The sequence below is a fragment of the Streptomyces sp. NPDC014734 genome (genome assembly GCF_043083325.1).
GTDB lineage: Bacteria > Actinomycetota > Actinomycetes > Streptomycetales > Streptomycetaceae > Streptomyces.
Map to the genome: position 1 here is coordinate 13,622 of NZ_JBIBYN010000008.1, position 57,219 is coordinate 70,840.

The 57,219-nt window shown below is 71.4% G+C and carries 48 protein-coding genes and 1 pseudogene; 17 read left to right on the forward strand and 32 right to left on the reverse strand.

Going from position 1 to position 57,219, the window contains the following annotated elements; translation table 11 throughout:
• Positions 1-126: 126 nt before the first annotated feature.
• Both ACF1CT_RS14990 and ACF1CT_RS14995 read right to left on the reverse strand, forming a co-directional pair.
• Complete coding sequence (locus tag ACF1CT_RS14990; RefSeq protein WP_391784241.1) at positions 127-483, reverse strand: hypothetical protein; 357 nt, start codon at positions 481-483, stop codon at positions 127-129.
• Positions 484-582: 99 nt separating this feature from the next.
• A complete protein-coding gene (locus ACF1CT_RS14995; protein ID WP_391784242.1) occupies positions 583-1,536 on the reverse strand; it encodes a heme o synthase in 954 nt (317 codons plus the stop codon).
• 474 nt (positions 1,537-2,010) lie between these two features.
• On the opposite strand from ACF1CT_RS14995, the gene tkt reads away from it, so the two are divergent.
• The 5 genes from tkt to pgl are packed head-to-tail and all read left to right on the forward strand — an operon-like array spanning position 2,011 to position 8,596.
• Entirely contained in the window at positions 2,011-4,098 is a 2,088-nt protein-coding gene (gene tkt / locus ACF1CT_RS15000; protein ID WP_391784243.1) for a transketolase, read from the forward strand.
• A 34-nt stretch (positions 4,099-4,132) separates the two neighbouring features.
• The gene (gene tal, locus ACF1CT_RS15005) at positions 4,133-5,251 is read left to right on the forward strand and encodes a transaldolase (protein WP_391784244.1); all 1,119 of its coding nucleotides are present in this window, start codon (positions 4,133-4,135) and stop codon (positions 5,249-5,251) included.
• A gap of 5 nt (positions 5,252-5,256) precedes the next feature.
• Positions 5,257-6,789, forward strand: coding sequence for a glucose-6-phosphate dehydrogenase (gene zwf, locus ACF1CT_RS15010; protein ID WP_391784245.1), 1,533 nt, complete (start codon positions 5,257-5,259; stop codon positions 6,787-6,789).
• A complete protein-coding gene (gene opcA / locus ACF1CT_RS15015; RefSeq protein ID WP_391784246.1) occupies positions 6,786-7,817 on the forward strand; it encodes a glucose-6-phosphate dehydrogenase assembly protein OpcA in 1,032 nt (343 codons plus the stop codon). The genes zwf and opcA overlap by 4 nt, the downstream gene beginning before the upstream one ends.
• Complete coding sequence (gene pgl / locus ACF1CT_RS15020) at positions 7,814-8,596, forward strand: 6-phosphogluconolactonase (RefSeq protein ID WP_391784247.1); 783 nt, start codon at positions 7,814-7,816, stop codon at positions 8,594-8,596. Before opcA ends, pgl begins: the two co-directional genes overlap by 4 nt.
• A 90-nt stretch (positions 8,597-8,686) precedes the next feature.
• On the opposite strand, the gene ACF1CT_RS15025 is transcribed toward pgl, so the two are convergent.
• From ACF1CT_RS15025 to ACF1CT_RS15090, 14 genes are all read right to left on the reverse strand, one after another.
• Positions 8,687-10,285 (reverse strand): PH domain-containing protein, encoded by a 1,599-nt coding sequence (locus ACF1CT_RS15025; protein WP_391784248.1) that lies wholly within the window; start codon positions 10,283-10,285, stop codon positions 8,687-8,689.
• Complete coding sequence (locus ACF1CT_RS15030; RefSeq protein WP_391784249.1) at positions 10,282-10,788, reverse strand: PH domain-containing protein; 507 nt, start codon at positions 10,786-10,788, stop codon at positions 10,282-10,284. Before ACF1CT_RS15030 ends, ACF1CT_RS15025 begins: the two co-directional genes overlap by 4 nt.
• 4 nt (positions 10,789-10,792) lie before the next feature.
• The gene (pgi, locus tag ACF1CT_RS15035; protein ID WP_391784250.1) at positions 10,793-12,445 is read right to left on the reverse strand and encodes a glucose-6-phosphate isomerase; all 1,653 of its coding nucleotides are present in this window, start codon (positions 12,443-12,445) and stop codon (positions 10,793-10,795) included.
• Positions 12,446-12,634: 189 nt separating this feature from the next.
• Positions 12,635-12,970, reverse strand: a complete 336-nt coding sequence (locus ACF1CT_RS15040; RefSeq protein ID WP_072483070.1) for an RNA polymerase-binding protein RbpA — start codon at positions 12,968-12,970, stop codon at positions 12,635-12,637.
• Positions 12,971-13,079: 109 nt separating this feature from the next.
• A complete protein-coding gene (gene secG, locus ACF1CT_RS15045) occupies positions 13,080-13,313 on the reverse strand; it encodes a preprotein translocase subunit SecG (protein WP_335935959.1) in 234 nt (77 codons plus the stop codon).
• A gap of 112 nt (positions 13,314-13,425) precedes the next feature.
• Complete coding sequence (gene tpiA / locus ACF1CT_RS15050; RefSeq protein WP_391784486.1) at positions 13,426-14,181, reverse strand: triose-phosphate isomerase; 756 nt, start codon at positions 14,179-14,181, stop codon at positions 13,426-13,428.
• Positions 14,182-14,223: 42 nt separating this feature from the next.
• Complete coding sequence (locus tag ACF1CT_RS15055; RefSeq protein ID WP_391784251.1) at positions 14,224-15,435, reverse strand: phosphoglycerate kinase; 1,212 nt, start codon at positions 15,433-15,435, stop codon at positions 14,224-14,226.
• 112 nt (positions 15,436-15,547) lie between these two features.
• Positions 15,548-16,555, reverse strand: coding sequence for a type I glyceraldehyde-3-phosphate dehydrogenase (gene gap, locus ACF1CT_RS15060; RefSeq protein ID WP_391784252.1), 1,008 nt, complete (start codon positions 16,553-16,555; stop codon positions 15,548-15,550).
• Positions 16,556-16,859: 304 nt separating this feature from the next.
• A complete protein-coding gene (gene whiA, locus ACF1CT_RS15065; RefSeq protein ID WP_376239072.1) occupies positions 16,860-17,849 on the reverse strand; it encodes a DNA-binding protein WhiA in 990 nt (329 codons plus the stop codon).
• Positions 17,840-18,874 (reverse strand): uridine diphosphate-N-acetylglucosamine-binding protein YvcK, encoded by a 1,035-nt coding sequence (gene yvcK, locus ACF1CT_RS15070; RefSeq protein WP_391784253.1) that lies wholly within the window; start codon positions 18,872-18,874, stop codon positions 17,840-17,842. The genes whiA and yvcK overlap by 10 nt, the downstream gene beginning before the upstream one ends.
• On the reverse strand, positions 18,871-19,860 hold the full coding sequence (rapZ, locus tag ACF1CT_RS15075; RefSeq protein WP_391784254.1) for an RNase adapter RapZ: 990 nt from the start codon (positions 19,858-19,860) through the stop codon (positions 18,871-18,873). The genes yvcK and rapZ overlap by 4 nt, the downstream gene beginning before the upstream one ends.
• Complete coding sequence (uvrC, locus tag ACF1CT_RS15080; protein WP_391784255.1) at positions 19,857-21,983, reverse strand: excinuclease ABC subunit UvrC; 2,127 nt, start codon at positions 21,981-21,983, stop codon at positions 19,857-19,859. Before uvrC ends, rapZ begins: the two co-directional genes overlap by 4 nt.
• Positions 21,984-22,167: 184 nt before the next feature.
• Positions 22,168-23,100, reverse strand: coding sequence for a hypothetical protein (locus tag ACF1CT_RS15085; RefSeq protein ID WP_391784256.1), 933 nt, complete (start codon positions 23,098-23,100; stop codon positions 22,168-22,170).
• Positions 23,101-23,104: 4 nt separating this feature from the next.
• Positions 23,105-23,773: a papain-like cysteine protease family protein gene (locus ACF1CT_RS15090; RefSeq protein ID WP_391784257.1), complete on the reverse strand. Its 669-nt coding sequence runs from the start codon at positions 23,771-23,773 to the stop codon at positions 23,105-23,107.
• Between the two features lie 233 nt (positions 23,774-24,006).
• Between ACF1CT_RS15090 and ACF1CT_RS15095 the strand changes: the two genes are divergently transcribed.
• Positions 24,007-24,933: a hypothetical protein gene (locus ACF1CT_RS15095; protein WP_391784258.1), complete on the forward strand. Its 927-nt coding sequence runs from the start codon at positions 24,007-24,009 to the stop codon at positions 24,931-24,933.
• 161 nt (positions 24,934-25,094) lie between these two features.
• On the opposite strand, the gene ACF1CT_RS15100 is transcribed toward ACF1CT_RS15095, so the two are convergent.
• Together ACF1CT_RS15100 and uvrA are read right to left on the reverse strand one after the other, a co-directional pair.
• The gene (locus ACF1CT_RS15100; RefSeq protein WP_391784259.1) at positions 25,095-25,523 is read right to left on the reverse strand and encodes a Rieske (2Fe-2S) protein; all 429 of its coding nucleotides are present in this window, start codon (positions 25,521-25,523) and stop codon (positions 25,095-25,097) included.
• Positions 25,524-25,959: 436 nt separating this feature from the next.
• The gene (gene uvrA, locus ACF1CT_RS15105; protein ID WP_391784260.1) at positions 25,960-29,019 is read right to left on the reverse strand and encodes an excinuclease ABC subunit UvrA; all 3,060 of its coding nucleotides are present in this window, start codon (positions 29,017-29,019) and stop codon (positions 25,960-25,962) included.
• 174 nt (positions 29,020-29,193) lie between these two features.
• On the opposite strand from uvrA, the gene ACF1CT_RS15110 reads away from it, so the two are divergent.
• Together ACF1CT_RS15110 and ACF1CT_RS15115 are read left to right on the forward strand one after the other, a co-directional pair.
• A complete protein-coding gene (locus ACF1CT_RS15110; protein ID WP_391784261.1) occupies positions 29,194-29,883 on the forward strand; it encodes a maleylpyruvate isomerase family mycothiol-dependent enzyme in 690 nt (229 codons plus the stop codon).
• Positions 29,884-29,921: 38 nt separating this feature from the next.
• Complete coding sequence (locus ACF1CT_RS15115; protein WP_391784262.1) at positions 29,922-30,578, forward strand: MBL fold metallo-hydrolase; 657 nt, start codon at positions 29,922-29,924, stop codon at positions 30,576-30,578.
• A gap of 89 nt (positions 30,579-30,667) precedes the next feature.
• Here ACF1CT_RS15115 and ACF1CT_RS15120 read toward each other — a convergent pair whose 3' ends face one another.
• From ACF1CT_RS15120 to ACF1CT_RS15140, 5 genes are all read right to left on the reverse strand, one after another.
• Entirely contained in the window at positions 30,668-31,672 is a 1,005-nt protein-coding gene (locus tag ACF1CT_RS15120) for a TerC family protein (protein ID WP_391784263.1), read from the reverse strand.
• A 304-nt stretch (positions 31,673-31,976) separates the two neighbouring features.
• Positions 31,977-33,917, reverse strand: a complete 1,941-nt coding sequence (locus ACF1CT_RS15125) for a TerD family protein (RefSeq protein ID WP_391784264.1) — start codon at positions 33,915-33,917, stop codon at positions 31,977-31,979.
• A 174-nt stretch (positions 33,918-34,091) separates the two neighbouring features.
• A complete protein-coding gene (locus ACF1CT_RS15130) occupies positions 34,092-34,670 on the reverse strand; it encodes a TerD family protein (RefSeq protein WP_391784265.1) in 579 nt (192 codons plus the stop codon).
• A 132-nt stretch (positions 34,671-34,802) separates the two neighbouring features.
• Positions 34,803-36,917: an excinuclease ABC subunit UvrB gene (gene uvrB / locus ACF1CT_RS15135; protein ID WP_391784266.1), complete on the reverse strand. Its 2,115-nt coding sequence runs from the start codon at positions 36,915-36,917 to the stop codon at positions 34,803-34,805.
• 83 nt (positions 36,918-37,000) lie between these two features.
• Complete coding sequence (locus ACF1CT_RS15140) at positions 37,001-37,885, reverse strand: MHYT domain-containing protein (protein ID WP_391784267.1); 885 nt, start codon at positions 37,883-37,885, stop codon at positions 37,001-37,003.
• Between the two features lie 214 nt (positions 37,886-38,099).
• On the opposite strand from ACF1CT_RS15140, the gene ACF1CT_RS15145 reads away from it, so the two are divergent.
• The 3 genes from ACF1CT_RS15145 (at position 38,100) to ACF1CT_RS15155 (ending at position 41,214) form a co-directional block, all read left to right on the forward strand.
• Positions 38,100-39,068, forward strand: a complete 969-nt coding sequence (locus ACF1CT_RS15145; protein WP_391784268.1) for a glycerophosphodiester phosphodiesterase — start codon at positions 38,100-38,102, stop codon at positions 39,066-39,068.
• A gap of 58 nt (positions 39,069-39,126) precedes the next feature.
• Positions 39,127-39,669, forward strand: coding sequence for a methylated-DNA--[protein]-cysteine S-methyltransferase (locus ACF1CT_RS15150; RefSeq protein WP_391784269.1), 543 nt, complete (start codon positions 39,127-39,129; stop codon positions 39,667-39,669).
• Between the two features lie 189 nt (positions 39,670-39,858).
• Positions 39,859-41,214, forward strand: coding sequence for an MFS transporter (locus ACF1CT_RS15155; protein ID WP_391784270.1), 1,356 nt, complete (start codon positions 39,859-39,861; stop codon positions 41,212-41,214).
• Between the two features lie 31 nt (positions 41,215-41,245).
• Here ACF1CT_RS15155 and ACF1CT_RS15160 read toward each other — a convergent pair whose 3' ends face one another.
• The gene (locus tag ACF1CT_RS15160; protein ID WP_391784271.1) at positions 41,246-41,608 is read right to left on the reverse strand and encodes a cupin domain-containing protein; all 363 of its coding nucleotides are present in this window, start codon (positions 41,606-41,608) and stop codon (positions 41,246-41,248) included.
• Positions 41,609-41,727: 119 nt separating this feature from the next.
• On the opposite strand from ACF1CT_RS15160, the gene ACF1CT_RS15165 reads away from it, so the two are divergent.
• Both ACF1CT_RS15165 and ACF1CT_RS15170 read left to right on the forward strand, forming a co-directional pair.
• Entirely contained in the window at positions 41,728-42,729 is a 1,002-nt protein-coding gene (locus ACF1CT_RS15165) for a pseudouridine-5'-phosphate glycosidase (protein ID WP_391784272.1), read from the forward strand.
• 161 nt (positions 42,730-42,890) lie between these two features.
• Complete coding sequence (locus ACF1CT_RS15170) at positions 42,891-43,838, forward strand: carbohydrate kinase family protein (protein WP_391784487.1); 948 nt, start codon at positions 42,891-42,893, stop codon at positions 43,836-43,838.
• A gap of 346 nt (positions 43,839-44,184) precedes the next feature.
• Here ACF1CT_RS15170 and ACF1CT_RS15175 read toward each other — a convergent pair whose 3' ends face one another.
• Both ACF1CT_RS15175 and ACF1CT_RS15180 read right to left on the reverse strand, forming a co-directional pair.
• Positions 44,185-44,829 carry a uridine kinase gene (locus tag ACF1CT_RS15175; protein ID WP_391784273.1) on the reverse strand — a complete coding sequence of 215 codons (645 nt, stop codon included), beginning with the start codon at positions 44,827-44,829 and terminating at the stop codon, positions 44,185-44,187.
• 214 nt (positions 44,830-45,043) lie between these two features.
• Entirely contained in the window at positions 45,044-45,778 is a 735-nt protein-coding gene (locus ACF1CT_RS15180) for a winged helix-turn-helix transcriptional regulator (protein ID WP_391784274.1), read from the reverse strand.
• Between the two features lie 86 nt (positions 45,779-45,864).
• Here ACF1CT_RS15180 and ACF1CT_RS15185 point away from each other — a divergent pair, with 86 nt between their 5' ends.
• Positions 45,865-47,076, forward strand: coding sequence for a pyridoxal phosphate-dependent aminotransferase (locus ACF1CT_RS15185; RefSeq protein WP_391784275.1), 1,212 nt, complete (start codon positions 45,865-45,867; stop codon positions 47,074-47,076).
• Positions 47,077-47,113: 37 nt separating this feature from the next.
• A pseudogene (locus tag ACF1CT_RS15190) lies at positions 47,114-47,681 on the forward strand (peptidase).
• A 146-nt stretch (positions 47,682-47,827) separates the two neighbouring features.
• On the opposite strand, the gene ACF1CT_RS15195 reads toward ACF1CT_RS15190, so the two are convergent.
• The gene (locus ACF1CT_RS15195; RefSeq protein WP_391784276.1) at positions 47,828-48,376 is read right to left on the reverse strand and encodes an HXXEE domain-containing protein; all 549 of its coding nucleotides are present in this window, start codon (positions 48,374-48,376) and stop codon (positions 47,828-47,830) included.
• Between the two features lie 84 nt (positions 48,377-48,460).
• On the opposite strand from ACF1CT_RS15195, the gene ACF1CT_RS15200 reads away from it, so the two are divergent.
• On the forward strand, positions 48,461-49,036 hold the full coding sequence (locus ACF1CT_RS15200; RefSeq protein ID WP_391784277.1) for a TetR/AcrR family transcriptional regulator: 576 nt from the start codon (positions 48,461-48,463) through the stop codon (positions 49,034-49,036).
• A gap of 34 nt (positions 49,037-49,070) precedes the next feature.
• Here the strand turns inward: ACF1CT_RS15200 and ACF1CT_RS15205 are convergent, their stop codons facing one another.
• From ACF1CT_RS15205 to ACF1CT_RS15215, 3 genes are all read right to left on the reverse strand, one after another.
• The gene (locus ACF1CT_RS15205; RefSeq protein WP_391784278.1) at positions 49,071-50,423 is read right to left on the reverse strand and encodes an SWIM zinc finger family protein; all 1,353 of its coding nucleotides are present in this window, start codon (positions 50,421-50,423) and stop codon (positions 49,071-49,073) included.
• Positions 50,420-53,482 carry a DEAD/DEAH box helicase gene (locus tag ACF1CT_RS15210; protein WP_391784279.1) on the reverse strand — a complete coding sequence of 1,021 codons (3,063 nt, stop codon included), beginning with the start codon at positions 53,480-53,482 and terminating at the stop codon, positions 50,420-50,422. The genes ACF1CT_RS15205 and ACF1CT_RS15210 overlap by 4 nt, the downstream gene beginning before the upstream one ends.
• Positions 53,483-53,797: 315 nt before the next feature.
• Complete coding sequence (locus ACF1CT_RS15215) at positions 53,798-54,814, reverse strand: slipin family protein (RefSeq protein WP_391784280.1); 1,017 nt, start codon at positions 54,812-54,814, stop codon at positions 53,798-53,800.
• A gap of 487 nt (positions 54,815-55,301) precedes the next feature.
• Here ACF1CT_RS15215 and ACF1CT_RS15220 point away from each other — a divergent pair, with 487 nt between their 5' ends.
• Entirely contained in the window at positions 55,302-55,649 is a 348-nt protein-coding gene (locus tag ACF1CT_RS15220; protein WP_391784281.1) for a hypothetical protein, read from the forward strand.
• 145 nt (positions 55,650-55,794) lie between these two features.
• Here the strand turns inward: ACF1CT_RS15220 and ACF1CT_RS15225 are convergent, their stop codons facing one another.
• Together ACF1CT_RS15225 and ACF1CT_RS15230 are read right to left on the reverse strand one after the other, a co-directional pair.
• The gene (locus ACF1CT_RS15225) at positions 55,795-56,232 is read right to left on the reverse strand and encodes a hypothetical protein (protein ID WP_391784282.1); all 438 of its coding nucleotides are present in this window, start codon (positions 56,230-56,232) and stop codon (positions 55,795-55,797) included.
• 245 nt (positions 56,233-56,477) lie between these two features.
• Positions 56,478-57,218 carry a class I SAM-dependent methyltransferase gene (locus ACF1CT_RS15230; protein ID WP_391784283.1) on the reverse strand — a complete coding sequence of 247 codons (741 nt, stop codon included), beginning with the start codon at positions 57,216-57,218 and terminating at the stop codon, positions 56,478-56,480.
• Position 57,219: the final 1 nt, after the last annotated feature.

Below are 57,219 nucleotides of genomic sequence, written 5' to 3' on the forward strand. Positions count from 1 at the left end.
GGGCTCACCGGGCCGGGCCCCAACTGGTCGTCCCCCATTTGACCCGGGGCGCCCGGGGGGTCCTGGATCCAGGACCCGCCGGCGACCGGCGTACAAGGGGCCTTCTCGTTCCGGCCCCGTCGGCGTTCAGGGCTTGTTGGACGGGCCGCCCACCTGGATCCCGGCCATCCGCGCCCACTCGTACGGGCCGGTGCGGACCTTCGCCGCGAAGTCTCCGTCGAAGGACTCGTGCATCGTGATCCCGGCCTTCCGGGTGGCGTTCTCCGCGATCTCGTACGTGGGGGCGACCAGATCGCCCCAGTCGCCGTCCTCGCCCACGAGAACGATGCGGGCGCCCATCTGCCCGAGGTAGGCGAGCTGCCCCTCCGCACCGCCGTGCGCCTTGGAGAAGGCGCCGATCTCCTTGGCGAGCTTCGCCGCCCTGCGCTCCGCGCGGGCCGCCCGCTTGCCGCTCTCCACCTGGGTCCCAGCCGTCTCTGCCATGGCCAGGATGCTACCGACGGGTAGTACCAAGTGCGACGGGCGGGGTGCGTGGCGTGGGCCACGCACCCCGCCCGTCGGCAGGGATCGATGGAACGGGAACTACCTCAGGAAGGGGTCGATCGCCACGGCGACGAAGAGCAGCGAGACATAGGTGATCGACCAGTGGAACAGCCGCATCTCCTTGAGCTTTCCACCGATCGCCCCGGCCTTGGCCCGGTTGAGCAGGGCGTGCGCCTCCCAGAGCCAGAACCCGCCGGTCAGCAGCGCCACCACGGTGTAGAACCAGCCGGTGTAGCCGAGCGGGGTCAGCAGCAGCGAGACGGCGACCATCACCCAGCTGTAGATGACGATCTGGCGGGCCACCACCTTGTTGGAGGCGACGACCGGCAGCATCGGGACGCCGACGCGGGCGTAGTCCTCCTTGACCTTCATGGACAGCGGCCAGTAGTGCGGCGGCGTCCAGAAGAACATCACGGCGAAGAGGATGACCGCGGCCCATGACATCGAGTTGGTCACGGCGGACCAGCCGATGAGGACCGGCAGGCATCCCGCGATGCCGCCCCAGACGATGTTCTGCGAGGTGCGCCGCTTCAGCAGCATGGTGTAGCCCACGACGTAGAACAGCAGCGCGCCGAGCGCCAGCCAGGCCGACAGCCAGTTGACCAGCAGCCCGAACCAGACCGTGGAGATCACCGCGAGGGCGATGCCGAAGGCCAGGCACTCGCGCGGGCTCACCATGCCGGTGACCAGCGGGCGCTGCGAGGTGCGGTCCATCAGCGCGTCGATGTCGCGATCGATGTACATGTTCAGCGCGTTGGCACCGCCCGCGGAGAGATATCCGCCGATGGTGGTACTCAGTACGAGCCACAGATCGGGTACGCCCTGAGCGGCCAGGAACATCACCGGAACAGTGGTGATCAGCAGCAGCTCGATGATCCGGGGCTTGGTCAGCGCCACGAATGCCTTGACACGGGCCCCGAACGGGCGATGGCCCCCTGGGCTGGGAGTCAAGGCGACCCCTGCGGGTCGGGACTCGACGGCCGTCACGCACACCCCTGACAGAGAAATCCCAGCAAGCTCCGGGCGTGAGAGCCCGGTAAAGACTTGCGCGAACCAGACCACTGTAGACGTTGGGCACATGCCGCCCTTCGCGGGGGTGTGCTCGTGTTGGGGTGGCGCCCGGGCGCGGAGCACGGCTCGCCGGAACGGTGCGGCGGCGGGAAGATCACGTCCGCCCGGGTGAACCCGGGCGCGTGTGCGGGCGCCCGCGGGAACGGCACCCCCGGACCCGCCGGAGCCGCGCACAGGCGGGGAGAGGCACGCGCCGGGGGGCGCATGCGCACGGGGGCGCGCTCACCGGAGCGGCCCAGAAGTGAGCCGTCGCGCTCATACGGGAGGCGAACTCCCCGCACCGCCCGCACGCTGGAAAGCAGCGGAAATCGCACGTTCCGACGAGGGTAGGCTCGACAACGCCCGGTGCGGTCACAGTCACCGGTTTACGACAGTGGAGAGGAGCCCTGACTCAGGGTGAGCACCAAGCCGACCACCACAGATCTCCAGTGGACCGAAGTGGACCAGCGGGCCGTGGACACCGTTCGCGTCCTTGCCGCCGACGCCGTGCAGAAGGTCGGAAACGGCCACCCGGGCACGGCGATGAGCCTGGCTCCCGCCGCGTACACCCTCTTCCAGAAGGTGATGCGGCACGACCCCGCCGACCCGGAGTGGACGGGGCGCGACCGGTTCGTGCTCTCGGCCGGCCACAGCAGCCTGACCCTCTACATCCAGCTCTACCTGGCCGGGTACGGCCTGGAGCTCGACGACCTCAAGGCCTTCCGCACCTGGGGCTCCAAGACCCCCGGTCACCCGGAGTACGGCCACACCGCCGGCGTGGAGACGACCACGGGCCCGCTGGGCCAGGGGGTCGCCAACGCGGTGGGCATGGCGATGGCCGCCCGCTACGAGCGCGGACTGTTCGACCCGGAGGCGGCCCCCGGCACCTCCCCGTTCGACCACATGGTCTGGGTCGTCGCCGGTGACGGCTGCCTCCAGGAGGGCATCTCCGCCGAGGCGTCCTCGCTGGCCGGCCACCAGAAGCTCGGCAACCTGGTGCTGTTGTGGGACGACAACCACATCTCCATCGAGGGCGACACGGAGACCGCGGTCTCCGAGGACACCCTGAAGCGGTACGAGGCGTACGGCTGGCACGTCCAGCGCGTGGAGCAGCTTCCCGACGGCGACCTGGACCCGGCGGGTCTGTACGAGGCGCTGCGGGCCGCGCAGGCCGAGACGGAGCGCCCGTCGTTCATCGCGGCCCGCTCGATCATCGCCTGGCCCGCCCCGCACGCCCAGAACACCGAGGCCTCGCACGGCTCGGCGCTCGGCGAGGAGGAGGTCGCCGCGACCAAGCGGGTGCTCGGCTTCGACCCGGAGAAGACCTTCGAGGTCTCCGACGAGGTCATCGCGCACACCCGTGAGGCGCTGGACCGCGGCCGCGAGGCCCGGGCCGAGTGGGAGAAGTCCCTGGCCGCGTGGCGCACCGCCAACCCGGAGCGCGCCTCCGAGTTCGACCGGATCTCCGCGGGCGAGCTGCCCGCCGGCTGGGAGGACCGGCTCCCGGTCTTCGAGCCGGGCAAGAGCGTGGCCACCCGCGCGGCCTCCGGCAAGGTGCTCCAGTCGCTCGGCGAGATCGTTCCCGAGCTGTGGGGCGGCTCCGCGGACCTGGCGGGCTCGAACAACACGACGATCGACAAGACGTCGTCGTTCCTCCCCGCGGGCAACCCGCTGCCGGAGGCCGACCCGTACGGCCGCACGATCCACTTCGGCATCCGCGAGCACGCCATGGCCGCGGCCATGAACGGCATCGCGCTGCACGGCAACACCCGCATCTACGGCGGCACCTTCCTGGTGTTCTCCGACTACATGCGCAACGCCGTGCGGCTGTCCGCGCTGATGCACCTGCCGGTGACGTACGTGTGGACGCACGACTCGATCGGGCTCGGCGAGGACGGCCCGACCCACCAGCCGGTGGAGCACCTGGCCTCGCTGCGCGCCATCCCGGGCCTGAACATCGTCCGCCCGGCCGACGCCAACGAGACCGCCGTCGCCTGGCGCGAGATCCTGCGCCGCCACACCAAGGTGTTCGGCAAGGGCGCCCCGCACGGTCTGGCGCTGACCCGGCAGGGCGTGCCGACGTACGAGCCGAACGAGGACGCCGCCAGGGGCGGTTACGTGCTCCTCGACGCCGAGGGCGGCGATGCCCAGGTCCTGCTGATCGGCACGGGCTCCGAGGTGCACCTCGCCGTCGAGGCGCGCGAGGAGCTCCAGGCGGCGGGCATCCCGACCCGTGTGGTGTCGATGCCGTCGGTCGAGTGGTTCGAGGAGCAGGACCAGGCGTACAGGGACAGTGTCCTGCCGCCGTCCGTGAAGGCCCGGGTCGCGGTCGAGGCCGGTATCGGCCTGACCTGGCACCGGTACGTCGGGGACGCCGGCCGGATCGTCTCGCTGGAGCACTTCGGTGCCTCGGCCGACGCCAAGGTCCTCTTCCGCGAGTTCGGCTTCACCGGCGAGCACGTCGCCGAGGCCGCGCGGGAATCTCTCGCCGCGGCCACGCGCTGACGCCGTCATACGACAAGTAGGAGATGCAATTCTCATGACAGACGCACTCAAGCGCCTCTCCGACGAGGGCGTGGCGATCTGGCTCGACGACCTGTCGCGCAAGCGGATCACCTCGGGCAACCTTGCCGAGCTGATCGACGAACAGCACGTCGTGGGCGTCACCACCAACCCGTCGATCTTCCAGAAGGCGATCTCGCACGGCGACGGCTACGAGCGGCAGCTCACCGACCTCGCCACCCGCAAGGTCACCGTCGACGAGGCCATCCGCATGATCACGACGGCCGACGTACGGGACGCCGCGGACATCCTGCGTCCGGTCTTCGACGCCACGGACGGCCAGGACGGCCGGGTCTCCATCGAGGTCGACCCGCGTCTGGCCCACCGCACCGACGCCACCGTCGCCGAGGCCAAGCAGCTGGCCTGGCTGGTGGACCGGCCCAACACGCTCATCAAGATCCCGGCGACGAAGGCCGGCCTCCCGGCGATCACCGAGGTGATCGGCAAGGGCATCAGCGTCAACGTCACGCTGATCTTCTCGCTGGAGCGCTACCGCGAGGTCATGGACGCCTACCTGGCGGGTCTGGAGAAGGCGAAGGCCGCGGGCCTGGACCTGTCCAAGATCCACTCGGTGGCCTCGTTCTTCGTGTCCCGGGTGGACACCGAGATCGACAAGCGTCTCGACTCCCTCGGCACCGACGAGGCCAAGGCGCTCCGGGGCAGGGCGGCGCTCGCCAACGCCCGGCTCGCCTACCAGGCGTTCGAGGAGGTCTTCTCCTCGGAGCGCTGGGCCGCCCTGGACAAGGCGCAGGCCAACAAGCAGCGTCCGCTGTGGGCCTCGACCGGTGTCAAGGACCCCGCGTACAAGGACACCCTGTACGTCGACGACCTCGTCGCCCCGGGCACGGTCAACACCATGCCCGAGGCCACCCTGGACGCCACCGCCGACCACGGGCAGATCACCGGCGACACCATCACCGGTACCTACGAGCAGGCGCGCGCCGACCTCGACGCCGTCGCGAAGCTCGGGATCTCCTACGACGACGTCGTCCAGCTGCTGGAGGACGAGGGCGTCGAGAAGTTCGAGACGTCCTGGATCGACCTGCTCAACTCGACCGAGGCGGAGCTCAAGCGCCTCGCCCCTTCGGAGGGCTGACCACCTTGTCTGGTGTTCCCGGAGCCAATCCGCTTCGTGACCCCCAGGACCGACGGCTCCCGCGCATCGCGGGGCCGTCGGGCCTGGTGATCTTTGGTGTCACGGGCGATTTGTCCCGTAAAAAGCTGATGCCCGCCGTCTACGACCTGGCCAATCGCGGCCTGCTGCCGCCGGGCTTCTCGCTCGTCGGCTTCGCGCGTCGTGAATGGCAGGACGAGGACTTCGCCCAGGAGGTCCACGACGCCGTCAAGCAGCACGCCCGCACGCCGTTCCGCGAGGAGGTCTGGCAGCAGCTCATCCAGGGGATGCGCTTCGTCCAGGGCAACTTCGACGACGACGAGGCGTTCGAGACGCTGAAGGCCACGATCCAGGAGCTCGACAAGGCACAGGGCACGGGCGGCAACTTCGCCTTCTACCTGTCCGTGCCGCCGAAGTTCTTCCCCAAGGTCGTGCAGCAGCTCAAGAAGCACGGCCTGGCCGACCAGAAGGAGGGCTCCTGGCGGCGTGCCGTCATCGAGAAGCCCTTCGGCCACGACCTGAAGAGCGCGCAGGAGCTCAACCGGATCGTGCACGACGTCTTCCCGCCCAACGAGGTCTTCCGTATCGACCACTACCTGGGCAAGGAGACGGTCCAGAACATCCTGGCGCTGCGGTTCGCCAACACGATGTTCGAGCCGATCTGGAACAGGTCCTACGTCGACCACGTCCAGATCACGATGGCCGAGGACATCGGCATCGGCGGCCGGGCCGGCTACTACGACGGCATCGGCGCCGCCCGTGACGTCATCCAGAACCACCTGCTCCAGCTGCTGGCGCTCACCGCCATGGAGGAGCCCGGCTCCTTCCACCCGAAGGCCCTGGTCGCCGAGAAGCTCAAGGTCCTCGCGGCGGTGGAGCTGCCGGAGGAACTGGGCAAGCACACGGTGCGCGGCCAGTACGCCCACGCCTGGCAGGGCGGCGAGGAGGTCCTCGGCTATCTGGAGGAGGACGGCATCGACCCCGCGTCGACGACCGACACCTACGCCGCGATCAAGCTGACGATCAACAACCGCCGCTGGGCGGGCGTGCCGTTCTACCTCCGCACCGGAAAGCGGCTCGGCCGCCGGGTCACGGAGATCGCGGTCGTCTTCAAGCGCGCCCCGTACCTGCCCTTCGAGTCCGGCGCGACCGAGGAGCTGGGCGGCAACGCCCTGGTCATCCGGGTCCAGCCGGACGAGGGCGTGACGGTGCGGTTCGGCTCGAAGGTGCCCGGCACCTCGATGGAGGTCCGGGACGTCACGATGGACTTCGCGTACGGCGAGTCCTTCACCGAGTCCAGCCCGGAGGCGTACGAACGGCTCATCCTCGACGTGCTGCTCGGCGACGCCAACCTGTTCCCGCGGCACCAGGAGGTCGAACTCTCCTGGAACATCCTCGACCCGATCGAGGAGTACTGGGACAAGCACGGCAGGCCCGCGCAGTATCCGGCGGGCACCTGGGGCCCGGCCGAGGCCGACGAGATGCTCGCACGAGACGGACGGAGCTGGCGCCGGCCATGAAGATCGACCTCACGGAGACCACTTCCAGCAAGATCAACCAGGCGCTGGTGGCGGCTCGCCGTGCCATCGGCACCCCGGCGATCGGCATGGTGCTGACCCTGGTCATCGTCACCGACGAGGAGAACGCGTACGACGCGCTCAAGTCGGCGGGCGACGCCTCGCGCGAGCACCCCTCGCGGATCATCGCGGTGATCAAGCGGGCCGCCCGCTCGCCGCGCAGCCGCCGGGACGCCCGGCTCGACGCCGAGGTGCGGGTCGGCTCCGACGCGGGCACCGGCGAGACGGTGGTGCTGCGTCTGCACGGCGAACTCGCCAACCACGCCCAGTCGGTGGTCCTGCCGCTGCTACTGCCGGACGCCCCGGTCGTGGTCTGGTGGCCGCAGGACGCGCCCGAACAGCCGTCGAAGGACCCGCTGGGCGCGCTTGCCCAGCGCCGGATCACGGACGCGTACTCGGCCGAGCACCCCGGTCACGAACTCGCGCTGCGCGCCCGTTCGTACGCCCCGGGCGACACCGACCTGTCCTGGACCCGGATCACGCCGTGGCGCTCGATGCTGGCGGCCGCGCTCGACCAGCAGCAGATCGAGGTCGTCGCGGCGACGGTCGAGGGCGAGTCGGAGAACCCGAGCTGCGAACTGCTCGCCATGTGGCTGGCGGACCGGCTGGGGGTTCCGGTGGAACGCACCCTGTCCGAAGGACCCGGGCTGACGGCCGTGCGGATGGAGACCAAGAACGGCGTCATCGTCCTGGACCGGCCGGACGGCTCGCTCGCCACGCTGTCGATGCAGAACCAGCCGGACCGCGCGGTGGCGCTCAAGCGCCGGGACACCGCCGAGCTGCTCGCCGAGGAGCTGCGGCGCCTGGACCCGGACAACACCTACGAGACGACGGTGAAGTTCGGCGTGGAGAAGCTCGGCGGGCCGCAGCGGCCGAAGCAGGCCGAGTCGAAGTCCGCCGAACCGAAGTCCGCCGAGCCCGCCCCGGCCCCCGCGAAGAAGACGGCGGCCAAGAAGGCGGCGTCGAAGTGAGCACCCCTCAACTCGTCGTGCACCGCGACAAGGAGCTGATGGCTCAGGCCGCCGCGGCCCGGCTGATCACGAAGGTGGTGGACGCCCAGGCCGCGCGCGGTCACGCGTCGGTGGTCCTCACCGGCGGGCGCAACGGCAACGGCCTGCTGGCCGCCCTCGCCGCCGCGCCCGCCCGGGACGCGGTCGACTGGTCGCGGCTGGACCTGTGGTGGGGCGACGAACGGTTCCTGCCGGAGGGCGACCCGGAGCGCAACGTCACCCAGGCCCGCGAGGCTCTCCTGGACGCGGTGGAACTGGACCCGTCACGGGTGCACGCCATGCCCGCCTCCGACGGTCCCTGGGGCAACGACGCCGACGCGGCGGCGGCAGCCTACGCCGCCGAGCTGGCCGCGGCGGCCGGCCCGGAGGACCACGGTCCGGTGCCGACCTTCGACGTGCTGATGCTGGGTGTCGGTCCGGACACGCACGTGGCGTCGCTCTTCCCGGAGCTGCCCGCGGTGCGGGAGACCGAACGCACCGTCGTCGGTGTGCACGGTGCCCCCAAGCCGCCGCCCACCCGGGTCTCGCTGACACTGCCCGCGATCCGGGCCGCGCGCGAGGTGTGGCTGCTCGCCGCGGGCGAGGACAAGGCGCGGGCCGCCGAGATCGCGCTCTCGGGCGCCGGGGAGATCCAGGCCCCGGCGGCCGGTGCGTACGGCCGCGCCCGCACACTGTGGCTGCTGGACGCGGCGGCGGCCTCGCGGCTGCCGCGCGCGCTGTACCCTCCGGCGTCCTCCTGAGCACACGTCGGCACACGTGCCCGCGGGCCCGGTTCGCTCCTCGGAGCAACCGGGCCCGCGGGCGTTCCGGCGCTCCCGGGGGCCCGGTGCTCAGCCGCCGTCGAAGGGCCGGTCCGTCTCCGCGGCGCGTTCCAGAAAGGGCTCCAGCAGGTCCGGGACGGCCCGGGCGGCAAAGGCGAGTCCCTCGTCGGCGTCCGCGTCGTGCGCCGTGTAGGCGCCCGATCCGGCGGCCGTCGTCGCGATGATGTCCAGCACCCCGGCCCGCCGCTGGAAGTAGGTCTGCCGGACCGTCCAGCCGATCACCCCGGCCCGCTCCAGGGCGGCGGTGGAACGGCGGACCGTGCCGGAGCGCACCACCAGGTAGTCGCCGCTGAGCCCGTGCCCCAGGCCCCGGTAGGCGTCCCTCGCGAGGAACAGCCCGACCGGCAGCCCCACGACCGCGCAGCCGAGCGCGGTCCACAGCAGGACGGGCGTCAGGAGGAGGCCGGTGACGGCGAGGACGGCCACGGGCACGGCCACCGCCCCCAGCGACCGGCGCACCCGCCGTCCGCGGGCCGCGAGCGGGTGCCCGGTCAGCGCGGCACCGGTCGGGGACACCGTCTCGCGCAGGACGGCGGCGGCCACCGTGTCGGCGAACGGCCGGGGCGCGGCGGGCAGCAGCGTGTTGTGGTCGCCGTGCTGCTCCTCGTCGTCCTTGGCGAGTCCGGTCGTGATCGCGTCGACCCGGGCCGCGCCGAACAGCCGGACGCCGAGCGGTTCGACGAGGTCGACGCCGCGCAGTCGGCGCTCCTCGATGGAGACGGAGCGGGAGGTCAGCAGACCGCGCCGGATGCGCAGGGTGCCGCCCGGTTCGCGCTCCAGCCGGTAGTTCCACCACATCTCGACCCACAGGCCGAGCGCCCCGACGACCCCGGCGGCCACGACCGCGGCGACGAGCACCAGGATCACGGTGGGCAGCGCGGTGTCCCGGAACCGGTCGCCGACCCATCCGATCACCTTCCCCTGCGCCCCGAACCAGTCGCTGACCTGCATCACCGCGCCGACCGCCGCACCGCCGAGCGCGGGGGCGACGAACGACACCGGCGCGTAGCGGATCCAGCGCGGGTCCAGCGCGGCGAGCTCGCCCTCGCGGTGTGTGCCCGCGGTCGCGGTGGAGGTGCGCTCCAGCAGCGCGCGGCGGAGCCGTTCGCCCTCCGCCCGGGAGACCGGGTCGAGCTCCAGGGTGGAGTCCCCGGAGTGCTCACCGGTGCCGATACGGACCGTGACCAGGCCGAGAACCCGTTGCAGCGGATGGGCGGTGAGGTCGACACTGCGGACGCGCTCACGGGCCAGGGAACGCTTCTTGAGCAGGAGCAGCCCGGTGTGCAGTTCGACCCGCTCGGCCCCGATGCGGTAGCGGGTGCGGCGCCACCGCACCCAGTCGCCGGCCGCCGCGCCGCCGATCAGCACGATCGCCCCGGACAGCACCCAGGCGACCGCGGTCCCGAACCCGAACCGTCCGGACAGCCCGAGCGCGGCGGGCACCGCCGCGCCCACCGCCACACCGGCCGTGAGGAGTGCGCTGGCCAGGACCGTGCGCCGGTCCAGCCGCCGCCAGTCGGCCGCCTCCGCCGCGGCCGGACCGGGCCCGTCGGCGCTGCCGGGCCCGTCGGCGCCCGCCGCCGGGGAGACGGCTGCCTGGGAACTCATGTGGCGTCCCCGGGGGTGTCCTGGGTGATCTGGGTGAGCCGTTCGGCGAGTTCGGCCGCCAGTTCGTGGCTCAGCCCCTCGATCCGTACCGCGCCCCTTGCCGAGGCGGTGGTCACGGTGACGGTGGCGAGCCGGTAGAGCTGTTCGAGCGGGCCGCGCACCGTGTCCACGGTCTGGATGCGGGACATCGGGGCGATCCGCCACTCCTGGCGCAGCACGCCCGTCCTGACGTAGACCGCCCGGTCGGTGACCTCCCAGCGGTGGGTGCGGAACCACCACAGGGGAAACAGGACGGCACAGCCGACGCCGAGGACCGCGAGGACGGCCGCGGGCAGCAGCAGCCAGAACCGGGCGGGCTCGATGAGCACGCCCAGCAGGGCCAGGACGGCCACCGGCGCCGCGGTCAGCAGCAGCCACCGGGCCCGCCACCAGCCGACCGCCCGCGGGTCCAGGGTGTTGTTCGGCGGCCTCAGCCGCACCGTCCGTTCCCCCGTGCCGCGCATCGGTTCAGCGCCCCCTGCGGGCGCGGTACGCCTGGACGAGCGCGGCGGTGGAGCTGTCCAGGTGCTCGCCCTCCTCGCCCCCGGTGAGAACCGGTTCGATCTTCTTGGCAAGCACCTTGCCGAGTTCGACGCCCCACTGGTCGAAGGAGTCGATGTTCCAGACGGCACCCTGGACGAAGACCTTGTGCTCGTACAGTGCGATGAGCTGGCCGAGGACGGACGGGGTCAGCCGGTCGGCGAGGATCGTCGTCGTCGGGTGGTTGCCCCTGAAGGTCTTGTGCGGCACCAGTTCCTCGGCGACGCCCTCGGCGCGGACCTCGTCCGGGGTCTTGCCGAAGGCCAGGGCCTGGGTCTGGGCGAAGAAGTTGGCCATCAGCAGGTCGTGCTGGGCGACCAGGCCGGGCTCCAGATCGGCGACCGGCTCGGCGAAACCGATGAAGTCGGCCGGGATGATCTTGGTGCCCTGGTGGATCAACTGGTAGTAGGCGTGCTGCCCGTTGGTGCCGGGAGTGCCCCAGACGACCGGTCCGGTCTGCCAGTCGACGGGATTGCCCTCCCGGTCCACGGACTTGCCGTTGGACTCCATGTCCAACTGCTGCAGGTACGCGGTGAACTTGGACAGATAGTGGCTGTAGGGCAGCACGGCGTGGGACTGGGCGTCGAAGAACGCCCCGTACCAGACGCCCAGCAGCCCCATCAGCAGCGGCACGTTGGCCTCGGCGGGGGCGGTGCGGAAGTGCTCGTCGACGAGGTGGAAACCGTCGAGCATCTCGCGGAAGCGGTCCGGCCCGATGGCGATCATCAGCGAGAGGCCGATGGCGGAGTCGTAGGAGTAACGGCCGCCGACCCAGTCCCAGAACTCGAACATGTTGGCGGTGTCGATGCCGAAGTCCGCGACCTTCCCGGCATTGGTGGACAGCGCCACGAAGTGCTTGGCGACCGCTTCCTGACCGGCGTTCAGCCCGTTCAGCAGCCAGCCGCGGGCGGAGGTGGCGTTGGTGATGGTCTCGATCGTGGTGAAGGTCTTCGAGGCGATGACGAACAGCGTCTCGGCCGGGTCGAGATCGCGCACGGCCTCGTGCAGATCGGCGCCGTCGACGTTCGACACGAAGCGGACGGTGAGCGAGCGGTCGGTGAAGGAGCGCAGTACTTCGTACGCCATGGCGGGGCCGAGGTCGGAGCCACCGATACCGATGTTGACGATGTTCCTGATGCGCCTGCCGGTGTGTCCGGTCCACTCCCCCGAACGGACCCGGTCGGAGAAGGCCGCCATCCTGTCGAGCACCGCGTGCACGCCCGGCACCACGTTCTCGCCGTCGACCTCGATCACCGCGTCGCGCGGGGCGCGCAGCGCGGTGTGCAGCACGGCGCGGTCCTCGGTGGTGTTGATCTTCTCGCCGCGGAACATCGCGTCCCGCAGCTCCGCGACCCCGGTGGCCTCGGCGAGATCGCGGAGCAGCCGCAGCGTCTCGTCGGTGACCAGGTGCTTGGAGTGGTCGATGTACAGGTCGCCCACCTGGAGCGTGTACCGGGTACCGCGCTCCGGATCGTCCGCGAAGAGCTCCCGCAGATGCGTCGCCCCGAGCTGCTCGCGGTGCTTGCCCAGAGCGGTCCACTGGGGGGTCCGGTCGAGCCTGGTTCGGTTCGGAGTGTTCATCCCGGATATCAGCCCACTTCTTGATCGTGCTTGCAGATGCCCCGCCGGCTTCCCAACCTAATTGATCGCAGGGGTTGACGAAGCTACGGAGAACCACGGCACGCACAAGTGGTCCGGCCGGACACCCCATGGGTGCCCGGCCGGTGAATTCCTCATCCCGTCACGGCACTGGTGCCGTGACGGCACGCCCTAGATCTCGCCCCGGAGCTTCGCCAGGGCCTCGGCGAGAATGGCCTCGCCGTCCGCGTCGCTGCGCCGCTCGCGCACGTACGCGAGGTGTGTCTTGTACGGTTCGGTGCGCGGCGGGTCGGGCGGGCTGTCCCGGTCCTGGCCGGCCGGGAAACCACAGCGCGGGCAGTCCCACGTCTCCGGTACCTGCGCGTCACTGGCGAAGCTCGGCTGCGTCTCGTGCCCGTTCGAGCACCAGAAGGAGATGCGGAGGCGCGGCGCTGACTCGCCCCGCTCGGCCTCCCCCATCGGCCCCGCCCCGACCCGGCTTCCCCGGATCGCGTTGCCACTTGCCACGGTCGTAACTCCCTGCGTGATGGTGCTCGAAGATGCCCCAGTCTACGTAAGGCCCAACGCGCGTCCAGTGAAAGGAGTTACACCCTCACCGGGATTCGCGTATGCCGCGTCAGTCCAGCTTGATCAGCAGGCCGAGCACGACGATGCACGCGAACCAGAGCAGACCCACGACCACCGTGATCCGGTCGAGGTTCCGCTCCGCGACCGAGGAACCGCCCACGGACGACTGCATGCCGCCACCGAACATGTCGGAGAGGCCGCCGCCCTTGCCCTTGTGCATCAGCACCAGCAGCATCAGCAGCAGGCTGAAGACGATCAGGGCGATCTCGAACCCCAAAATCACGGCTGGTCCCTACTTTCCGGAATCCTCTGACTGCATTGCGAGCAACGGGGGCCGGCAGGGTACGTCCTGCCCGGCCCCCGCAAGGGTACGACGGATCCGCGCTACCGCATACTCACTGGTCGCGGAAGCGAATGATCTTGACGAACTCGTCGGCGTCGAGCGAGGCACCGCCGACCAGCGCGCCGTCCACGTCGGGCTGCGCCATGATCTCGGCGACGTTCCCGGACTTCACGGAGCCGCCGTACTGGATGCGGACCTTGTCGGCCAGCTCCCGGGAGTACAGCTCGGCGAGGCGCCCGCGGATCGCCGCGCAGACCTCCTGGGCGTCGTCGGCACCGCAGACCTTGCCGGTGCCGATCGCCCAGACCGGCTCGTACGCGATCACGATCGACTCGGCCTGCTCGGCGGGAACGTCCTTGAGACCGCCGTCGACCTGGGCGAGCGTGTGCGCGACGTGGTCGCCGGCCTCCCGGACGTCCAGTTCCTCGCCGACGCAGAGGATCGGGGTCAGACCGTGCTTGTAGGCGGCCTTCACCTTGCTGTTGCAGATCTCGTCGGTCTCGCCGTGGTACTGGCGGCGCTCGCTGTGCCCGACGGCGACGTAGGTGCACTTGAGCTTGGCGAGCATCGGGCCGGAGATCTCACCGGTGTACGCGCCGGAGTCGTGCGCCGAGATGTCCTGGGCGCCGTACTTGATCCGCAGCTTGTCGCCGTCGACCAGGGTCTGCACGGAGCGCAGGTCGGTGAAGGGCACCAGGACCGCGGCCTCGACGACGTCGTAGTCCTTGTCGGCCAGGGCGAAGGCGAGCTTCTGGACGTGGGCGATGGCCTCCAGGTGGTTGAGGTTCATCTTCCAGTTGCCCGCCATGAGCGGGGTACGGCCAGAAGTGGCGGGAGCAGTCATGAAAGGTCAGTCCTCCAGAGCGGCGAGGCCGGGAAGCGTCTTGCCTTCGAGGTATTCGAGGCTGGCACCGCCACCGGTCGAGATGTGTCCGAATGCGTTTTCGTCGAAGCCCAGGGTGCGGACGGCCGCGGCGGAGTCGCCACCGCCCACCACACTGAAGCCGGGGGAGTCGGCGAGGGCCTGGGCGACGGCCCGGGTGCCCTCGGCGTAGTCGGGGTGCTCGAAGACGCCCATGGGGCCGTTCCAGAAGACGGTGGCCGCGTCGGCGAGCTTCGAGGCGTACAGCTTGTTGGTCTCCGGGCCGTTGTCCAGGCCGAGGAAGCCGGCCGGGATCGCGTCCGCGGCCACCGTGCGGTGCTCCGTGGGCGCCTTGGTCCTGAGGTCGGGGAACCGCTCGGAGACGACGACGTCGACCGGGAGCAGGAACTCCACGCCCTTCGCCTCGGCGCGGTCGAGGTACTCCAGCACCGCCGGGATCTGGTCCTCCTGGAGGAGGGAACTGCCGACCTCGTGGCCCCGGGCCTTGAGGAAGGTGTACGCCATGCCGCCGCCGATGAGGATGCGGTCGGCGCGCTCCAGCAGGTGGTCGATGACACCGAGCTTGTCGGACACCTTGGAGCCGCCGAGCACCACGACGTACGGGCGCTCGACGTTCTCGGTGAGCCGCTTCAGCACGCCGACCTCGGTCGCGATCAGGTCGCCGGCGGCGTGCGGCAGCCGGGCCGGGAGGTCGAAGACCGAGGCGTGCTTGCGGTGCACGGCCCCGAAGCCGTCGCCGACGTACACATCGGCCAGCTCGGCGAGCCGGTCGGCGAACGCGCCGCGCTCGGCGTCGTCCTTCGACGTCTCACCGGGGTTGAAGCGGAGGTTCTCGATGACGGCGACCTTGCCGTCGGTGAGCGCGGCGACCGCGGCGCGCGCGGACTCGCCGACCGTGTCGGTCGCGAAGGCCACGTCGGCCCCGAGCAGTTCGCCGAGCCGGGCGGCGGCGGGCGCCAGGGAGAACGCGGGGTCCGGCGCGCCCTTGGGGCGGCCGAGGTGCGAGGCGACGACGACGCGCGCACCCGCGGCGGCGAGCTTGCGCACGGTCGGCAGGACGGCGCGGATGCGGCCGTCGTCGGTGATGGTGGTGCCGTCGAGCGGCACGTTGAGGTCGGCGCGGACGAATACGCGCTTGCCGGCGACCCCTTCGGCGAGGAGTTCGTCGATCGTCTTCATGGTGCTGGTCTCCTTGGGAGAGCGAGAGAGCATGCCACGGGGCTCGAACGGCGCGCCGTCGCGCTGTTCGAGCCCCGTGCTCACATCGAAGTGTCGCCTGCCGTTTCGAAGGTCAGAGCTGGCTGCCGACGAAGACGGTCAGGTCGACGAGACGGTTGGAGTAGCCCCACTCGTTGTCGTACCAGCCGATGACCTTGATCTGCGTGCCCTCGGCCATGGTCAGCAGCGAGTCGAAGGTGCAGGAGGCCGGGGTAGAGACGATGTCCGAGGAGACGATCGGGTCCTGGGTATAGACCAGCTTGCCCTTGAGCGGGCCCTCCTCGGCGGCCTTCTGGAACGCGGCGTTGACCTCGTCGCGGGTGACCTCGCGCTCCAGCGTGACGACCAGGTCGGTGACCGAACCGGTCGGGACCGGGACGCGCATGGCCAGGCCGTCGAGCTTGCCCTTGAGCTGCGGGAGCACCAGGGCGGTGGCCTTGGCGGCACCCGTCGTCGTCGGGATGATGTTCTCCGCGGCGGCGCGGGCACGGCGCAGGTCGGAGTGCGGGAAGTCCAGGATGCGCTGGTCGTTGGTGTACGCGTGCACCGTCGTCATCAGGCCCTTGACGACCCCGAAGTTCTCGTCGAGGACCTTCGCCATCGGCGCCACGCAGTTGGTGGTGCAGGAGGCGTTGGAGATGACGTGGTGGTTGGCCGGGTCGTACTTGTCCTCGTTGACGCCCATCACGATGGTGATGTCCTCGTTCTTGGCCGGGGCCGAGATGAGGACCTTCTTGGCGCCACCGGCGATGTGCTTCTCGGCGTCGGCCTTCTTGGTGAAGATGCCGGTCGACTCGATGACGATGTCGACGCCCAGCTCCCCCCAGGGGATGTCGGCCGGGTTGCGCTCGGAGAGCACCTTGATGGTGTGACCGTCGACGGTGATGCTGTCGGCGGTGTGGCTGACCTCGGCCTTCAGACGCCCCAGGATGGTGTCGTACTTCAGAAGGTGGGCCGTGGTCGCAGTGTCACCCAGGTCGTTGACAGCCACGATCTCGATGTCCGCACCCTGCTCCAGCAGCGCGCGGAAGTAGTTACGACCGATGCGGCCAAAGCCGTTGATGCCTACGCGGATCGTCACGAACCGATCTCCTCGTTAGGTACGCCGGTTTTCGACGCCGGCGAGTTGTATAGGGATGTCCCCGACCGCCTCCGACCCTACCTCTCCGACGGCCGCCGGGTGACATCGAGCGGAGCCGGAAGAGCCCCGGAGGCCCGTACTCCTCGGTAGGAGCACGGGCCTCCGGGCACCCGGCGGACACACGGTGACGACTACGGAGCGTCAACACGCTTGGCCGTACGGCGCGTTCCGCGTTCGGCCGATTTCCCCCGCTTCGCGCCCGGCCCGCGCGACGCGGTCCGGCCCGTCCCGCGGGACTGCCGGTTCACCCCACCAGACCGTCGGCGAGCTCCTCGCCGAGGGTCGATTCGGTGCCGGGAATGCCCAGGTCCTGGGCCCGCTTGTCGGCCATCGCCAGCAGGCGGCGGATCCGGCCGGCGACCGCGTCCTTGGTCAGCGGCGGATCGGCGAGCGCGCCGAGCTCCTCCAGGGACGCCTGCTTGTGCTCCATGCGCAACCGCCCGGCGGCGGCCAGGTGCTCGGGCACGTCCTCTCCCAGGATCTCCAGCGCGCGCCCCACCCGGGCGCCCGCCGCGACCGCCGCCCGCGCGGAACGGCGCAGATTGGCGTCGTCGAAGTTGGCGAGGCGGTTGGCGGTGGCGCGGACCTCGCGGCGCATCCGCCGTTCCTCCCAGGCGAGCACCGAATCGTGGGCGCCGAGCCGGGTCAACAGAGCACCGATCGCGTCACCGTCCCGGACGACGACCCGGTCCACCCCGCGCACCTCGCGGGCCTTCGCCGCGATGGAGAGCCTGCGGGCCGCGCCGACCAGGGCGAGCGCTGCCTCCGGTCCCGGACACGTCACCTCCAGCGAGGAGGAACGTCCCGGCTCGGTGAGCGAACCGTGCGCCAGGAAGGCCCCTCGCCAGGCGGCCTCGGCGTCGCAGGTGGCCCCCGAGACCACCTGCGGCGGCAGGCCGCGGATGGGACGGCCGCGGCCGTCCACCAGACCGGTCTGGCGGGCCAGCTGGTCGCCGCCCGCCACCACGCGCACGACGTAGCGGGAGCCCCGTCGCAGCCCGCCGGGGGCCATCACGATCAGCTCCGAGCTGTGTCCGAAGATTTCGAGGATGTCCCGCTTGAGCCGGCGCGCCGCCATCGAGGTGTCCAGCTCCGCCTCGATCACGATCCGGCCGCTCACCAGGTGCAGCCCGCCCGCGAACCGGAGAATGGCCGAGACCTCCGCCTTCCTGCAACAGGTACGGGTCACGGGAAGCCTGGACACTTCGTCCTTCACCGCCGGCGTCATCGCCATGGGCCGATCCTTCCATGCATCCGGAAAATACGGTCGTACGCGGCGGCCAACAGCTCCGGATCATGGATCGGAACGCCGTCGGGTGAGGCCACCGGCGCCAGCTCGACCGCGGCGCCGAGCCGCTTGGCGGCGTCGACGAGGGACTCACGATCGGGCACGGCTGCTTCGTCGGCCAGCACCACGTCCATGGCGAGTTTAGGGGCGTGTCGTCCCAAAACCTCCAAATGACGCTGCGGGGAGAAGCCATCAGTTTCACCGGGCTGCGGAGCGAGGTTGAGCGAGAGGACCTTGCGGGCCTTGGTCTCGACGAGCGCGTCGAGCAACTCCGGGACGAGCAGGTGCGGGATCACGGAGGAGAACCAGGACCCCGGGCCGAGCACCACCCAGTCGGCGTCCAGCACGGCGGCGACCGCCTCGGGCACGGCCGGCGGGTCGGACGGGACGACGTGGACGGACTGCACCTCGCCCGGGGTGAGCGCCACCGTCGCCTGGCCGCGGACGGTGTCCACGTCGTCCGGACGGGCCGGGTCGTGCCCGCGCACGAGCGCCTGGAGCTCCAGCGGCACGGCGGACATCGGCAGCACCCTGCCGTGCGCGCCGAGCAGCTTGCCCACCAGGTCGAGCGCCTGCACGTGGTCGCCGAGCTGCTCCCACAGCGCGACGATCAGCAGATTGCCGACCGCGTGCTCGTGCAGGTCGCCCTTGGACTGGAAGCGGTGCTGGATGACCCGGGCCCAGGTCTGGCCCCAGTCGTCGTCGCCGCACAGCGCGGCCAGCGCCTTGCGCAGGTCGCCGGGGGGCAGGACGCCGAGCTCCTCGCGGAGCCTGCCGCTGGAGCCGCCGTCGTCGGCGACGGTGACCACGGCGGTGAGGTCGCCGGTGATCCGGCGGAGCGCGGTGAGCGAGGCGGACAGCCCGTGGCCGCCGCCGAGGGCGACGACCTTGGGCTGGGTGCCGCGCTTGCGGCCGGGCAGCGCGGACGCGGCCCTGCGCAGCCGTCGCAGGCGCAGATTGCGGCTGGTCACTCGCGCCCCATGTCCCGGTGCACGAGAACGGTCTCGATGCCTTCGGTCACGAGCCTGGCCGCGAGCTTCTCGGACATGGCGACCGAACGGTGCTTGCCGCCCGTGCAGCCGACGGCGATCGTCACGTAGCGCTTGCCCTCGCGTCGGTACCCGGCCGCGACGAGCTGGAGCAGTTCCGTGTACTGGTTGAGGAACTCCTTCGCGCCGGGCTGGTCGAAGACGTAGGCGGAGACCTCTTCGTTGAGCCCGGTGAACGGGCGCAGTTCGGGGACCCAGTGCGGGTTGGGCAGGAAGCGGCAGTCGACCACCAGGTCGGCGTCGACCGGCAGGCCGTACTTGAAGCCGAACGACATCACCGTGGCGCGCAGCTCGGGCTCCTCCTCGCCGGCGAACTGGGCGTCCATCTTGGCGCGCAGCTCGTGGACGTTGAGGCTGGAGGTGTCGATCACCAGGTCGGCGTCGCCGCGCAGTTCGCGCAGCAGGTCGCGCTCGGTGGCGATGCCGTCGACGATCCGGCCGTCGCCCTGGAGCGGGTGCGGGCGGCGTACCGACTCGAAGCGACGGACCAGGGCGTCGTCGGAGGACTCCAGGAAAACGATCCGCCTGGTGACGTGCTTGGCCTCCAGGTCGGCGAGGGACTCGCGCAGGTTGTCGAAGAAGCGGCGGCCGCGCACGTCCACGACGACGGCGATGCGTGCCACGTTGCCCTGCGAGCGGGCGCCGAGTTCGACCATGGTGGGGATCAGGGCGGGCGGGAGGTTGTCGACGACGAACCAGCCGAGGTCCTCCAGGCACTTGGCCGCGGTGCTGCGGCCGGCGCCCGACATGCCCGAGATGATCACCAGCTCGGGGATTGCCGCGTTCCCGTCGACGGTGTCGATCGTGGTGCCCGTACTCACGTGTCCTGCTCCGTCTGTTCGATCGGTACTGCCGTGCTCGGCTCTCTGTGCGGGCCCGGTCTCGTGCCCGTGTTCGTGCTCGGTCATGTCGTGCTGCCCCCGTCGTCCTCTTCCATGATCTCTCCTGTCGCCGTGTTCACGGCGGGCGCGGCCGGGGCCGCCGAGGCAAGGGCGACGGCCACGGACTCCGCCGTCCGGCGGCCTATCCCCGGGACCTCGCAGATCTCTTCGATTGTCGCTCGTCTCAGCTTCTTCACCGAGCCGAAATGCTTGATCAACGCCTGTTTCCGGCTCTCGCCGAGGCCGGCGACGGCGTCCAGGGGGCCGGAGCGGATGCGCTTGGCCCGCTTGGCGCGCTGATACGTGATCGCGAAGCGGTGCGCCTCGTCGCGGACGCGCTGGAGGAGGTAGAGGCCCTCGCTGGAGCGCGGCAGGACGACGGGGTCGTCGTCCTCGGGCAGCCAGACCTCTTCGAGGCGCTTGGCGAGGCCGCAGACGGCGATGTCGTCGATGCCGAGCTCGTCCAGTGCCCGCTTGGCCGCGGCGACCTGCGGCTGTCCGCCGTCGACCACGACGAGCTGCGGTGGATAGGCGAACCTCTTGGGGCGGCCGTCGTCCTCACGGGGTTCGTCGCGGGGCTCGCCCTGCGGGCCGGACGAGGTGACCGTCACGGAACCGGTCACGGCGGGATCCGCGGCCGTCGCGGGACCGCCCGCGTCGGGGGCGGTGGCCGCCGGACCGACGGCCGTCACCGGGCCGGTCGCGGCGGGGCCGGACGGGTCGGGCGCCTCCTCCCACTCCCCCGTCCGCTCCTTCTCCTGGAGGTAGCGCCTGAAGCGGCGGCCGATCACCTCGTGCATCGACCGGACGTCGTCCTGGCCCTCGAAGCCCTTGATCTGGAAACGGCGGTATTCGCTCTTGCGGGCCAGCCCGTCCTCGAAGACGACCATGGAGGCGACCACGTCGTCGCCCTGGAGGTGCGAGATGTCGTAGCACTCGATGCGCAGAGGGGCCGTGTCGAGGCCGAGCGCCTCGGCGATCTCCTCCAGGGCGCGGGAGCGGGTGGTGAGATCGGAGGCGCGCTTGGTCTTGTGCAGCGCAAGCGCCTGCTGGGCGTTGCGCTGGACCGTCGCCATCAGGTCCTTCTTGTCGCCCCGCTGCGGAATGCGCAGGCTCACCTGGGAGCCCCGGCGGTCCGCGAGCCACTGGGAGACCGCGTCGGGATGCTCGGGCAGAGCCGGGACGAGGACCTCCTTGGGGACGGCGTCGCCCGTCTCCTCCCCGTAGAGCTGTTGCAGGGCGTGCTCGACCAGACCCGAGGTGTCGACGTTCTCGACCTTGTCGGTGACCCAGCCGCGCTGGCCGCGGACCCGGCCGCCGCGTACGTGGAAGATCTGGACGGCGGCCTCCAGCTCGTCCTCGGCGACCGCGATCAGGTCGGCGTCGGTGGCGTCGGCGAGGACGACGGCGCTCTTCTCCATGGCCCGCCTGAGGGCTTCCACGTCGTCCCGGAGCCGGGCCGCCCGCTCGTACTCCATCTCCTCGGCCGCCGCCATCATGTCCTTCTCCAGGCGGCGGATGTACGTGCCGGTGCGGCCGGCCATGAAGTCGCAGAAGTCGAGCGCCAGTTCGCGGTGCTCCTCGGGGGTGACCCGGCCGACGCAGGGGGCCGAGCACTTGCCGATGTAGCCGAGGAGGCACGGGCGGCCGGTCCGGGCCGCGTTCTTGAAGACCCCGGCGGAGCAGGTGCGCACCGGGAAGACCCGGAGCATCAGGTCGACGGTCTCGCGGATCGCCCAGGCGTGCCCGTAGGGGCCGAAGTAGCGCACGCCCTTCTTCTTCGCCCCGCGCATGACCTGAACGCGCGGGAACTCCTCGTCGAGCGTGACCGCGAGGTACGGGTAGCTCTTGTCGTCGCGGTACTTGACGTTGAACCGGGGGTCGTACTCCTTGATCCAGGAGTACTCCAGCTGGAGCGCCTCGACCTCCGTGGAGACGACCGTCCACTCCACCGAGGAGGCCGTGGTGACCATCGTGCGCGTGCGCGGATGGAGGGCGGCCAGGTCCTGGAAGTAGTTGGCCAGGCGCTGGCGCAGGTTCTTGGCCTTCCCGACGTAGATCACCCGGCGGTGCTCGTCGCGGAATTTGTAGACCCCCGGGGAGTCGGGGATCTGTCCCGGCTTGGGGCGGTAGCTGGAGGGGTCTGCCATGTGTCCCACCCTACTTGCGGGCAGTGACAGTGCCGCCCCGCTCGGGCGGGTGCGTTCGCCCGGTCCGGGCCGGGGCCGGGGGCGGATCGCCCGGGCCCGGCCCGGGACCCGGGCGCCGCGCTCCGGGGCACGGATGACGGGAGCGTGCCCCGGGGCGCGGGATCGGGGAGGAGCGGGTGTCAGGTCACGGGTTTCGCCGGTGACGGCGGTTGCGCAGGAGCGTGACGCCGCCGAGGGCGAGTACGGCGAGGGCGCCCGTTCCGGCGACGGCCGACGTGACGGTCGGGGCCGGTCCGGAGGCGGCGCCCGCGACGGCCGGCCCCTGGGGCGCGACGCCGCCCTTTTCCGGGGCCGCGGCGGACGGCTCGTAACCGCCCGCCCGGCCCGAGCGGGCGTATCCGGAGCCGGGGAGCTTGTCGCCGTAGGCCCGCTGCACCCGTGCGCGGTAGGCGGCCAGTGTGGTGCCGCGGGCACCCACCGCGCGGACCGCGTCCTGGTCCAGCGGGAGCACCGTGGTGCCCTTCTGCACGTACCAGGCGTCGATCTGGGGTTCGCGGAAGACCGTTCCGCCGGGGAGTCTGCGCGTGCCCTCGGCGGTGTACCGCGTCTCGTCGTCGCCGGTGGCGATGTTCACCACCTGCCAGACACCGTCCTTCCCCTCCTTCGGGACGGTCCACAGGGAGGCCTTCCGGCCGTCCGGGGAGACGGCCGTGGTGGCGAGGTAGTCCAGCCTGGCGACGGGAGCTCCCGGCTTCCCGGCGACGAAGTCCGGATCGAGGCTGCGGACGGGAACGGTGGCGCCCTCGACGCGCGGCGCGGCCGACGTCCGGGCGACCGCACCGTCCCGCGCGAAGAACCGGGACAGGGTGTCCAGGGTCGCGGGGGCGCCCGCCGCCCGGTGGGCGGCGGCCAGGGCGGCCGGGTCCGCGCCGGGGCCGGTGGCCGCGACCGCCTGCGGGGCGGTGACGGTGAGCAGGGTCGCCCCCGCCAGCACACCGGCGGCGGCCACGCCGGCGGCCACGGACCGGGTGGTGCGTGTGGACCGGGCGGTGCGTGTGGACCGGGCGGTGCGTGTGGACCGGGCGTTTCCGGCGGTGCGGGCGTTCTTGGAGATCATGTCGTCACGCCCCGATCCGGTAGAGCGAGTGGGTCCAGGAGAACTCGTAGTTGTTCACGTACCAGTCGTGCGAGGCCCAGTTGTAGCGGTTGTTGGAGGGCCAGGGGTCGCCCCAGTAGACCAGGCTGTCGGCATCGTCGTACCCGTACAGGACATGCATGTGACCGCCGCCCGACGACCACTGGATGCGGGTCTCCACAGGACGTCCCGCGGCTATCTCGGCCTGGACCGTGGGGTAGCGCAGCCAGCCGGTGACGTAGGAACCGGGGCTGATGCCGGCCCAGCGCAGGCCGCTCTGGACATTGGCGAGGTTGGCCTGCGAGTTGGGGCACTCGTAGCCCTGGGCGCGTCCGAAGGCCGCGTTGCAGAACTCGTTCTGCGAGTAGGAGCGGCCGAACCAGGTGGCGATGGTGTTGCCGGACGCCGCCCAGCACCAGTTGGTCTTCTGCTGGGCCTGCATGGTGATGTTCAGGCGTCGGGCGGCGGCGATGCCCGCGGGGGCGGTGACCGCGGCGTCCCGGGCCGCGGCCGCGCTGGTGACGGGGGCCGGGGTGGTGGGGGTCCGGGTCGCCGACGCGGTCGCCGACGGTGCGGCGAACAGGACGGCGAAGAGGACGGCGGCGAGGACGGCGGCGAGCGGATGCCGTCCCGGCCGGATTCTCGGATAGCGCATTGCGTTCCTCCCAATGCGGCGGGGGTGGGTGAATCGGAGGAGCGCGTCCGGACGCTGTTCGAGGAGCATCAACCGTTGTCGGGAAGGGGTCAACACGCTTCAATGCGGGGGAACATCGCGGTGTGAACGGCGTGGCGGACACGTGAACGGAACTCCGTCCGCCACCTGCGCCACCACGCCGGTCGACGCGACCCCGCCGCCCCGATCCCGTGAACGTTCACCTGGAGGACCTCATGCAGCACACCGGGCCCGAACTGGCGCAGGTGCTGCACACCGGCCCGTTCCATCTGGCGCTGCGCACCGCGCTGTCCGTACGCGGGCTGCCGCTCCAGCGGGTGCAGCACCACCTCGCACACCGCGGGATCAAGGTCGGGGTGACCAGCCTGAGCTACTGGCAGCAGGGGGCCAGGCGCCCGCAGCGCGCCGAGTCCCTGCGGGCCGTGAAGGCGCTGGAGGAGGTGCTCGACCTGCCGGGGAACTCGTTGCTCCGTCTGCTGGAGGCGGACGGTGGGCGGGGGGACGCGGATCGCCCGGCCGGGCGCTCGTACCGCTCCCTGATGGAGGCGTCGGGGGCGGTGGAACGGCTGTTGGCGGGGATGGGATCGCCGGTGGACGGCGGGCTGCACACGGTGGGGCATCACGAACGGGTACGGATCGGGTCCGACCGGCAGTTGTGCCGTCGCCGGTCGCAGCATGTGGTGCGCGCGCACCGGGACGGCATCGACCGCTACCTCGCCGTGCACCGCGGCGATCCGGGCTGCGATCCGGCACGCGTGGAGGTGACGGCCGGGGAGAACTGCCGGACGGGGCGGGTCCGCTGGGACCTGGAGACGGGAGTGCTCGTCGCGGAGCTCCTCTTCGACATCCGGCTGGGGGCGGGTGACACGTACCTCTTCGCGTACGGCTTCCACGACGCGACCGGCGGCCCGTGCGGGGAATACGTGCGCGGCTTCAGCTTCGGCGGCGGACAGTACGTGCTGCAGGTGGGCTTCGACGAAGCCGCCCTGCCGGTGCGGTGCCGCAGCTTCTCCCAGGTCTCGGCGGGCGCACCGCGCGGTGCGCGTACGGAGCTCACGCTCACCGGCAGGCACCGGACCGTGCATCTGGTGGAGCAGGGCGTGCGGCCGGGCCTGGTCGGGATCGACTGGGACTGGGCGTGAGGCGTGCCCGGCAGGGACCGACCGGGCGCGGACATCGCGGGCCGGGGCCCGCAGGGGATCACGGGCCGGTCCGGCCGGGGCCTGCGGAGGATCTCGGACCGGTCCCGGCCGGAACCGACGGGGACACGGGGCGGAACGGATGGGTCCGGGGCGACCGGGGCTCAGGCCTCGGGGCCCGCCACGAGCCTTCCGCCCTCGACCCTGACCGGGACCGCGGGCAGCGGCGCGGTCGCCGGGCCCCGCTTCGCCTCACCGGTGGTGACGTCGAAGTGGCTGCCGTGGCAGGGGCAGTTCCCGATGTTGTCCTCGACCTTGTCGAGCACGCAACCCGCGTGGGTGCACTGGGCGCTGAACGCCTTGTACTGGCCCTTGGCGGGGCAGCTGACGACGACTCGCTGCTCGCGGTAGAGCTTGGCGCCGCCGACCGGGACCTCCTCGGGCGCGCCGAGTTCGACGGGGGCGGTGGGCGTCGGCGTCCCGGCGTGACCGAGCTTCGATTCGGTCGAGCAGGCGGCCGCTCCCAGTCCGGCGACGCCGACGAGAGCGGCGCCCTTCAGCACGGTACGGCGGGCGGCGGACTGGCCGGACATGCGGTCTCCACTGGTCGGAGGGGCGGAATTGCGCAGATCGCCGAACGGTTGCGATGCCGGGAGCGCCGGGGACGCGGCGGCGGGTACGGAGCCATCGGTGACAGAACCGACGATACCGGCGGAGATCGAGCGGCCGTCGCGCGGGCCGCCCGAGGACGCTTCTCCCCTGGTCGGGGGCGGCATGCCGACCGGGCACGCGTGGCGGGGACGGCCCGCGCGACGCTCCGCCGTGCCGACGGGAGCCGGTGACCCGCACACCGGACCTCGCCATCGCCCTCCCGTCGACGGCCCCCTTCGCCCGGTGGCCCCCTTCGTGGGGAGCCGCCGGGCGTACGGACCCGTCTGTGAGAGCGACGCCCGGTCCGCGGGCGGTGCCCCTCGGACCGGGCGTCGTACACGCACCGGGTGTCGTGCACACATCGACGGATCGACGGCCTCAGGCCTTGCGCGCGCGGGCCGTCTTCTTCGCCGTGGCCGTGGCGGGCTTGGCCGTGGCGGGCTTGGCCGTCGTGGCGGGCTTGGCGGCCCGTCCCGCAGCCGTCCTGGCCGAGGCGGTCTTCCTGGCCGGAGCCGCCTTGGCGGCGACCGCCTTCTTCGCCGCGGCCTTCCGCACCGGCTTGCGGGCCGCGGGCACGGTGGCCTCACTCACCCGGTCCGGGTCCAGAACGTCCTGGAGGAACTTGCCGGTATGGCTGGCCGGAACCGCGGCAACCTGCTCCGGGGTGCCCTCGGCGACCACCAGACCACCGCCGTTGCCCCCCTCGGGGCCCATGTCCACGACCCAGTCGGCGGTCTTGATCACATCGAGGTTGTGCTCGATGACGATCACCGAGTTGCCCTTGTCGACCAGCCCGGAGAGCACCTTGATGAGCTTGCTGATGTCCTCGAAGTGCAGGCCGGTGGTCGGCTCGTCCAGGACGTAGACCGTGCGGCCGGTGGAGCGCTTCTGCAGTTCGCTCGCCAGCTTCACCCGCTGTGCCTCACCGCCGGAGAGCGTCGGCGCGGACTGGCCGAGCCGCACGTATCCGAGACCGACCTCGTTGAGGGTGCGCAGGTGGCGGGCGATCGTCGGAACGGCCTCGAAGAACTCCAGGCCCTCCTCGATCGGCATGTCCAGCACCTCGGCGATGGACTTGCCCTTGTAGTGGACCTCCAGGGTCTCCCGGTTGTAACGCGCGCCGTGGCAGACCTCGCACGGGACGTACACATCGGGCAGGAAGTTCATCTCGATCTTGATCGTGCCGTCGCCGGAGCAGTTCTCGCAGCGGCCGCCCTTGACGTTGAAGGAGAAGCGGCCCGGCAGGTAGCCGCGGACCTTCGCCTCCATCGTCTCCGCGAACAGCTTGCGGACGTGGTCGAAGACGCCGGTGTACGTGGCCGGGTTGGACCGGGGCGTGCGGCCGATGGGCGACTGGTCGACGTGCACCACCTTGTCGACCTGGTCGTCGCCGTCGACCCGGGTGTGCCGGCCGGGGACCGACTTGGCGCCGTTCAGCTCGCGCGCCAGGTGGGTGTAGAGGATGTCGTTGACCAGCGTCGACTTTCCTGAACCCGAGACGCCCGTGACGGCCGTGAGCACGCCGAGCGGGAAGGAGACGTCGATGTCCTGGAGGTTGTTCTCCCGGGCGCCGTGCACCGTGAGGCTGCGCGACGGATCGACGGGACGCCGCACGACGGGCGTAGCGATCGACTTCTTGCCGTTCAGGTACTGGCCGGTGATCGACTCGTCGTTGGCCAACAGCTCCTTCAGCGATCCGGAGTGGACCACCTTCCCGCCGTGCTCACCGGCGCCGGGGCCGATGTCCACCACCCAGTCGGCGACCTTGATGGTGTCCTCGTCGTGCTCGACGACGATGAGCGTGTTGCCCATGTCACGGAGCCGGACCAGGGTCTCGATCAGCCGGTGGTTGTCCCGCTGGTGCAGACCGATGGACGGCTCGTCCAGTACGTACAGCACGCCGACCAGACCGGAGCCGATCTGCGTGGCCAGCCGGATGCGCTGTGCCTCGCCGCCGGAGAGGGTGCCCGCCGCGCGGTTCAGCGAGAGGTAGTCGAGACCGACGTCGACAAGGAACCTCAGCCGCTCGTTGACCTCCTTCAGCACCCGCTCGGCGATCTTCTTGTCGCGGGCGTTCAGCTTCATCCGGCCGAGGAAGTCCGCGCATTCACTGATCGACATCGCGGAGACCTCGGCGATGGACTTGTCCATCACCGTCACCTCCAGGACGATCGGCTTGAGGCGGGTTCCCTCGCAGGTCGGGCAGGGCACCTCGCGCATGTACCCCTCGAAGCGCTCCCGGCTGGAGTCGCTCTCGGCCTCGGAGTGGCGCCGCTTGACGAACTGCACCGCGCCCTCGAAGGCGGGGGTGGTGTACGCACGCTCGCGCCCGTAGCGGTTGCGGTAGCGGACCTCGGTCTGGATCTTGTGGCCGTGCAGCAGGGCCTTCTTGGCGCGCTGCGGCAGACCGGCCCACGGGATGTCCGTGCGGAAACCGAGGGCCTTGGCGAGGGCGCCGATCAGCCTGCCGAAATACTCCTTGGTGTGGCCGTGCGACCAGGGGTGGATCGCGCCCTCGTCCAGCGACTTCTCCTCGTCGGGGACGACCAGCTCCGGATCGACCTCCATCCGCGTGCCGATGCCCGTGCAGTCGGGGCAGGCGCCGAAGGGCGAGTTGAAGGAGAAGGAGCGCGGCTCCAGCTCCTCGAAGGAGAGGTCGTCGTACGGGCAGTAGAGGTGCTCGGAGTACATCCGCTCGCGCTCGGGGTCGTCCTCGGGGAGGTCGACGAAGTCGAGCACGACCATGCCCCCGGAGAGCCCGAGGGCGGTCTCGACCGAGTCGGTCAGCCGGCGCTTGGCACTGTCCTTCACCGTGAGGCGGTCGATGACCACCTCGATGGTGTGCTTCTCCTGCTTCTTCAGCGTGGGCGGCTCGGAGAGGTGGACGGTCTCGCCGTCGACCCGGGCCCGGCTGTAGCCCTTGGTCTGCAGATCGGCGAAGAGATCGACGAACTCGCCCTTGCGCTCGCGCACCAGCGGCGAGAGCACCTGGAACCGGCTGCCCTCGGGAAGGCCCAGCACCTTGTCCACGATGGCCTGCGGCGACTGACGCGAAATGGGCCTGCCGCACTCGGGGCAGTGCGGCTTGCCGATCCGGGCGAAGAGGAGCCGGAGGTAGTCGTACACCTCGGTGATGGTGCCGACCGTCGAGCGCGGGTTGCGCGAGGTCGACTTCTGGTCGATGGAGACGGCGGGCGACAGGCCCTCGATGAAGTCGACGTCCGGCTTGTCCATCTGGCCGAGGAACTGGCGGGCGTACGAGGAGAGTGACTCCACGTAGCGCCGCTGGCCCTCGGCGAAGATCGTGTCGAAGGCGAGGGACGACTTGCCCGACCCGGAAAGCCCGGTGAAGACGATGAGGGAGTCGCGGGGGAGGTCGAGCGAGACGTTCCTGAGGTTGTGCTCACGAGCGCCACGAACGATGAGACGGTCGGCCACGCCGGTCCGCACCTTTCTTAGGAGAAGTGGGGGAACTGAGCCCCTGTCCCAGGGTATGGGGGGCGCCACAGCGATGTACGAAGCTTCGGCTCCGAGCGTATAGCACGCACATTCGATTTATGGACGGTCACCGTCTCCTTCACCCGAATGAGTGGCGGGGCTACGCTCGGCCCCATGATTGATCATGCGCACGACCTGGACGCCCTACGTGAAGCGACCGACCGGCTGCTCGGTGCCACGCAGAAATTGGACGACGCCGCCTTCGCCGCGCCGTCCCGCCTGCCGGGCTGGAGCCGCGGTCATGTGGTCGCGCACCTCTCTCGTAACGCCGACGCGCTCGTAAATGTTCTCCGGGACCGCCCCATGTACGCAGACAGCGAAACCCGGGACCGCGACATCGAGCGCGGGGCACCGCGGCCGAGCGCCGAGCAGCTCGCCGACCTCGCCGACAGCGCGGCCCGCCTCATGGAGGCCGCCTCGGTCCCTGCCGACTGGTCGCGGACGGTCACGTTGCGCAACGGTGTCACGGATTCCGCCTCGCGGATTCCGTTCCGTCGCCGCGTCGAGGTCGAGCTGCACCACGTCGACCTGGGGATCGGCTACGAGCTGGAGGACCTCCCCGACGAGTTCGCCGGCCGGGAGATCGCCTTCCTCGCCGAACGGTTCGCCGGGCACCCCGACGTCGTGGCCACGGAGCTCACCGCGGACGACGGCCGGTCCTGGAGCACGGGCGGCGGCGCCGGGGGCGCGACGGCCGTGGTCCGCGGGACCGCGACCGAGCTGCTCGGCTGGCTCTGCGGCCGCCGCGACGGATCGGCGCTGACCGTCGGAGGCGGGACCCTCCCCGTACTGCCCCCGCTGTAGCCCTTTCCCCCGCACCGCCCCGCTATAGGCTGAGCCCCATGACGTACAGCGGAGCGGTCAAGGTCGGCGGACGCGCGGATGTGCACGAGTTGACGGATCTGATGATTTCCAAGGTCGCCGTCGGCCCGATGGACAACAACGCCTACCTGCTGCGCTGCCGGGCCACCGGCGAGCAGCTCCTGATCGACGCGGCCAACGAGGCCGGGACCCTGCTGCGGCTGATCGGTGACGACGGCATCGCCTCCGTCGTCACCACGCACCGGCACGGCGACCACTGGCAGGCGCTCGGCGAGGTGGTCGCGGCCACCGGTGCCCGTACGTTCGCCGGACGTCACGACGCGGAGGGCATCCCGGTCCCGACCGATGTCCTGGTCGACGACGACGACACGATCCGGGTGGGCCGCGTCACCCTGACCGCCCGTCATCTCGTCGGGCACACCCCGGGGTCCATCGCGCTGGTCTACGACGACCCGCACGGGGCTCCGCACCTGTTCACCGGGGACTGCCTCTTCCCCGGCGGGGTCGGCAACACCCACAAGGATCCCGGGGCATTCGCGAGTCTGCTGCACGACGTGGAGACGAAGCTCTTCGACCGGCTGCCGGACGAGACCTGGGTCTACCCGGGCCACGGCCGCGACACCACGCTCGGCGACGAGCGCCCGCAACTGCCGCAGTGGCGCGCACGCGGTTGGTGACGGCGGCGACGCCCCTCCCGCCGGAGGCGTGATCCCCCGTAGGCCGGGGCGGGCGACGTCCGGTCGCCCGCCCCGGCCTGCGTCCGCGATCAGCCGTCGAGCCCCGCCCCCGCACCCGCGGTGCTGTCCGACTTCTCGGCCGCCTCGGCCCGCTTCCGCCTCCGTTCGGCGATCAGGCTGGTGATCGTGGTGATGACCAGGACACCGCAGATGACGCCCAGCGAGACCGGTATGGAGATCTCGGGAACGCGCACCCCGGACTCGTGCAGCGCGTGCAGCACCAGCTTCACACCGATGAAGCCGAGGATGACCGAGAGACCGTAGCTGAGGTGGACCAGCTTCTTCAGCAGGCCGCCGATCAGGAAGTACAGCTGCCGCAGTCCCATCAGCGCGAAGGCGTTGGCGGTGAACACGATGTACGGATCCTGGGTCAGGCCGAAGATCGCGGGGATGGAGTCCAGGGCGAACAGCACGTCGGTGGTACCTATGGCGAGCATGACGACCATCAACGGTGTCAGGACGCGCTTGCCGTTGGTACGGATGAAGAGCTTGGTGCCGTGGTACCGGTCGGCGACTCCGAAGCGGCGCTCGATCGACTTGAGCAGACGGTTCTCCTCGAACTCCTCCTCTTCCTCGCCGGCCCGCGCCTCCTGGACGAGCTTCCAGGCGGTGAAGATCAGGAAGGCGCCGAAGATGTAGAAGACCCACGAGAAGTTGGCGATGACGGCGGCGCCCGCGGCGATGAAGACCGCCCGCAGCACCAGCGCGATCAGCACACCGACGAGCAGCACCCGCTGCTGGAGGTGGGAGGGAACCGAGAACTTCGCCATGATCAGGACGAAGACGAAGAGGTTGTCCACACTGAGCGACTTCTCCGTGATGAAGCCCGCGAAGAACTCGCCCGACGCCTGGCTCTCCCCGAAGACCAGCAGCCCGAGGCCGAAGAGCGCGGCCAGGGTGATCCAGACGACCGTCCAGATCCCGGCTTCCTTGGTCGACACGTCATGGGGCTTGCGCCCGATGAAGAAGTCGACGGCGATGAGGGCTGACAGACCAAGAATGGTCAGCACCCAGAGGGTCCATGAAACGTCCACTGCGCCTCCGGCAGTTCGCTACGGCTACTGATCAGCGTCGTCGCTGCCGGAGGTCTCCTCCACCCGGACGCGCACGCCGCGCGTCGCGGGCCGACGCCCCGGGACCGGTCACGGTCCGTACTGACGGGAACGCCGCCTGTGGGAGTACTCCCCTCCGCCCAAAAAACAGTACAGGAATAACCAAGGGAAGGTAAAGGGATGGGTAAAGGCTCATCAAAAGCCCAGGTGGGAGGGGTGTGAGGCACCCCGTGGTCTTACCGCCGGGGCGTGCGGCGTCCCCGGTGGTCCCACCGCGACGGGACCGTCAGTGGCGTCCGGTGCGGCGGGCCGCGGCCACCTCGGCGAGCACGTCGTCGAGCACCCCGCTGCCCGGCACCACCGTGAGCGGCTCGTACGTCCAGGCGTGCCCCACCCAGGGATCGGCGAGATGGTCGTCGGCGACGGGGGTGATCCGGAGCAGCGAACGCCACAACGGATCGAGCACCGGGCCGTAGGCCGAGGCGTCCTCGCGGTCCGCGACCATCAGCAGATGGACACCGACCGAGGGCCCCTCGTCGGCGAGGTAGCGCAGCTGGGTGACGGCCCGGTCGTCGAAGCCGTGCGGGAAGTCGTTGACGATCAGCAGGTGCTGGCCCGTGTCCACGTCCGGCGGCAACGAGTCGGCGGCGTCCGCCCGGATCGCCATCTGAACCAGATCGACCCGCCGGGTGAGCCGGGTGAGCACCGAGGCCACTCCGGCGGCCCCGGCGGCGGGCGGCTCGGCGAGGGTGCCCGAGCGGACCAGCGGGGCGAGTGCTCCGGCCGCCGAGCCGGCCGGGTCGATGACGTGGACGGAGAACTCGCCCGCCGGGTACACGGCAAGCAGCCGGGCCGCGTGCAGGACCGCGCTCTCCATGGCCAGGCGGCGCAGTTGGGAGGCGTCCGTCAGGGCCGCCGCGTCGGATGACGTGCGGCCGCCGTCGACCCATATGCCGCGCTCCAGCGGGAGCCTGACCAGCAACGGGATGCGCAGGCCGGTGGCCTCGGGGAGGTGGACGTCACCGATCCGCAGTGCCATGGGAATTTCCGTCGGGACGCGATAGGCGTGCCAGACGGGGTTGTCCCACCGCGCGTACGCGGCGGGGAGCGCGGGTTCCACCACCGCGGACTCGGCGGTGAGCTGCGCGAGGTCGCGGTCGAGTGCCTCCCGTGCCCGGGAGGCGAGTTCGTCGCGCTTGGCGCGGGCCTGTTCGCGGGCTCGGTCCCCGGCACCGCCGATCCGGTTGCGCGGGTCGGACAGGGTCCTGTCGAGTTCCTGGCCCATGCGGGACTCGGCGAATTCGACGGCGCTGCGGTACGCGGCGGTGGTGCGGGCCAGGTCCTCGAACATGCCCCAGATCTGGTTGTAGAGGCGCTCCTCCATGGACCAGCCGGCGGCGTCCCCGGCGACGGGCCGGGCCGGACGGCCGGGCTCGGCGGGCGGGGCGGCGGGGGGAGGCGGGGGCGCGGAGGTCCGGCGGCGCGGGTGCGTGTAGTCGACGGGACCGCCCGGGATCCGCGGGGCCGTGGGCTCGGCGAGCGGCTCCTGGGCCGGGACGGCCGTCGGCGGGACGGTGGGGGGCGGCGGGGTGTCCGACGGTGGTACGGGGCCCGCGCCGGGACCGACCCGGTCGCCGTCCGGGGTGCGGGGCGGGGGCGGTGCGACCGAACGTGCCGCCGCGAGGGAGACCGCGTCCTGGATGGTGCGGGCCAGCTCGGCCGCCCGGGCCAGGCCCTGATCGGCGAGCAGGGCTGCGAGGCCGCCCGCGTAGCCCTGGCCGACGGCGCGGACCTTCCAGGCACCCTGACGGCGGTAGAGCTCCAGGGCGCAGACCGCGGACTCGGTGTCCAGGCCGGCGAGCGTGAAGGTGGCGATCTCCTCCCCGTCGAGTCCGGTGACGGCGATGTGGGGTGCGGCGGTCGCGCCGAACCGCACCGGGCCGCCGGTACCCGTGGGCAGGGCCAGCAGCACGGTGAGCCGGTGCACCGCGGCGGGCAGCGCGTCGAGGTCCGCGGCGATCCGGTGCTCGGCGGCGGCCTGGCGGGACACTTCGAGCCCCGGCAGCCGGGGCTCCCCCGGGTGGGCGACCCCTTCGACGCCGTGCACGGTGCCGTTCTCGTCGCCGAGCGTGGCACCGGCCACGACGGGCGTACCGGCCGACACCCGGATCTCCAGTCGGCTCTGGGGCAAGGTGTGGTTCTGCCCCCGGACCAGCTCGGCCGTCATTGCCCTGTCCCCCTCGACGCGCTCGGTGCGATGCGCGCAGTGTGCGATGCGGTGTGTGAGTCGTGTGCCGCGTGCGGTCGTGCCGTGCCGCACGGCGCCATGTGCTGCAGCTCCCGGTGGCCGTGGCCTCCGGGAGCTGCGCGTACCTCTGTCGGCCGACCGGCCGGGGCCTGCCTACAGGTGCGGCAGGATCGCCGGCATCAGGTCCTGGAAGGTGCGGCCGTTGGCCGGGTTGCCGAGGGCGGTCATCTGCCATCCGTTCCCCGAACGGTGCACCTTCGCCATGATCTGGGCGGTGTACTGCCCGCCGCCGTCCAGCGTGTAGCGGGCGAGCTCCTGGCCGTTGGTCTCGTCGACGAGCCGGCAGAAGGCGTTCTGCACCTCCTGGAACGTCTGTCCGGTGAAAGAGTTCACCGTGAAGACGATCTGGTCGATGTGGACCGGCACCCGCTGGAGATCGACGAGGATCGACTCGTCGTCGCCGCCCGAACCCGCGCCGCCGACCAGGTTGTCCCCGGTGTGCTTGACCGATCCGTCATCACTGACGAGGTGGCGGAAGAAGACCACGTCGACCGGCTGCTTGTCGGCGAACAGCACCGCCGACGCGTCGAGGTCGATCTCCCGCGTGCGCGATCCGAACAGGCCGCGGCGCGGAGCCGCCTGCCAGCCGAGCCCCATCCGTACCGCGGTCAGGGTCCCCCCGTCGCTCTTCTGCAGGCTGATGGCCTGGCCCTTGGTCATATTGACCGTCACGCGCTGTCCCCTCTCCGCTTGCCCCGCAACCATCCGTGCGCGGTGTTGCCAGCACCCTACGCAGTCCCACCGACAACGCGGCCGCTTGGGGTGTTTTTGTGTCGGTCCTGCAACACACCGACCGGGCGGTGGTCAGGCGAGGCCCGCCTCGCGCATCTGGCGCAGTTCCTTCTTCAGTTCGCCGACCTCGTCGCGCAGCCGGGCCGCCACCTCGAACTGCAGGTCGGCGGCGGCCGCCCGCATCCGGTCGGTCATCTCCTCGATGATTCCCGCGAGTTCGGTGGCGGGACGGTCGGTGACCACCGCGCCGCCCTTCTTCCCGGAGCCCGCCGCCTTGGCGCCCAGTGCGGGGACCGGGGCCTTGGTGCCCTTCGACTGCCGGTAACCGGTGCCGAGGAGCTGCTCGGTGTCGACCTCCTCGCGGGTGATCGTGGCGACGATGTCGTTGATCTTCTTGCGCAACGGCTGCGGATCGAGACCGCGCTCGGTGTTGTAGGCGATCTGCTTCTCGCGGCGGCGGTTGGTCTCGTCGATGGCCTGTTCCATCGCGGGCGTGATCTTGTCCGCGTACATATGGACCTGTCCCGACACGTTGCGGGCGGCGCGTCCGATGGTCTGGATCAGGGACGTCCCCGAACGCAGGAAGCCCTGCTTGTCCGCGTCGAGGATGGCGACGAGCGACACCTCGGGCAGGTCCAGCCCTTCGCGCAGGAGGTTGATGCCGACCAGTACGTCGTATTCGCCCGCGCGCAGCTCGCGCAGCAGCTCGATGCGGCGCAGGGTGTCGACGTCGCTGTGGAGGTAGCGGACCTGGATGCCGAGCTCCAGGAAGTAGTCGGTGAGGTCCTCGGCCATCTTCTTGGTGAGGGTGGTGACCAGGACCCGTTCGTCCTTCTCGGCACGCGTGCGGATCTCGTGCACCAGGTCGTCGATCTGGCCCTCGGTGGGCTTGACGACGACCTCCGGGTCGACGAGGCCGGTGGGCCGGATGATCTGTTCCACGAAGCCGTCGCCGCGGGACAGCTCGTACGTTCCGGGCGTGGCCGAGAGGTAGACGGTCTGGTTGATCCGGCCCAGGAACTCCTCCCACTTCAGCGGGCGGTTGTCGAGGGCGGAGGGCAGCCGGAAGCCGTGGTCGACGAGGGTCCGCTTGCGGGAGGCGTCGCCCTCGTACATGGCTCCGATCTGCGGAACGGTGACGTGCGACTCGTCGAGGACGAGGAGGAAGTCCTCGGGGAAGTAGTCGAGAAGGGTGTTGGGGGCGGTGCCGGGCGACCGGCCGTCGAAGTGCATCGAGTAGTTCTCGACGCCGGAGCAGGTGCCGATCTGCCGGAGCATCTCGATGTCGTACGTGGTACGCATCCGCAGACGCTGGGCCTCCAGCATCTTGCCCTGTTTCTCCAGCTCGGCGAGACGCTGCTCCAGCTCCTGCTCGATGCCGTTGACCGCCTTCTCCATGCGCTCCGGGCCGGCGACGTAGTGGCTGGCGGGGAAGACGTGGAGGGACTGGTCCTCGCTGATCACCTCACCGGTGAGGGGGTGGAGGGTGGAGAGGGCCTCGATCTCGTCGCCGAACATCTCGATGCGGACGGCGAGCTCCTCGTAGACCGGGAAGATCTCGATGGTGTCGCCGCGGACCCGGAAGGTGCCGCGGGTGAACGCGAGGTCGTTGCGGCTGTACTGGATCTCGACGAAACGGCGCAGCAGCGCGTCGCGGTCGATCTCGTCGCCGACATCGAGCCGGACCATCCGGTCCACGTACTCCTGGGGCGTACCGAGGCCGTAGATGCAGGAGACGGAGGCGACCACCACGACATCGCGGCGGGTGAGCAGCGAATTCGTCGCGGAGTGGCGCAGCCGCTCGACCTCCTCGTTGATCGAGGAGTCCTTCTCGATGTACGTGTCCGACTGGGGGACGTACGCCTCGGGCTGGTAGTAGTCGTAGTACGAGACGAAGTACTCGACGGCGTTGTTGGGCAGGAGCTCGCGGAACTCGTTCGCGAGCTGGGCCGCGAGGGTCTTGTTCGGCGCCATCACGAGGGTGGGCCGCTGTAGTTTCTCGATCATCCACGCGGTGGTGGCCGACTTGCCGGTGCCGGTCGCGCCGAGCAGCACGACGTCCTTCTCATCCGCGCGGATGCGCCGCTCCAGCTCGGCGATGGCCGCGGGCTGGTCGCCGCTGGGCTGGTAGGGGCTGACGACCTCGAAAGGCGCCACCGAACGTTCGATCTTCGAAACGGGCCGCATGAAACCACCGTACGACCCACCACCGACAACCGGGCGGGATCACGCGTCGTCCCGTGCCGGACCGGGCCTCCGGACCGGCGGGATCACCATTCCCCGGGGGGCGCGGGATCGCGCGGGCGGGAGTGGAACGACGCCGGGTCGGCGTGCGTGCCGAAGCTCGGGACCTGGCGCGGGGCCGGAACCCCGGGGAGCCGTCCCGTGCCCGCCGTCGCGCCGTCGCTCCAGTCCGGAGTCCCCAGGACCATCAGGGGGTCGAACATCACCACCACGGCGGCGAGGAGCAGGAAGCAGCCGGGGCCGATCAACAGGGGCAGGAGGGAGTCTCCCGGCTCCCCGGTCGCCGCGTTGTCGGCGAGGGCTCCGGGGTGCAGGTGGACACTGAGCGCCGCCATGGCCGTGTAGTGCATGCCGCTCACGGCGACCCCCATGACGACACTGGCGCCGAGGCTGGGCAGGAAGCCCCGGATCGAGACGGCCGCCCAGAGCGCGGTGGTGGCCGCCACCACGGCGATCACCACGGAGAGTGCCACGGTGAGCGTGTCGTACTCGAACTGCCCCTCCAGCCGCATTCCGGCCATGCCGAGGTAGTGCATGGTGGCGATGCCGAGCCCGGTGATGGTGCCGCCCGTCACCAGTGCCATCCGGGTGGCGCCCCGGTACCCGATGACGAAGATGCCGACGGCGACCATGCCGATCGCGACCCCGAGTCCGGCGAAGACGATCGGTTTGTCGTAGTCGATCGTCACCCCCTCGATGGTGAAGCCCGTCATCGCGATGAAGTGCATCGTCCATACGCCGGAGCCGATGGAGGTCGCGCCGAGCGCCAGCCAGCCCGCCCTGAAGGAACGTTCGGTGCGCAGCGAACGGGTCGTGCAGCGCAGGCCGAGGGCCGCGCCGAGACAGGCCATGAGGAAGGCCACGACGGGCGTCACCGCCCCGTGGCCGAAACCGTCGATCGTGCCCTGCATGCTGGTACGCCCTTCGCGGAAGCCCGGGTCCGGGGGTGACCCTAAGCCGCGAGGCCCGGCAAACAAACAGAAGAACTGCATTTTATCGACAAGGAAATCGGCCCGTGACCCGGTCTCAGCAGCGGCGTTCACGTTATGGCCACCCTTCGCCCGTCCCTGCCGGGGAGCGGCTGTCACTCTCGGCCCGTCCGTAACTCTGACGCGAGGAGTACACGTGTACGCACGTATCGCAACCGCCGTCGTCGCTGCCGCCGCCATGATGGGTGCCGGCGCCCTGCTGATGTCGATGGCCGACACACAGCCCTCGGACACACACACGGTCGCGGCCGGGCACACGAGTCCGGTCCCGGGCGTCGGGACCGCGAGTGCCCGGACCCCCGGGGCCGGACGGACCCCCGGGGCCGGACGGACCACCCCCGTCGTCCTCGCCCACCGGGGCGCTTCGGCCTACGCCCCGGAGAACACCCTGGCCGCCGTCGACAGGGCCGACGCGCTCGGCTTCGACTGGGTGGAGAACGATGTCCAGCTCACCCGGGACGGTGTGCCGGTGGTCGTGCACGACACCGATCTGAGGCGGACCACCGATGCCGAGCAGGTCTTCCCGGACCGCGCTCCGTGGGCGGTCAAGGACTTCACCGCGGCCGAGATCGCCCGGTTGGACGCGGGCAGCTGGTTCGGTCCGCGGTTCGCGGGTGCCCGGGTGCCCACGCTCGACCGGTACCTGGACCGGATCGAGCACAATGACCAGAAGCTGCTGCTGGAGATCAAGAGCCCGGAGATCTACCCGGGGATCGAGAAGGAGACCCTGCGGGTGCTGCGCGAGAAGGGATGGCTCGACCGCGATCACGTCGAGCACCGGCTCGTCGTCCAGAGCTTCGGCGCGGACAGCGTGAAGAAGGTGCACCAGCAACGTCCGGACGTCACGACCGGCTTCCTCGGGACCCCGGCGGTGGCCGATCTTCCCTCGTACACGGCGTTCACGGACCAGATCAACCCCTCGTACACGTCGGTCTCGACCGACTACGTGAAGGCGGTCCACGCGTTGAAGGGCGCCCACGGGAAGGGACTCCGGGTCAACACCTGGACGGTCGACGACGCGGCGAACGCGGTGAGGGCGGCGGGCTTCGGCGTCGACGGGATCATCACGAACAAGCCCGACGTGGTGCGCGGGGCCACCGGCTGACGCCCCCGCACCGGCGGGCGGGGCGGCCTTGTCAGTGGGCGGCCGTACCGTGGTTCCCGTGAACAGCGATGAGGTTGTCGAGTGGGCCGTCGTGGAGAGCGGCATCGGTCCGCTGCTGCTCGCCGCGACCCGGACGGGGCTGGTGAACGTGGTGTTCCACGCCCGGCCGGAGGTGCGGGAGCGGGCACTCGGGCGCTTGCGGACGCGCCTGGGCGCGGAACCGGTGGAGCGGCCCGGTTCCGCACGGCTGGCCGAGCCGATACGCCGGCTCGGCGAGTATTTCGCGGGCTCGTCGCGGGAGTTCCCGCTGGAGCTCGACTGGTCGCTGACGTCCGGTTTCAACCGCCAGGTCCTGCGTGAACTGGCGACGAGGGTGCCGTACGGGACGGTCGTCGGCTACGGGGAGCTGGCCGCGCGCGTGGGTCAGCCGCGGGCGGCGCAGGCGGTGGGGGCCGCCATGGGTTCCAATCCGCTGCCGGTGGTGGTGCCGTGCCATCGGGTGGTGGAGAGCGACGGCGGACTCGGCGGGTTCGGCGGCGGGCTCGACACCAAGCGGAAGCTGCTGGCGCTGGAAGGCGTGCTGCCGCAGCCGTTGTTCTGATGCGCGGTCGCCGTCGTGCCGACGCGCGGTCGCTGTCGTTCCGATGCGCGGCGACCTCCGTCGCGTTCCGGGCGTCCCCGGCCCTTGCTCCGGTCGGTTGACGTGGTTCCGACCCGCGATCGCCGTCGCGCTCCGGCCAGGCCTCCATCCAATGTTTCGCATCTGTGTGCGGGCTGGCACACTGCGCCGGTGACCAAAGCCCTCGACGCTCCTGACACCCCCGCCGGATCGGGCCGGGCCGCCGTGCGGGTGACGGCGGCCGAACTGCCCGCACTGCGGCGCAGAACATCCGCGGTGCTCATGGCCAGCCAGATACTCGGCGGCCTCGGCGTGCCCATCGGTATCGCCCTGGCTCCGGTCCTGGCCACGGAGGTGAGCGGTTCCGAGGCGTTGTCGGGCCTGGCCCCGACGGCGTCGGTGGCGGGCACCGCGCTGCTCTCGCTGCCACTGGCGGCGCTGATGACCTCGCGCGGCCGACGTCCCGGCCTGGTCCTGGCCTATCTGACCGGCGCGTTCGGCGCCGGGCTCGTCGTCCTGGCCACGCTCGTGGAGAGCTTCCCCCTGCTGCTGCTCGGAATGGCCGGGTTCGGTGCCGGGTCCTCGGCCAATCTGCAGGCCCGTTTCGCCGCCGCGGATCTGGTCGAGCCCGACCGGCGCGGCCGGGCGATCTCCACCGTCATCTGGGCCACGACGATCGGCTCGGTCCTCGGGCCGAACATCGCCGCCCCGGTGGGACGGCTCTTCCGCGGCACGGCGATACCCGAGAACGCGGGCCCGTTCTTCTTCGCGGCCGGGATCTTCCTGCTGTCCGCCCTGCTGGTCGAGGTGCTGCTGCGGCCGGATCCGCTGCTCACCGCACGGGCCCTGGCTCCACAGGGCGACGAAACCCCCGCGAGTCGTTCGCTGCGCGCCGGGGTCGCCGCGGTCCGGGCATCGGCACGGGCGCGACTGGCCCTGGTGACCGTGGCCGTCTCGCACACCGCGATGGTCTCGATCATGGTGATGACCCCGGTCCATCTGGGCCATCACGGCGCCGGGCTCCAACTGGTCGGTCTCGTCATCAGCGGCCACATCGCGGGGATGTACGCGTTCTCCCCGGTGATGGGCTGGCTGTCCGACCGGTTCGGCCGACTGACCGTGATCGGGCTGGCGATCGGGCTGCTCTCCTGCGCCGCGCTGCTGGCCGGCACCGCGGGCGCCGCCCACGGCCGGACGGCGGCGGGCCTGTTCCTGCTCGGACTCGGCTGGTCGGCCGGGCTGGTCGCCGGTTCGGCACTTCTCACCGACTCCGTGCCGCCGCCCGCCCGCGCAGCCGTACAGGGCCTGTCGGACCTGACCATGAACACGGCGGCGGGAGTCGGCGGCGCGGTGGCCGGCCTGATCGTCGCCGGGGCCGGATACGGCTGGCTCAATGCGGCGGGAGCCTGCCTGTTGCTCCCGTTGGCGGCGTCCGCGTTGCGCCGGTCCCTCGCGCGGCCCGCACCGCCCGCACCGCCCGCCGCACCTGACGAGCCTGACGTGCCTGACGCCCGGAACCGCCCCTGAGACCGCGGCAGGCCCTGTCGCCGTGGGGACTTCAGAGGCTGATGTGGTAGGCCTTGCGCAAGGTCTCGTGCACGGTCCACGTCGTACGGTCGCCCTCCCGCAGTACGCAGGCGTCCCCCGGCCCCACCTCCAGCGTCGCCCCTCCCTCGACCGCCACGGTCGCCCGGCCGCTGACGACCACGAACAGTTCGTTGGCCTCCGTGTCGGTGACCACACCGGGCGTGATCTGCCAGATGCCGCGCACCTGCTTTCCGTCGGGCGACTCCCAGAGGACCTTGCCGGTCACGACGGGCTCTCCCGAGATGATCTGCGCGGGGTCGAGCGGTTCGGGTTCGAGTTCCGCGTCCGGGATGTGCACGGCGAACGAGGCGGTATTCCGATCAAGTGTGGTCATGGCCGGTCACCCTAGCGACCGGTTCACGGCGGCTCGACACCAGGACCGGGACATCGCAGGCGGGACGAACGGTCCGGCCACACGTTTGAGGTCCCCGCACCCGCGACATGGATGTGAGCATGTCATTCAATGCGTCGGATGACGCGCATCCCCACGCCCTCGTGCTCTCCACCGAGGTACGGGCGGCCCTCGCCACACACCACCCCGTCGTGGCCCTTGAATCGACGATCATCGCTCACGGTCTGCCGCGCCCCCGCAATCTGAGGGTCGCCGAGGAACTCGAAGGAATCGTGCGGTCCGAGGGCGCGGTGCCGGCCACGATCGCCGTACTCGACGGACGGGCCCGCATCGGCCTGGACAGGGCCGGACTGGAGCGGGTCGCCACGGACCCGGCCATGCGGAAGCTGGGACACCGCGATCTCGCTCCCGCCCTGGCGACGGGCGCGAGCGGGGCGACGACCGTGTCCGCGACGGCGTTCCTGGCCGCCCGTGCCGGCCTGCGCGTCTTCGCGACCGGTGGTCTCGGCGGCGTGCACCGGGAGTGGACACGGACCCAGGACGAGTCGGCGGACCTGCGTCTTCTCGCACGGACCGGCATCACGGTGGTGTGCGCGGGGGTGAAGTCGATCCTGGACGTCCCCGCCACGCTCCAGCGCCTGGAGACCCTCGGTGTCGGGGTGCTGGGCTACGGCACCGGGCGATTCCCCGGTTTCTACCTGCACAGTTCGGGCGAGCCGGTCGACTGGACGGTGCGTACGCCCGAGGAGGTGGCGGAGGTGATGCGGGCCCAGGACGCACTGGGCGGTGCGGATTCCGCGCTGATCGTCGCCAATCCGGTTCCGGTGTCGGAGCAGTTGGACCCGGAGCTGCACGACCGGGTGCTGGCCGAGGCCCTGGACGCGTGCCGGGAGCGCGGGATCGTGGGGCAGTCCGTCACGCCCTTTCTGCTGGAACGGCTGATGCGGCGGACCGCGGGGGCCTCGTTGGAAGCCAATCTGGCGGCCGTCCGGGGAAACGTGTCGCTGGCCGCACGCGTCGCCGGTGCGTGGACGGCGTCCGCGCCGAACGCGGCAGCGCACCCGAACGGCCGGAGCGCGACCTCGCACGACGGCACACGGTGAACGACGTCACGGGACGGTGCGCGGCGAACGGCACCGAAGCCGGGACCGGGACCGGAGCCGAGGACGCCGGGAACCGCGTCGATCCGCGACGCCCGGGCAACGGTGTAGGTCCGCAAGGCCCGAAAGACGTCGTCGCCCAGGAGCGCCCGGAGCACGGCACGGTGCCGGGACCTGCGGCGGACGGGACGCCGTGTGCGCCCGTCGGCCGGTCGACGGGCGGCGGCGGACTGCTCGTCATCGGGGACGTGGTCACGGACGTGGTGGCACGACACGCGACGGCCCTGGTCCGCGGCACGGACACCACCGCCCGGATCCGCACACTGCCGGGCGGAGCGGGCGCCAATGTCGCGTGCTGGGCGGTGCGTTCGGGGTGTCCCGACGTACGGCTGCTGGCCCGGGTCGGCTCCGACAGCGCGGCCTGGCACCGGGACGCGCTGCGGCGCGCGGGGGTGCGCTGCCTGCTGGCCGTGGACGACGAGGCGCCGACGGCCACGGTGGTCGCCCTCGTCGACTCGGGCGCCGAACGCACCTTTCTCACCGACAGCGGTGCGGTGCTGCGCCTCTCCCCCGGCGACTGGTCGCCCTCGATGCTCGACGGGATCGGCCATCTCCATGTCTCCGGATACCTCCTCTTCGCCGCGACGAGCCGGGCCACGGCTCTGCTCGCCCTGCGGGAGGCGCGGCGGCGGCGGATCACCGTGAGTGTCGACCCCGCCTCGGCCGGTTTCCTCGCCGAGACGGGAGTCGATCGCTTCCTGTCGTTCGTGGAGGGCGCCGATCTGCTGCTGCCCAACGAGGACGAGGCGCGGCTGCTCACCGGGGTCTGCGAACCGGTGGACGCCGCGGTCAAGTTGAGTCACCAGGTTCCCCGGGTGGTGGTGACACTCGGCGGCGGCGGAGCCCTGCTGGCTGCCGGAGGCACGGTCACGGCGCGCGCCCCGGCCGTCCCGGTACCGGGTGCGGTGGACTCGACGGGCGCGGGCGACGCGTTCACCGGCGGCTTCCTCGCGGCACGCCTTTCGGGGGCGGACGACGCCTCGGCCCTGGCGGCGGGCTGCCGGTCGGGCGCCGAGGCGGTTGCCCGGGTCGGGGCCCGACCCGGGCCGTGAGGCATCAGGCACACCCTGATGGCGGCTCTTGACGCGTCCCGGTCGCGACGGGCCGTCCCGATCCGGACGCCTCAAGGGCCGCCGGAGACGCCCGTGCCATGTCCCCACCGTCCGCGCCCCGTCCGGCCGCGCCGAGGATCGGCCCGGTCCGCCCGGCACGAGCACTGCCGGCTCGGCCGGGCCCAGGCCGTGTCCGACAGCTCCCCGCGGGCGGGCACCGCCCCGCACGGGCCCTCGCCGCGTTGCCGAAAAGCCCTGGTGGCTCCGCTGCAAGGACTTCCCGGCGTCTTGCGACGCACCGCACAGGACGACGCCCACCGATCCACGCGGGATCGTCGGACACGGCCTAGTGCTCCCGCCACCCGCTCCAGGCGGGCCGCAGCGGGTCGTCGACGCGTACTGCCGCGTCCGCGCGATCGCCCGGCCCCACCTCGCTCTCGTACCGGGCGAAGGCGGGCAGGGTCCACTGCTCGCGCTCCGCGGTGCGCCGCCGCAACGCACCGGGCGACAGCCGCAGGTGAACGCCCAGGTCGAACGGGAACCAGTGCCCCAGCAACAACGGGCCGTACAGCACCAGCACCCCTCCCTCGGGCAGGCACCGGTACGGGCTGCGGGTCGCCCGATCGGTCACGGGGTCCCAGAGGTCGGGCAGCACCCGCCCGCTGCCGCCCGCCTCCAGGGGGCCGAACACCTCGCGCCACAACGCGCCGGTGTCGAACCAGCCGCCGTAGTAGGAGTCGGGGTCCTCCTTGCCGTACTCGTACCGCAGACTCGCCGGCCGCAGAAACCCCTCGACGGACACCACGAGCACCGCGCGCCCCCGAAGACGCAGCGCCTGCGCGACCCGTCCCGCGAACTCTCCGGCAGGGGCTGCCGGAGCCCCGTCGACGGCGACCTTCAGCCAGGATCCGCCGTCGGCCGGTCGCAGTCCGTCGGCTCGTTCCGCGCAGGCCTCGGCCAACCGCTCCCAGGTGATCGCTTCGAATCGCACACGCCCATCATCGCTCCCCAACCGCACGGACCCCCGGACCGCACAGAACTCCCGGACGGCACGGAGCCCCGGGCCGCACAGGCTCCCGGACGGCACGGGCCCCTTGGACGGCACAGAGCTCCGGGACTGCACGGAGCCGCCGGACGCGCCCTCGTCTCCCGGACCCGCCCGCATCACCCACGGGTCGGCCCGCCGGAACCGTACGGAGCCGCGGTCACTCCCCGCGGAGTTCGGCGGCGAGCGGTCCGTCGCCCACCACCTCGACGCGCCCGGCCCGGACCGCCTCGGCCAGGGTCAGCTCTCCCCGGCCGAGCGCCAGACACACCTCGGCGTCGAGCGCGATACGGGCGTCGGCATGGGCGGCCGGACCGTCCCCGTACACGGCCGCACCGACCGGCGACGCCCCGAAGCCCTCCTCGCAGTCTCCCCCGCCCGGGCCGCCGCGGAGCCCCTCGGCAGGCGTCGCGTCACCGGCACGGACATGGAACTCGCCCTCGTCCAGGTGGACTTCGACGACCCCCGGATGGGTTACCCACTCCAGGGCGCGCAGCAGCGGAAGCGCGAACCAGTGCGCCCGCACCGCGTCGGTGGGCCGCCGCTCGGTGAGCGCCGGCGCGCCCCACTCGGCGAGGGCGGTGAGCACGGGCAGCAGGTCACGACCGCGTTGTGTCAGTTCGTACACCGAGGCCGCGGCGGGCGGCGGGAGCCGGCGGCGGGTGGCCAGCCCGTTCTGTTCCATGTCCTTGAGCCGGGAGGCGAGGACGTCCGTGCTGACGCCCGGGAGATCGGCGTGGAGGTCGGTGTAGCGGCGCGGCCCCGCCAACAGTTCACGGACGATCAGCAGCGTCCACCGGTCGCCCACGGAATCGAGCGAGCGCGCGGTGGCGCAGAACTGGTCGTAACTCCGGCGGCGGGGCTGGCGTGTTGCGGGCTGTTGCTGACGTGGCATGCGACGCAGTCTAGACATGTTGTTGGACTTTCCAAGCCCGGACTTGGTAAAACCAAGTATCGCAATCAGGTCGGGGAGGCCACCGCATGGAGTTCCGGCAGTCCAGCAAGCTCGACGAGGTCTGTTACGAGATCCGGGGCCCGGTCATCGAGCACGCCAACGCCCTGGAGGAGGCGGGCCACAGCGTGCTCCGCCTCAACACCGGCAATCCCGCGCTCTTCGGGTTCGAGGCCCCGGAGGAAGTCGTCCAGGACATGATCCGGATGCTCCCCCAGGCCCACGGCTACACCGATTCGCGCGGCATCCTGTCCGCGCGCCGAGCGGTGGCGCAGCGCTACCAGGCGATGGGGCTGACGGATGTCGGGGTCGACGACATCTTTCTCGGCAACGGCGTCTCCGAGCTGATCTCCATGGCGGTCCAGGCGCTGCTGGAGGACGGCGACGAGGTGCTCGTCCCGTCCCCCGACTACCCGCTGTGGACGGCGGTGGTGACGCTCGCGGGCGGCAGGGCGGTGCACTACACCTGCGACGAGGCATCGGACTGGAACCCGGACCTCGCGGACCTCGCGTCGAAGATCACCGACCGTACGAAGGCCGTCGTGATCATCAATCCGAACAACCCGACCGGTGCCGTCTATCCGCGCGAGGTCCTCGACGGCATCCTGGATCTGGCGCGCCGGAACGGCCTGATGGTGTTCGCCGACGAGATCTACGACCAGATCCTCTACGACGACGCCGAGCACCACACGGTGGCGTCCCTCGCCCCCGACCTGCTCTGCCTCACGTTCAGCGGCCTGTCGAAGACGTACCGCGTCGCGGGATTCCGCTCCGGCTGGATGGTCGTCTCCGGCCCGCAGCAGCACGCCCGCAGCTATCTGGAGGGACTGACGACCCTCGCCTCCATGCGGCTGTGCCCCAACGCGCCGGCCCAGTACGCCATTCAGGCCGCGCTCGGCGGCCGGCAGTCGATCCGGGAACTGGTCGCGCCGGGCGGCAGGCTGTACGAGCAGCGCAACCGGGCCTGGGAGAAGCTGAACGAGATCCCCGGTGTGTCGTGCGTGAAGCCGAAGGGCGCGCTGTACGCGTTCCCGCGCATCGACCCGAAGGTGTACCCGATCGTCGACGACGAGAAGTTCGTCCTGGATCTCCTGCTGCGGGAGAAGATCCAGGTGGTACAGGGCACGGGCTTCAACTGGCCGCGGCCCGACCACTTCCGCATCCTGACCCTTCCGTACGCCGATGATCTCGATGCCGCCATCAGCCGCATCGGGCGCTTCCTGACCGGATACCGTCAGTGATCGGAACGTTCGCGCACCACCAGTGAGGGATGCCCCGGTGACCTGCTCCGCCTGCTCCGTACCCGTCCTCACCCAGTTCGCCTCGCCCGCCCTCGTCGGCCCGATCGTCGAGGGCGGGGCGGACCCGGCCTCCGACCCGGCCTGGGCGGAGTCGGGCGCCGCGTCACCGGCCGAGTACGCGCGCTGGTCGGGTCATCTGTGCGGTATGACCTGTCTGCGCATGGCACTCGGCGCCGGGGCCCCGTCCCTGTTCGCCCTGCGCGACGTACGTACAGCAGGCGCACGCGCTCGACGCCACGGTCCACCGGCACCTCTCACCGGACGGGATCCTCGGCCTGCTGGACGACGGACGGACGGTCATGGCCTCCGTGCACCACGGCATCCGGCATCCACGACGGCCCGCTCCCGGGCGGGGCGGGCATCTGGTGCTGCTGACGTCCCGTACGGCCGACGGCGGCGGTGTCCACTTCCACAACCCCTCCGGCACGACGGCGGGGACGCGAGCGGCGGATCTGGCACTTTCCGATTTCGAGCGCTTCTTCGCGGGGCGCGGAGTGTCTCTGGCAGGGCGCGGAGTGCCGTTGGCGGCGCGCGGGGAATCGTGATCGGCACGGGTGCGACGGGATCTCGCGGGGAGGACGGAACCGGGTGCGCACGGCGGCCCGCCCGCCGTCGGCACGGGGCGCGGACACAGACGCGGCCGACCGCCCGTCGTCGGTAGCCGGCAGCCGCGGGTGCCCGTTCCGGACGGTCACCGGGGCGCACCGTCCCCGCGCCGGTGCGCCCCGGTGATCCCGCGCGCCAGTCCGTGGGCGCCCGCGACGATCAACGGGAGGAGCGCCGAAGCCGCTGCCGTCGTGCCGGTGCCGCCGACCTCGACACCGGCCGCCCTCAGCCGCCGGACCGCCCAGACCGAGTACGGGACGACCACGGTCGGCGCCGTGACGACCCCGGGCGTGTAGCCGCGGTACGCCAACGACTGCGCCAGGTGCACGACGCCATGCGCCCCGAACCCGACGAGCACGGTACGGAAGAACGGGCTCCGGCCACCGGTGCGCGCACCGTCCGCCGACGCCGCGGCCATGACCACGCCCACGAGTCCGATGGCGACCGCGACCTCCCGCTGCGAGAGTTCCATTCGCGCCCACACCCGCTCCGGCACCCTCGGCAACCGCTTCCGGAGCTCGGGCCGGGCGGACCGCGCCCACCCGGCCATGGTGGCCAACTCCTCCAGGTCGTTGGCTGCCCAGGCGGCAAGCAGCCCCCAGGTCACCGCCTTGGAAACCGTCGCTCTCGTCATACCGGGCCCCCTGTGCGGCAGTACGATGTCGGCACCAACCTACATTACAACGCAACGTTGCGTTGCATTTCTTCAGGAGCGCCCATGCCCGATCCGACCGCGGGCCGCCGGAACAAGGGCCCCCGCGCCGCGGAGGCGATCTTCGACACCACGCTGCGCCATCTCTCGGAACGCGGCTACGCCGGGCTCACCATCGAGGCCGTGGCCCAGGACGCCGGTGTCAACAAGACGACGATCTACCGCTGGTGGCCCTCGAAGCCCGCACTGTTGCGGGCCGCTCTGCTCCACGCCCGGGTCCTCGACATCGACATCCCCGACACGGGCAGCCTCCGCGGCGATCTCATCGCCCTGACCGAACAGGTCGTGGGCCTGCTCACCGACGGACGGACCGAACCCATCGCTCGCGCCATGCTCTCCGGCACCGGGCTGCCGGACGACGAACTCGCCGCGCTCACCCGCGACTTCTTCGCCGACCGGCTCTCCCGCGAACAGCCGGTGTTCGTCCGCGCGGCCGCTCGCGGCGAGCTTCCGGAACATGTCGACCCGATGCTGCTGCTGGACCTCGTCGCGGGCGCGGTCTGGATGCGGGTGCTGCTGCGCCGCGGACCGCTGCCGACCGGATTCGCCCGTGATGTCGTCGACGCGGTGCTGCCCCGCTGAACTCGCCGGGCCGGGCCGGGCGGAGCCGCGGGATTCAGCTTCCGACGAGCTCCATGAGGGCGCCCACCGGGTCGGTGTCGGGTGCGGCACGGGGCCACCAGTCGTCCTCCCCCGGTTCGGATTCGTAGCCGTACCAGCGGCCGTCGTGGCCGAAGCGGAGCTGGAACGTACCGTCGGGGTGTGTGAGGTGGTTGCGCCACGGGTGGAATCGCGGGAAGTCGGCCGCCGCGAGCGCGGGGCGGGCCCGGTCGAAGGGGCCCGCCGGCGGATCCCAGGGTATTTCGAGGACGGCGAGTCCCTCGGCACCGCCCTGACGCCAGGCTGCGACGGCCCGGGCCAGGTCGGTGGGGGTACGGCCGGTGGCATACGCGAGTTCGCGGTACAGGGCGCGGGTGGTCGCCGTGAGCCCGGCGGTGGGGCGGGACGCGGCAAGTCGCACCGCGTCCTGCCAGGCGGTGAGGCCGGCGAGCGGGTCACGGCCGGTGGTGAGGAGTGTGTGCGCACGGGCCGCCGCGTCCGTGGCGAGGTGGTCGAGGGCGAGCGGGTCGCGGGCGCCGGGCAGACTCGGGTACGAGGGCGGCTCCCCGGGATACTGCTGGACCGGGAGCGGGGCGGGGAGCGGCGGAAGGTAGCGGTCGGCAAGGGCCTCGCGGGCCGGTACCGAGGGGGTCGCGGGGGCGGCCGGACGCTCCCGTGCCTCGTGCGCGGCGTTGCGGCGGCCCAGCTCTTCGAGGAGTTCGCGCTCGCCCCGGCCGCGGAGCAGCAGCAGGACGAACGGGTCGGTGTCCAGGAGCCGGGCCATCTGGTAGCAGAGGGCGGCCACGTGCTTGCAGGGCCGACCGTGGTCGGGGCAGGAACAGCCGGGGTCGAGGTCGTCGCCGGCGGGCAGCAGTCCGATGCCGGCCTCGTTCGCCGTGCCCACCAGCGAGTGGGGCATCTCCTTGCCGAGCAGTGCGGCGAGGTGCCCGGGGTGGGCGGCGATCGCGTCAAGGAAGGTGTTCCAGTCCGGGTCGGTGAGCGGCCTCAGGCGCAGTTCGGCACGGTAGGGGCGCGGGCGGCTGCCGTGGACGTAGGCGAGGACCCGGCCCGGCGTGACGGTGATCGCGGCGACCTTCCCGCTGTCGGCGTACGCACGGCCCCGGGCGAGCCGCCCGCCGTCCATGGACAGGGCCTCCAGAGCGGCCACCCAGGCCCGTCCCCACCAGCTGTCCGCGAAGGGTTCGTCGTCCCTGGAGGTGCGGGGCGGCACGGCCTCGAACGTGCGGCGCAGGTCATCGGGGCCGGGCCGCGGGCGCACGGCGGCTCCGTGATCGCGGCCGGTGTGCGGGGGAAACCCGGGGCGGACGTCGCGGCCCGGGTGCGGACCGGGCTCGGGGCGAGATGTCATGCCGGCCTCCGGAGCGAGACGAGGTCGGCCAGGTCGCTGTCGCTGAGCTCGGTCAGCGCGGTCTCGCCGGTGCCCAGGACGGCGTCGGCCAGGACCCGCTTGGCCGCCAGCAGCTCGCCGATCCGGTCCTCGACCGTGCCCTCCGCGATCAGCCGGTGCACTTGCACGGGCTGGGTCTGGCCGATGCGGTACGCCCGGTCCGTGGCCTGCTCCTCGACGGCGGGGTTCCACCAGCGGTCGTAGTGGATGACGTGCGCGGCACGGGTGAGGTTCAGCCCGGTGCCCGCCGCCTTGAGGGAGAGCAGGAACACCGGGACCTCACCCGACTGGAAGCGGTCCACCAGTCGCTCCCGCTCGGCCACCGGCGTGCCGCCGTGCAGGAGTTGGGAGGGGACGGCGCGCGAGGCGAGATGGGCGGAGAGGAGCCGGGCCATCGTCACGTACTGGGTGAAGATGAGAACGGAGCCGTCCTCGGCGAGGATCGTGTCGAGGAGCTCGTCGAGCAGGGCGAGCTTCCCCGACCGGCCCGCGAGGCGGGTGGGTTCCTCCTTCAGATACTGCGCGGGATGGTTGCAGATCTGCTTGAGGGAGGCGAGCAGCTTCATGACCAGCCCGCGCCGGGCGATGCCTTCCGAGGCTTCGATGAGCGCCATCGTTTCGCGGACCGCCGCCTCGTAGAGCGTGGCCTGCTCACGGGTGAGGAAGACGGGGTGGTCGGTCTCCGTCTTGGGCGGCAGTTCGGGTGCGATGCCCGGGTCGGACTTCTTGCGGCGCAGGAGGAAGGGCCGGACCAGACGGGAGAGCCGTTCGACCGCGTCGTCGTTGCCGAGCCCGGCCGCCGTCCCGGTGCTCTCGACGATCCGGGCGTGGCGGGCCCGGAACGCCTTGAGAGGCCCCAGCAGTCCGGGCGTGGTCCAGTCGAGCAGAGCCCACAGCTCGGAGAGGTTGTTCTCCACGGGGGTGCCGGTGAGCGCCACCCTGGCCGGGGCCGGAATGGTGCGCAGCGCCTTGGCCGTGGAGGAGTGCGGGTTCTTCACGTGCTGGGCCTCGTCGGCGACGATCAGCCCCCAGTCGTGATCGGCCAGCCGTGCCGCACTGGAACGCATCGTGCCGTAGGTGGTGAGGACGAAGCCGCCGTCGGGCTCGGCCAGGGTGCGGTCGGTGCCGTGGAAGCGGCGCACGGGAACGCCGGGAGCGAAGCGGTTGATCTCCCGGTGCCAGTTGCCGAGGAGGGAGGCGGGACAGATGACCAGAGTGGGCGCTGGACGGGCACGGCGCAGGTGCAGGGCGATGAGGGTGATCGTCTTGCCCAGTCCCATGTCGTCGGCGAGGCAGCCGCCGAGGCCGAGGGAGGTCATCCGGTCGAGCCAGGCCAGGCCGTGGAGCTGGTAGTCGCGGAGTGTGGCGTGAAGACCGGGCGGCGGGGCGATGGCCGTGGTGTCGGCGGTGATGCGGGTCCGCAGGGACGCCAACGCCCCGACCGGCACCGCTTCGACCTGTTCGCCGTCCACCTCGGCGCTCCCGGTCAGCGCGACCGCCAGGGCATCGACAGGATCCAGCAGGCCGAGCTCCCGCTTGCGTGCCTTGCGGACGAGCGCGGGGTCGACGACGACCCACTGGTCGCGCAGGCGCACCACCGGGCGGTGGGCCTCCGCGAGAGCGTCCATCTCCTGCTCGGTGAGCTGTTCGTCGCCCAGCGACAACTGCCAGTCAAAGGCGAAGAGCTGCTCGGTGTCGAAGAACGGGGTACCGTCCGTGGCCGAGCCGGGCGCGGACCGCACGACGGCGGTGGCGGTGAGGGACCGGACGAGCTCCCTGGGCCAGTGGACGCGGACTCCGGCCGCGGCCAGCCGGGTCCCGGCATCGCTCAGCAGTTCGTACAGCTCGTCCTCGCCGAGCGCGAGCACATCGGGAACCGGCTGTTCCAACAAACGTTCCAACGGTGCCCAGACACGAGCGGCGCGGCGCAGTGCGAGGACGGCGTCGATCCTTGCCCGCGGACCGAACGGCTCCCCCGCTCCGCCGTGCCAGAGCGCGGCGGCGTCGACGACGTAGGTCGGATCGGCCAGGCTGTGCACCTGGGTGATGGCGGCGGCGGCGTGCCGAGCGGCGCCACGACGGGCGTCCGCGGCCGGTGCGGGAACGGCCTCGTCGACCGCGCTCTCGTCGTCGGCTTCGGGGCCATCCGAATCGTGTGGACGGTCGTGGGCGCCGGGCGTGCCGTCGCGGACGTCCGCCGTGTCGCCGTCATCACCACTGTCACCGCTGTCTGCCGTGTCGAAGAGTTCGTACGCGGAGAGATCGAGGCGCAGCGAGATCTTCACCCCGGCGTCGAGACCCGCCGCGACCTCGATCGCCCAGTCACGGGCTCCCGGGAGGTGCTGGGCCTCCCGGGCCGCGAAGGGCGCCCCCCTCGCGTACGCGGCGGCGGGGGTACGGGGCAGGGTGTCCGCCACGGCGTCGAGGAACGATCCGAGCAGCCATTCCGGATCGGGTACCTGGAGCGGCGTGCGGCCGGGAAGCGGAACCGCGTACCCCTCGGCGGGCAGGGCGGCGGCGATCGCCCGGAGATGGGCGACGTCCTCGGCATCGCGCGGACCGGCCCGCCAGGCGTCGAGGTCGTCGCCCGTCAGACCGGGGAGCAGCCTGCCGCGCGCCGCCAGGTTGAGCGCCTGGAGCGCGGCGGCTCCCCAGCAGCGGGTGGCGGGATGCGCGGATCGCAGGTGCCAGGCGTGGGCCAGCAGGGGCAGCGCGTCGGCCACGGGCAGCAGCACGGCGTGCGCCGTGCCTCGGCGGACCCCGCCCCCCTGTCCGTACCTGCGGACGACGGTGATCTCCTGGACGGCGGCTCCGGGGGCCGTGTTCCCGGAACCCGCGACGCGGTCGCTCCCGGGCACCACGAGAGGGCCTCGGAAGTGACCGGGTTCCGGGAGCGGGGCGCCGTCGGGGTCCCAGAAGGCGACCTGTCCGTCCCTCGGCAGGGGGGCGGGCAGAAAGACGGCGGCACAGCCGAGAAGACGGACGGCGGACGCATCCCACTGGTGCCGTTCCGTGGCCATCGGTTCCCTCCCCTCCCGCTCCGGTCTCCTCGGACCGACCTGATCGTCATGACTCCGGCGAGTCTAGGCGGCGGGTCTGACAACCACTCCCTCACGCCTACGTTTCAGCAGGTCAGAGGTGACATCACCACATTGCGCGAGACCTCTGCGGCCGAACCCATGAACCCTCGTCGCCGTGTTCCCGAGCACCACCACGGCCCCCGGTCGGGGGCCGGTCGGGGGCCGGTCGGGGGCCGGTCGGGGGCCGGTCGGGTCGGAGCATTTCGCGTCGGGCGCGGGTGTCCCGGGCCAGTCGTCGGGCGCGGGGCTCCCGGGTCAGTGGTGGGCGAACGGCTTCACGCGAGAGGAACCCGGCCGTTCGTCCGAGGGCGTCGCGGCCGACGCTGCCGCGGGCGCCGGTTCGGACACCGCGGCGGGCGTGGCGGCCGCCCCGGCCGGACGCTGCGGCGGGCGCGGGCGCGGGCGGTCCTGCGGCTGCGCGGCTCGCCGGGTGGGAGCGGTGCGCGGCGCCCCCGCACCGGGCTGCGGCGGCCGGATCGCCTGCTGCGGCTGTGCCGCCTCGGACGGCGCGGTCTGCTGCGCCCTCTCCAGGAAGCGGAGCAGCTCCACGGGGAACGGAAGCACCAGTGTGGAGTTCTTCTCGGCCGCGACCGCGACCACCGTCTGCAGCAGACGGAGCTGGAGCGCGGCCGGCTGGGACGACATCTCGCCCGCCGCCTCCGCGAGCTTCTTCGACGCCTGGAGTTCGGCGTCCGCGTTGATCACCCGGGCTCGGCGCTCGCGGTCGGCCTCGGCCTGACGCGCCATGGAGCGTTTCATCGTCTCCGGCAGCGAGACGTCCTTGATCTCCACCCGATCGATCTGCACGCCCCATCCGACCGCCGGGCTGTCGATCATCAGTTCCAGGCCCTGGTTCAGCTTCTCGCGGTTGGACAACAGGTCGTCCAGATCACTCTTGCCGATGATCGACCGCAGTGAGGTCTGTGCCATCTGCGACACCGCGAACCGGTAGTCCTCCACCTGGATCACCGCGCTCGCCGCGTCCACCACCTTGAAGTAGATGACGGCGTCCACCCGCACCGTCACGTTGTCCCGGGTGATGCCGTCCTGCGCGGGCACCGGCATCGTCACGATCTGCATGTTGACCTTGCGCAGTCGTTCGATTCCGGGGACGACCATGGTGAACCCGGGGCCGCGCACGTCGTCGCGGAGCCTCCCGAGCCTCAGCACGACGCCCCGCTCGTACTGCTTGACGACCTTGGCCGCCGCGGCCAGGTACAGCGCACCCGCCGCCACCGCCACCACTATCGCGATCACGAGCTCCTGGACCATGACGGCCCCCTACACACCGGAAACACCTGCACCATGGAAATCAATCAGTCGCTGATACCACGGTATGCCCAATACCTCCCGATATGAAGGCGAACGATACTTCCCGGCACGAAGGCGAACGGCGGATCCGCCGCGCACGGACCCCCGTGCGCCCCGCGCGAAGGCCCCTACGTGTTCGCACGGCGCGTTCGCCGCACGCGTTTCACCCGGTCGCCGTACGCGCTCACGCGGTTTCCGTACGCGTTGTCGCCCGCCCGGCCGCACAGCGGATGCCGCGACGCCGGGCAACGGGCAGGGTGACGGACGTCGGCGCGACCTCCCGGCGCGCGCGTCTCCATGACGTGGACATCTGGTGGTGGCACATGGACGTGGGCGCCCGATGGCGGCACACGAGCCGCGTGCTGGCGCTCGCGTCACCGCGTCATGCCCGGGTGCGGACGGGGCGAGCCGACGAACGAGCCGGACGAGACAGACGAGGACCCCGCCCATGCCTGTGATCGATCACCGTCGCCGACGTCTTCGCGTCGCAGCCGCGACCGCGTGCCTGGCCCTTACCGTCGCGGGCTGTTCCGGACTCGGCCGGACCGCGGTCGGACCTGTCACGTACACGACCGAACGGAATGCCGTGATCACGGTGCACAGTCCGCCGGTGAAGGGCTGTCACCGGCTCGCCCCGGCGGGCGCCAAGGCAGTGGAGAACGGCACCCTGATCGACATCATCCTGTACCGGACACCCGACTGCACCGGGCCGGGCACGACCTACCTCGCGACCACGCTCAGCGATGTCAACGGAACCCGGGAGCTGCCCTGGCGCAGCTTCACCACGGTCCACTGACACCCGGCCCGTACGGCCGAGGAACAGGCCGGTCCGGACAACCGGGGAACAGCCCGGCCGGTACGGCCGAGGGGGCCCGGCGCCGTGCGGCCCGGCGCCCCCTCGGGCACGCGTCGGTCCGGGGTCCGGCCCCTGCCCGCCCCGGTCAGCGCTCGGTGCCGAAACTGATGGAACCGGCCACCGCCGTTTGGACCACCGGGCCTTCGATGTGGGCCGTTCCGCTGATCGTGTTGTGCACCTCTCCCACACGCCGGGCATCCTCTCCGGGCGCCAACTCGGCGAGTATGGCTCGGAGTTCGTCCGCGGCCCGCGGATCGGCCGCGAGCCTCCGGCGCAGCCTGGCCCGCCACTCGGCCTCGACGTCGTCCGCGAGCGTGCCGTCGCCCGCGCTTCGGGCCGCGGCCAGTTCGTCGCGCGAGGCCTGCAGCTCGCCGGTCAGCGCCGCCTCCTCCTCGGGCGTCGCTCCACGGCGCGTGAAGAAGGCCGCCAGCCGTTCACGGGCCTGCCCCCATGAATCGCTCACCATCTGCTGCACCAGCGTCGTCGCCCCCGACGCCGCCAGAGCCACCAACTCGGCTTCCATCGATCCCCCTTCGAACGATCGAGCACATCGTCGTCCACCGTATCCGCCAAGGGCCCGTCGGACGACACCGCGCGCGCCCGGAGGCGGTCGCACTCCGGCAGAACACACGCCCCCGCCGCACGCCCGGACGCACGCCCCCGCCGCACGCCCGGACGCACGTCCGGACGCACGCCCGCATCGGCGCCCGTACCCGGCCCCAGCACCCGGCGCACGTACCGGGGCGGCGCCGTCCGGTCCGCGCAGCCCTACGCGCCGCGGCCCCCGGCTGATTCCCTCCGTCCCCTCCCCGTCTGCTTCGGCACGGCCCGGACCCATATCCCGTCGCCCGGCAGGTAGCGGTCCACGGCCAGACCCGCGGCGTCCAGGTAGCTCTCGAACTCTTCCTGCGGCAGATTCCTGGTCAGGAACGTCTGGGTCCATCGCGCGTCGTCGAAGACGTACTCGACGTACATGGAATCCACCCCGTCGCCCACCGGCTCGGCCGAGACGAACCGGATGACGCAGCCACCGGGGTCGGTCCGCTCCCTCGGCAACTCGGGACGCGGCCCGAATCGTTCGCGCTGGATGAGCACGACCCCGTCGTCCTCGACGTGCTTCCGGCAGGCACGCAGCATGCCGTCGCGCACCCGGTGCTCAGGGGCGTGCACCAGCAGCGACGCCAGCACCACCACGTCGAACCTCTCCTCGCCGAGGTCCAGCGTCTCGATGGAACTGCGGACGGTGCGGGCGCCTCTCACGTGCTCCAGCATCCGCGCCGACTCGTCCACGGCGGTGACGGCGAAGCCGCGCTCGATCAGCGGATGGGTCACCCGCCCCACCCCGCAGCCCAGCTCCAGAACACTTGCCCCGGCGGGCACGCCCGACGCGATCACCTCGGGCTCGTCGCCGACGCCCAGCCTCCGGTACAACTCGACCGCGCAGCCGTCCGGCGTGATCGCACCGGGTCCCGTCCCCGCATACCCTTCTCGCACCCGCAGTTCGCTCATG

What these genes read in the sequence shown, in the direction of transcription:
- ACF1CT_RS14990 (WP_391784241.1), bottom strand. Translation starts at nt 483, where the DNA reads ATGGCAGAGACGGCTGGGACCCAGGTGGAGAGCGGCAAGCGGGCGGCC.
- tal (WP_391784244.1), top strand. Translation starts at nt 4,133, where the DNA reads ATGACAGACGCACTCAAGCGCCTCTCCGACGAGGGCGTGGCGATCTGG.
- opcA (WP_391784246.1), top strand. Translation starts at nt 6,786, where the DNA reads ATGAAGATCGACCTCACGGAGACCACTTCCAGCAAGATCAACCAGGCG.
- ACF1CT_RS15025 (WP_391784248.1), bottom strand. Translation starts at nt 10,285, where the DNA reads ATGAGTTCCCAGGCAGCCGTCTCCCCGGCGGCGGGCGCCGACGGGCCC.
- ACF1CT_RS15030 (WP_391784249.1), bottom strand. Translation starts at nt 10,788, where the DNA reads ATGCGCGGCACGGGGGAACGGACGGTGCGGCTGAGGCCGCCGAACAAC.
- pgi (WP_391784250.1), bottom strand. Translation starts at nt 12,445, where the DNA reads ATGAACACTCCGAACCGAACCAGGCTCGACCGGACCCCCCAGTGGACC.
- tpiA (WP_391784486.1), bottom strand. Translation starts at nt 14,181, where the DNA reads ATGGCGGGCAACTGGAAGATGAACCTCAACCACCTGGAGGCCATCGCC.
- ACF1CT_RS15055 (WP_391784251.1), bottom strand. Translation starts at nt 15,435, where the DNA reads ATGAAGACGATCGACGAACTCCTCGCCGAAGGGGTCGCCGGCAAGCGC.
- whiA (WP_376239072.1), bottom strand. Translation starts at nt 17,849, where the DNA reads ATGGCGATGACGCCGGCGGTGAAGGACGAAGTGTCCAGGCTTCCCGTG.
- rapZ (WP_391784254.1), bottom strand. Translation starts at nt 19,860, where the DNA reads ATGACCGAGCACGAACACGGGCACGAGACCGGGCCCGCACAGAGAGCC.
- uvrC (WP_391784255.1), bottom strand. Translation starts at nt 21,983, where the DNA reads ATGGCAGACCCCTCCAGCTACCGCCCCAAGCCGGGACAGATCCCCGAC.
- ACF1CT_RS15085 (WP_391784256.1), bottom strand. Translation starts at nt 23,100, where the DNA reads ATGATCTCCAAGAACGCCCGCACCGCCGGAAACGCCCGGTCCACACGC.
- ACF1CT_RS15090 (WP_391784257.1), bottom strand. Translation starts at nt 23,773, where the DNA reads ATGCGCTATCCGAGAATCCGGCCGGGACGGCATCCGCTCGCCGCCGTC.
- ACF1CT_RS15095 (WP_391784258.1), top strand. Translation starts at nt 24,007, where the DNA reads ATGCAGCACACCGGGCCCGAACTGGCGCAGGTGCTGCACACCGGCCCG.
- ACF1CT_RS15100 (WP_391784259.1), bottom strand. Translation starts at nt 25,523, where the DNA reads ATGTCCGGCCAGTCCGCCGCCCGCCGTACCGTGCTGAAGGGCGCCGCT.
- ACF1CT_RS15110 (WP_391784261.1), top strand. Translation starts at nt 29,194, where the DNA reads ATGATTGATCATGCGCACGACCTGGACGCCCTACGTGAAGCGACCGAC.
- ACF1CT_RS15115 (WP_391784262.1), top strand. Translation starts at nt 29,922, where the DNA reads ATGACGTACAGCGGAGCGGTCAAGGTCGGCGGACGCGCGGATGTGCAC.
- ACF1CT_RS15125 (WP_391784264.1), bottom strand. Translation starts at nt 33,917, where the DNA reads ATGACGGCCGAGCTGGTCCGGGGGCAGAACCACACCTTGCCCCAGAGC.
- uvrB (WP_391784266.1), bottom strand. Translation starts at nt 36,917, where the DNA reads ATGCGGCCCGTTTCGAAGATCGAACGTTCGGTGGCGCCTTTCGAGGTC.
- ACF1CT_RS15140 (WP_391784267.1), bottom strand. Translation starts at nt 37,885, where the DNA reads ATGCAGGGCACGATCGACGGTTTCGGCCACGGGGCGGTGACGCCCGTC.
- ACF1CT_RS15160 (WP_391784271.1), bottom strand. Translation starts at nt 41,608, where the DNA reads ATGACCACACTTGATCGGAATACCGCCTCGTTCGCCGTGCACATCCCG.
- ACF1CT_RS15165 (WP_391784272.1), top strand. Translation starts at nt 41,728, where the DNA reads ATGTCATTCAATGCGTCGGATGACGCGCATCCCCACGCCCTCGTGCTC.
- ACF1CT_RS15180 (WP_391784274.1), bottom strand. Translation starts at nt 45,778, where the DNA reads ATGCCACGTCAGCAACAGCCCGCAACACGCCAGCCCCGCCGCCGGAGT.
- ACF1CT_RS15185 (WP_391784275.1), top strand. Translation starts at nt 45,865, where the DNA reads ATGGAGTTCCGGCAGTCCAGCAAGCTCGACGAGGTCTGTTACGAGATC.
- ACF1CT_RS15195 (WP_391784276.1), bottom strand. Translation starts at nt 48,376, where the DNA reads ATGACGAGAGCGACGGTTTCCAAGGCGGTGACCTGGGGGCTGCTTGCC.
- ACF1CT_RS15200 (WP_391784277.1), top strand. Translation starts at nt 48,461, where the DNA reads ATGCCCGATCCGACCGCGGGCCGCCGGAACAAGGGCCCCCGCGCCGCG.
- ACF1CT_RS15205 (WP_391784278.1), bottom strand. Translation starts at nt 50,423, where the DNA reads ATGACATCTCGCCCCGAGCCCGGTCCGCACCCGGGCCGCGACGTCCGC.
- ACF1CT_RS15210 (WP_391784279.1), bottom strand. Translation starts at nt 53,482, where the DNA reads ATGGCCACGGAACGGCACCAGTGGGATGCGTCCGCCGTCCGTCTTCTC.
- ACF1CT_RS15215 (WP_391784280.1), bottom strand. Translation starts at nt 54,814, where the DNA reads ATGGTCCAGGAGCTCGTGATCGCGATAGTGGTGGCGGTGGCGGCGGGT.
- ACF1CT_RS15220 (WP_391784281.1), top strand. Translation starts at nt 55,302, where the DNA reads ATGCCTGTGATCGATCACCGTCGCCGACGTCTTCGCGTCGCAGCCGCG.
- ACF1CT_RS15225 (WP_391784282.1), bottom strand. Translation starts at nt 56,232, where the DNA reads ATGGAAGCCGAGTTGGTGGCTCTGGCGGCGTCGGGGGCGACGACGCTG.
- ACF1CT_RS15230 (WP_391784283.1), bottom strand. Translation starts at nt 57,218, where the DNA reads ATGAGCGAACTGCGGGTGCGAGAAGGGTATGCGGGGACGGGACCCGGT.